Origin of the sequence: Marinobacter sp., from assembly GCF_048269445.1 — a bacterium.
Taxonomy (GTDB): domain Bacteria; phylum Pseudomonadota; class Gammaproteobacteria; order Pseudomonadales; family Oleiphilaceae; genus Marinobacter.
Genome location: NZ_JBLXIQ010000007.1, coordinates 1 through 57,194, shown reverse-complemented (window position 1 = coordinate 57,194; position 57,194 = coordinate 1). Strand labels below are relative to the sequence as shown.

General features: G+C 56.4%; 53 protein-coding genes and 1 tRNA gene (1 of these 54 running past the window's edge). 41 read left to right on the top strand and 13 right to left on the bottom strand.

The window, feature by feature from the left end; translation table 11 throughout:
* Positions 1–1,295, bottom strand: the 5' portion of a protein-coding gene (locus tag ACN0XM_RS15150) for an adenosylcobalamin-dependent ribonucleoside-diphosphate reductase (protein WP_417567781.1). 844 nt of this gene lie to the left of the window's left edge; only the first 1,295 of its 2,139 coding nucleotides appear in the window; the start codon lies at positions 1,293–1,295; the stop codon falls past the left edge of the window.
* Between the two features lie 451 nt (positions 1,296–1,746).
* Between ACN0XM_RS15150 and ACN0XM_RS15145 the strand changes: the two genes are divergently transcribed.
* Entirely contained in the window at positions 1,747–2,556 is an 810-nt protein-coding gene (locus ACN0XM_RS15145) for a DUF6160 family protein (protein ID WP_417567780.1), read from the top strand.
* Positions 2,557–2,632: 76 nt separating this feature from the next.
* Here the strand turns inward: ACN0XM_RS15145 and ACN0XM_RS15140 are convergent, their stop codons facing one another.
* The 3 genes from ACN0XM_RS15140 to ACN0XM_RS15130 all read right to left on the bottom strand — a co-directional run bounded on the left by ACN0XM_RS15140 (position 2,633) and on the right by ACN0XM_RS15130 (position 5,379).
* Positions 2,633–3,427 carry an ABC transporter ATP-binding protein gene (locus ACN0XM_RS15140; protein WP_417567779.1) on the bottom strand — a complete coding sequence of 265 codons (795 nt, stop codon included), beginning with the start codon at positions 3,425–3,427 and terminating at the stop codon, positions 2,633–2,635.
* Between the two features lie 9 nt (positions 3,428–3,436).
* Positions 3,437–4,339: an ABC transporter permease gene (locus ACN0XM_RS15135; protein ID WP_417567778.1), complete on the bottom strand. Its 903-nt coding sequence runs from the start codon at positions 4,337–4,339 to the stop codon at positions 3,437–3,439.
* 65 nt (positions 4,340–4,404) lie between these two features.
* Positions 4,405–5,379 carry an ABC transporter substrate-binding protein gene (locus ACN0XM_RS15130; protein WP_417567777.1) on the bottom strand — a complete coding sequence of 325 codons (975 nt, stop codon included), beginning with the start codon at positions 5,377–5,379 and terminating at the stop codon, positions 4,405–4,407.
* Positions 5,380–5,674: 295 nt separating this feature from the next.
* On the opposite strand from ACN0XM_RS15130, the gene ACN0XM_RS15125 reads away from it, so the two are divergent.
* Both ACN0XM_RS15125 and ACN0XM_RS15120 read left to right on the top strand, forming a co-directional pair.
* Positions 5,675–7,342, top strand: a complete 1,668-nt coding sequence (locus ACN0XM_RS15125) for an AMP-binding protein (RefSeq protein ID WP_417567776.1) — start codon at positions 5,675–5,677, stop codon at positions 7,340–7,342.
* 134 nt (positions 7,343–7,476) lie between these two features.
* Entirely contained in the window at positions 7,477–7,962 is a 486-nt protein-coding gene (locus ACN0XM_RS15120; RefSeq protein WP_417567775.1) for a thioesterase domain-containing protein, read from the top strand.
* 25 nt (positions 7,963–7,987) lie between these two features.
* Here the strand turns inward: ACN0XM_RS15120 and ACN0XM_RS15115 are convergent, their stop codons facing one another.
* Together ACN0XM_RS15115 and ACN0XM_RS15110 are read right to left on the bottom strand one after the other, a co-directional pair.
* The gene (locus ACN0XM_RS15115; protein WP_417567774.1) at positions 7,988–9,676 is read right to left on the bottom strand and encodes an ABC transporter permease; all 1,689 of its coding nucleotides are present in this window, start codon (positions 9,674–9,676) and stop codon (positions 7,988–7,990) included.
* Positions 9,677–9,842: 166 nt separating this feature from the next.
* Positions 9,843–10,856, bottom strand: a complete 1,014-nt coding sequence (locus ACN0XM_RS15110) for a Fe(3+) ABC transporter substrate-binding protein (RefSeq protein ID WP_417567773.1) — start codon at positions 10,854–10,856, stop codon at positions 9,843–9,845.
* A 184-nt stretch (positions 10,857–11,040) separates the two neighbouring features.
* Between ACN0XM_RS15110 and ACN0XM_RS15105 the strand changes: the two genes are divergently transcribed.
* From ACN0XM_RS15105 to ACN0XM_RS15095, 3 genes are all read left to right on the top strand, one after another.
* Positions 11,041–11,319, top strand: coding sequence for a PilZ domain-containing protein (locus tag ACN0XM_RS15105; protein WP_417567772.1), 279 nt, complete (start codon positions 11,041–11,043; stop codon positions 11,317–11,319).
* A gap of 74 nt (positions 11,320–11,393) precedes the next feature.
* Positions 11,394–11,993 (top strand): hypothetical protein, encoded by a 600-nt coding sequence (locus tag ACN0XM_RS15100; RefSeq protein ID WP_417567771.1) that lies wholly within the window; start codon positions 11,394–11,396, stop codon positions 11,991–11,993.
* A gap of 176 nt (positions 11,994–12,169) precedes the next feature.
* Positions 12,170–13,477: an HD-GYP domain-containing protein gene (locus tag ACN0XM_RS15095; protein WP_417567770.1), complete on the top strand. Its 1,308-nt coding sequence runs from the start codon at positions 12,170–12,172 to the stop codon at positions 13,475–13,477.
* Here the strand turns inward: ACN0XM_RS15095 and ACN0XM_RS15090 are convergent.
* A complete protein-coding gene (locus ACN0XM_RS15090) occupies positions 13,467–14,585 on the bottom strand; it encodes an organic solvent ABC transporter permease (RefSeq protein ID WP_417567769.1) in 1,119 nt (372 codons plus the stop codon). The two genes, ACN0XM_RS15095 and ACN0XM_RS15090, sit on opposite strands and share 11 nt — an antisense overlap.
* Before the next feature lie 259 nt (positions 14,586–14,844).
* On the opposite strand from ACN0XM_RS15090, the gene ACN0XM_RS15085 reads away from it, so the two are divergent.
* The 3 genes from ACN0XM_RS15085 to queF are packed head-to-tail and all read left to right on the top strand — an operon-like array spanning position 14,845 to position 17,398.
* A complete protein-coding gene (locus ACN0XM_RS15085) occupies positions 14,845–15,795 on the top strand; it encodes an ABC transporter ATP-binding protein (protein ID WP_417567768.1) in 951 nt (316 codons plus the stop codon).
* Positions 15,792–16,565 (top strand): ABC transporter permease, encoded by a 774-nt coding sequence (locus ACN0XM_RS15080; RefSeq protein ID WP_417567767.1) that lies wholly within the window; start codon positions 15,792–15,794, stop codon positions 16,563–16,565. Before ACN0XM_RS15085 ends, ACN0XM_RS15080 begins: the two co-directional genes overlap by 4 nt.
* 14 nt (positions 16,566–16,579) lie before the next feature.
* The gene (gene queF / locus ACN0XM_RS15075) at positions 16,580–17,398 is read left to right on the top strand and encodes an NADPH-dependent 7-cyano-7-deazaguanine reductase QueF (protein ID WP_417567766.1); all 819 of its coding nucleotides are present in this window, start codon (positions 16,580–16,582) and stop codon (positions 17,396–17,398) included.
* A gap of 30 nt (positions 17,399–17,428) precedes the next feature.
* Here the strand turns inward: queF and ACN0XM_RS15070 are convergent, their stop codons facing one another.
* Together ACN0XM_RS15070 and ACN0XM_RS15065 are read right to left on the bottom strand one after the other, a co-directional pair.
* Entirely contained in the window at positions 17,429–18,868 is a 1,440-nt protein-coding gene (locus ACN0XM_RS15070; protein ID WP_417567765.1) for an adenylate/guanylate cyclase domain-containing protein, read from the bottom strand.
* Position 18,869: 1 nt separating this feature from the next.
* A complete protein-coding gene (locus tag ACN0XM_RS15065) occupies positions 18,870–19,106 on the bottom strand; it encodes an Mpo1-like protein (RefSeq protein WP_417567764.1) in 237 nt (78 codons plus the stop codon).
* A gap of 155 nt (positions 19,107–19,261) precedes the next feature.
* On the opposite strand from ACN0XM_RS15065, the gene ACN0XM_RS15060 reads away from it, so the two are divergent.
* The 18 genes from ACN0XM_RS15060 (at position 19,262) to secF (ending at position 37,084) form a co-directional block, all read left to right on the top strand.
* The gene (locus ACN0XM_RS15060; RefSeq protein WP_417567763.1) at positions 19,262–19,813 is read left to right on the top strand and encodes a nitroreductase; all 552 of its coding nucleotides are present in this window, start codon (positions 19,262–19,264) and stop codon (positions 19,811–19,813) included.
* Positions 19,814–20,049: 236 nt separating this feature from the next.
* Positions 20,050–20,448 (top strand): flagellar basal body rod protein FlgB, encoded by a 399-nt coding sequence (flgB, locus tag ACN0XM_RS15055; RefSeq protein WP_417567762.1) that lies wholly within the window; start codon positions 20,050–20,052, stop codon positions 20,446–20,448.
* A 34-nt stretch (positions 20,449–20,482) separates the two neighbouring features.
* The gene (gene flgC / locus ACN0XM_RS15050; protein ID WP_417567761.1) at positions 20,483–20,932 is read left to right on the top strand and encodes a flagellar basal body rod protein FlgC; all 450 of its coding nucleotides are present in this window, start codon (positions 20,483–20,485) and stop codon (positions 20,930–20,932) included.
* Positions 20,933–20,950: 18 nt separating this feature from the next.
* Positions 20,951–21,628 (top strand): flagellar hook assembly protein FlgD, encoded by a 678-nt coding sequence (locus ACN0XM_RS15045; protein ID WP_417567760.1) that lies wholly within the window; start codon positions 20,951–20,953, stop codon positions 21,626–21,628.
* Between the two features lie 27 nt (positions 21,629–21,655).
* On the top strand, positions 21,656–23,551 hold the full coding sequence (locus ACN0XM_RS15040) for a flagellar hook protein FlgE (protein ID WP_417567759.1): 1,896 nt from the start codon (positions 21,656–21,658) through the stop codon (positions 23,549–23,551).
* Positions 23,552–23,627: 76 nt separating this feature from the next.
* Positions 23,628–24,380, top strand: coding sequence for a flagellar basal body rod protein FlgF (locus ACN0XM_RS15035; protein ID WP_417567758.1), 753 nt, complete (start codon positions 23,628–23,630; stop codon positions 24,378–24,380).
* Between the two features lie 81 nt (positions 24,381–24,461).
* Positions 24,462–25,250 carry a flagellar basal-body rod protein FlgG gene (gene flgG, locus ACN0XM_RS15030; RefSeq protein WP_417567757.1) on the top strand — a complete coding sequence of 263 codons (789 nt, stop codon included), beginning with the start codon at positions 24,462–24,464 and terminating at the stop codon, positions 25,248–25,250.
* A 28-nt stretch (positions 25,251–25,278) separates the two neighbouring features.
* Positions 25,279–25,971 (top strand): flagellar basal body L-ring protein FlgH, encoded by a 693-nt coding sequence (gene flgH, locus ACN0XM_RS15025; RefSeq protein WP_417567960.1) that lies wholly within the window; start codon positions 25,279–25,281, stop codon positions 25,969–25,971.
* Positions 25,968–27,065, top strand: coding sequence for a flagellar basal body P-ring protein FlgI (locus tag ACN0XM_RS15020; protein WP_417567756.1), 1,098 nt, complete (start codon positions 25,968–25,970; stop codon positions 27,063–27,065). The genes flgH and ACN0XM_RS15020 overlap by 4 nt, the downstream gene beginning before the upstream one ends.
* 8 nt (positions 27,066–27,073) lie before the next feature.
* Positions 27,074–28,060, top strand: a complete 987-nt coding sequence (gene flgJ, locus ACN0XM_RS15015) for a flagellar assembly peptidoglycan hydrolase FlgJ (RefSeq protein WP_417567755.1) — start codon at positions 27,074–27,076, stop codon at positions 28,058–28,060.
* Between the two features lie 5 nt (positions 28,061–28,065).
* Positions 28,066–30,096, top strand: a complete 2,031-nt coding sequence (flgK, locus tag ACN0XM_RS15010) for a flagellar hook-associated protein FlgK (RefSeq protein WP_417567754.1) — start codon at positions 28,066–28,068, stop codon at positions 30,094–30,096.
* 18 nt (positions 30,097–30,114) lie between these two features.
* Positions 30,115–31,332, top strand: coding sequence for a flagellar hook-associated protein FlgL (gene flgL / locus ACN0XM_RS15005; protein WP_417567753.1), 1,218 nt, complete (start codon positions 30,115–30,117; stop codon positions 31,330–31,332).
* An 80-nt stretch (positions 31,333–31,412) separates the two neighbouring features.
* Positions 31,413–31,499: transfer RNA gene (locus ACN0XM_RS15000), tRNA-Leu, on the top strand.
* Between the two features lie 37 nt (positions 31,500–31,536).
* Positions 31,537–32,640, top strand: a complete 1,104-nt coding sequence (gene queA / locus ACN0XM_RS14995) for a tRNA preQ1(34) S-adenosylmethionine ribosyltransferase-isomerase QueA (protein ID WP_417567752.1) — start codon at positions 31,537–31,539, stop codon at positions 32,638–32,640.
* A 14-nt stretch (positions 32,641–32,654) separates the two neighbouring features.
* Positions 32,655–33,776: a tRNA guanosine(34) transglycosylase Tgt gene (gene tgt, locus ACN0XM_RS14990; RefSeq protein WP_417567959.1), complete on the top strand. Its 1,122-nt coding sequence runs from the start codon at positions 32,655–32,657 to the stop codon at positions 33,774–33,776.
* 29 nt (positions 33,777–33,805) lie between these two features.
* On the top strand, positions 33,806–34,168 hold the full coding sequence (yajC, locus tag ACN0XM_RS14985; RefSeq protein WP_417567751.1) for a preprotein translocase subunit YajC: 363 nt from the start codon (positions 33,806–33,808) through the stop codon (positions 34,166–34,168).
* A gap of 95 nt (positions 34,169–34,263) precedes the next feature.
* Positions 34,264–36,138, top strand: a complete 1,875-nt coding sequence (gene secD, locus ACN0XM_RS14980) for a protein translocase subunit SecD (protein WP_417567750.1) — start codon at positions 34,264–34,266, stop codon at positions 36,136–36,138.
* Entirely contained in the window at positions 36,131–37,084 is a 954-nt protein-coding gene (secF, locus tag ACN0XM_RS14975) for a protein translocase subunit SecF (protein WP_417567749.1), read from the top strand. Before secD ends, secF begins: the two co-directional genes overlap by 8 nt.
* Before the next feature lie 85 nt (positions 37,085–37,169).
* On the opposite strand, the gene ACN0XM_RS14970 is transcribed toward secF, so the two are convergent.
* A complete protein-coding gene (locus ACN0XM_RS14970) occupies positions 37,170–37,970 on the bottom strand; it encodes an inositol monophosphatase family protein (protein WP_417567748.1) in 801 nt (266 codons plus the stop codon).
* Between the two features lie 183 nt (positions 37,971–38,153).
* Here ACN0XM_RS14970 and trmJ point away from each other — a divergent pair, with 183 nt between their 5' ends.
* The 13 genes from trmJ to der all read left to right on the top strand — a co-directional run bounded on the left by trmJ (position 38,154) and on the right by der (position 50,837).
* The gene (gene trmJ / locus ACN0XM_RS14965) at positions 38,154–39,017 is read left to right on the top strand and encodes a tRNA (cytosine(32)/uridine(32)-2'-O)-methyltransferase TrmJ (RefSeq protein ID WP_417567747.1); all 864 of its coding nucleotides are present in this window, start codon (positions 38,154–38,156) and stop codon (positions 39,015–39,017) included.
* Positions 39,010–39,783: a serine O-acetyltransferase gene (cysE, locus tag ACN0XM_RS14960; RefSeq protein WP_417567746.1), complete on the top strand. Its 774-nt coding sequence runs from the start codon at positions 39,010–39,012 to the stop codon at positions 39,781–39,783. The genes trmJ and cysE overlap by 8 nt, the downstream gene beginning before the upstream one ends.
* A gap of 78 nt (positions 39,784–39,861) precedes the next feature.
* Entirely contained in the window at positions 39,862–40,359 is a 498-nt protein-coding gene (gene iscR / locus ACN0XM_RS14955) for a Fe-S cluster assembly transcriptional regulator IscR (RefSeq protein WP_417567745.1), read from the top strand.
* 22 nt (positions 40,360–40,381) lie between these two features.
* On the top strand, positions 40,382–41,530 hold the full coding sequence (locus ACN0XM_RS14950; RefSeq protein ID WP_417567744.1) for an IscS subfamily cysteine desulfurase: 1,149 nt from the start codon (positions 40,382–40,384) through the stop codon (positions 41,528–41,530).
* A 68-nt stretch (positions 41,531–41,598) separates the two neighbouring features.
* The gene (ndk, locus tag ACN0XM_RS14945) at positions 41,599–42,027 is read left to right on the top strand and encodes a nucleoside-diphosphate kinase (protein WP_417567743.1); all 429 of its coding nucleotides are present in this window, start codon (positions 41,599–41,601) and stop codon (positions 42,025–42,027) included.
* Positions 42,028–42,089: 62 nt separating this feature from the next.
* Positions 42,090–43,202: a 23S rRNA (adenine(2503)-C(2))-methyltransferase RlmN gene (gene rlmN / locus ACN0XM_RS14940; protein ID WP_417567742.1), complete on the top strand. Its 1,113-nt coding sequence runs from the start codon at positions 42,090–42,092 to the stop codon at positions 43,200–43,202.
* A gap of 40 nt (positions 43,203–43,242) precedes the next feature.
* Positions 43,243–44,049, top strand: coding sequence for a type IV pilus biogenesis/stability protein PilW (pilW, locus tag ACN0XM_RS14935; protein WP_417567741.1), 807 nt, complete (start codon positions 43,243–43,245; stop codon positions 44,047–44,049).
* A complete protein-coding gene (locus ACN0XM_RS14930) occupies positions 44,039–45,040 on the top strand; it encodes a RodZ domain-containing protein (protein ID WP_417567740.1) in 1,002 nt (333 codons plus the stop codon). The genes pilW and ACN0XM_RS14930 overlap by 11 nt, the downstream gene beginning before the upstream one ends.
* A 35-nt stretch (positions 45,041–45,075) precedes the next feature.
* The gene (gene ispG, locus ACN0XM_RS14925; RefSeq protein ID WP_417567739.1) at positions 45,076–46,194 is read left to right on the top strand and encodes a flavodoxin-dependent (E)-4-hydroxy-3-methylbut-2-enyl-diphosphate synthase; all 1,119 of its coding nucleotides are present in this window, start codon (positions 45,076–45,078) and stop codon (positions 46,192–46,194) included.
* Positions 46,195–46,244: 50 nt separating this feature from the next.
* Positions 46,245–47,525, top strand: a complete 1,281-nt coding sequence (gene hisS, locus ACN0XM_RS14920) for a histidine--tRNA ligase (protein ID WP_417567738.1) — start codon at positions 46,245–46,247, stop codon at positions 47,523–47,525.
* 52 nt (positions 47,526–47,577) lie between these two features.
* Entirely contained in the window at positions 47,578–48,234 is a 657-nt protein-coding gene (locus tag ACN0XM_RS14915) for a YfgM family protein (protein ID WP_417567737.1), read from the top strand.
* A 50-nt stretch (positions 48,235–48,284) separates the two neighbouring features.
* Complete coding sequence (bamB, locus tag ACN0XM_RS14910; RefSeq protein ID WP_417567958.1) at positions 48,285–49,406, top strand: outer membrane protein assembly factor BamB; 1,122 nt, start codon at positions 48,285–48,287, stop codon at positions 49,404–49,406.
* A 9-nt stretch (positions 49,407–49,415) separates the two neighbouring features.
* On the top strand, positions 49,416–50,837 hold the full coding sequence (der, locus tag ACN0XM_RS14905; RefSeq protein WP_417567736.1) for a ribosome biogenesis GTPase Der: 1,422 nt from the start codon (positions 49,416–49,418) through the stop codon (positions 50,835–50,837).
* Between the two features lie 15 nt (positions 50,838–50,852).
* Here the strand turns inward: der and pta are convergent, their stop codons facing one another.
* The 3 genes from pta to ACN0XM_RS14890 are packed head-to-tail and all read right to left on the bottom strand — an operon-like array spanning position 50,853 to position 56,678.
* A complete protein-coding gene (pta, locus tag ACN0XM_RS14900; protein WP_417567735.1) occupies positions 50,853–53,015 on the bottom strand; it encodes a phosphate acetyltransferase in 2,163 nt (720 codons plus the stop codon).
* A gap of 27 nt (positions 53,016–53,042) precedes the next feature.
* Positions 53,043–54,239 carry an acetate/propionate family kinase gene (locus ACN0XM_RS14895; RefSeq protein ID WP_417567734.1) on the bottom strand — a complete coding sequence of 399 codons (1,197 nt, stop codon included), beginning with the start codon at positions 54,237–54,239 and terminating at the stop codon, positions 53,043–53,045.
* Between the two features lie 27 nt (positions 54,240–54,266).
* Positions 54,267–56,678: an EAL domain-containing protein gene (locus ACN0XM_RS14890; RefSeq protein ID WP_417567733.1), complete on the bottom strand. Its 2,412-nt coding sequence runs from the start codon at positions 56,676–56,678 to the stop codon at positions 54,267–54,269.
* 241 nt (positions 56,679–56,919) lie between these two features.
* Here ACN0XM_RS14890 and ccoM point away from each other — a divergent pair, with 241 nt between their 5' ends.
* Positions 56,920–57,072: a cytochrome c oxidase subunit CcoM gene (gene ccoM / locus ACN0XM_RS14885; RefSeq protein WP_417567732.1), complete on the top strand. Its 153-nt coding sequence runs from the start codon at positions 56,920–56,922 to the stop codon at positions 57,070–57,072.
* Positions 57,073–57,194: the final 122 nt, after the last annotated feature.

The window sequence follows — 57,194 nt, the reverse complement described above, 5'->3', positions numbered from 1 at the left end:
CGCCAGCCTTCCACGGCCATTTCACGCACCACCTCTTCGGTGAACTCTACGGACTCGTCAGAACCGTAGGGCATACGGAGCATGGCTAGGGTGGAGCCCAGGCCCAGGATGCCCATGCCGTGGCGGCGCTTGTAGGTGATTTCGTGGCGCTGCTCGGCCAGCGGCAGGCCGTTGATCTCAACCACGTTGTCCAGCATCCGGGTGAAGATGGCTACCACCTTGCGGTATTTCTCGTAGTTGAAGCTGGCCTTGTCAGTGAACGGGTAGTCCACGAACTTGGTCAGGTTCACGGAGCCCAGCAGGCAGCTCCCATAAGGGGGCAGGGGCTGCTCGCCACAAGGATTGGTGGCGCGGATGTCTTCGCAGAACCAGTTGTTGTTCATCTGGTTGACCTTGTCGATCAGGATGAAACCCGGCTCGGCGTAGTCGTAGGTGCTGGTCATGATGGTGTCCCAGATGAACTGGGCTTTCAGGGTGCGGTAGATGCGGCACGCAACCTTGCCTTCCTCGTTGGTCACATAGCCTTTCTGAACCGGGAAATCACGGTAGACGAACTGGCTTTCATCGCTTAGATCCAGCTCTTCGTCTGCCACTTCCTTTTCGGTGACCGGGAAAGAGAGGTGCCAGTCGCTGTCGTTTCGCACGGCTTCAATGAAGTCCTCGGTGATCAGCAGGGACAGGTTGAACTGGCGCAGGCGGCCGTCTTCACGCTTGGCCTGAATGAAATCGATCACGTCCGGGTGGTGCACGTCGAAGGTGGCCATCTGGGCACCGCGGCGGCCACCGGCGGAAGACACGGTGAAGCACATGCGGTCGAAAATATCCATGAACGACAGCGGGCCGGAGGTGGTGGCGCCAGCGCCAGCCACGTAGGCGCCTTTCGGACGCAGGGTGGAGAATTCATAACCGATGCCACAACCTGCCTTGAGGGTAAGGCCGGCTTCGTGGTTCTTTTCCAGGATGTCGTTCATGGAGTCCTGAACGGTGCCGGAAACGGTACAGTTAATCGTGGAGGTGGCCGGCTTGTGCGCTTCGGCACCGGCATTGGAAGTAATCCGTCCGGCGGGAATGGCTCCGTGCTTCAATGCCCAGATGAAGTTCTTCATCTGTTGGGTGCGTACGGATTTGTTTTCCACTTCGGCAAGGGCTTTGGCAACACGTTCGTAGGTCGCGTCGATGTCCTTGTCTACGGGCTCGCCGGTCTTGGTCTTCAGCTGATATTTGCTGTGCCAGATGTCGATCGAGGCTTCCTGCATCGGAATTGTTGTAACCACTGCCTGTGCCTTAGCGTTCATTGCCGCCCTCTGTCTTCCGGTATGTCTTCTTTTAATGGCGCCATACCTTGTGTCAGCGGCGCCATACCCCTTGAAAATCGTGCCTTCGGGCCTAGGCCCTGTTTTCTTTTTAACCACTATATATGGGTTGAGTAGGTGATCATTATAACAGGATATAGTGTTCTGTGAATAAGAACGCGACTATTGATGGGCGCTTCCGGGCAAAGAAAATCAATCAAAACCGGCTTGAAAAGGGGAAATTTTTTCTAAAACAGAGATTTGGGTGAAAAGGTTCAAAACCACTACATGTTGTGGCTCAAAGACTGATCGGGCCCCAGGAGATTAAATAAAGTCATATAAATTGTGATCCCTGCACGTACCCGGCCTGAACGTGTCGCTAAAGTACTGATGTGGTGTCGAAAACTGCAGTGGCCCACAGGATGTGACTAAGACCAAAAACAAGGAAATAATAATGAAAGGCCTGAAACCTACCTTGCTAGCGCTATGCGTTGCAGGTGTTCCACCTGCAGCCATGGCCGAGATCCAAAGCCTGGATGATTCGGCGATGGGTATGATCACCGGCCAGGCCGGTGTGACCATTGAGCTGGAAACCAAGCTGAACATCGATCGCTTCATCTATACCGATGAAGGTTCTCTGGAGGTCAACGATATTTTCGTGGGAGGTGCTAACCGTACCGACATGTTCTCCGAGATGAATCTGAACCTTAATGGGCAAGCCAATGACCGGCTGGATAACATCCGGATCAACATTGATATTGCCCAGGATGGTGATGCCATCATCAACCTCCTGCCGATCACGTTCAACGCCGTGGATTTTCGTATGAGTACGGGCGCCTGGAACCTGATCGGCACAGGAGGCAGCACAACCATTATTGATAACTTCAATATGGACATGCTGATCGGCTCCGGCACCATCCGGATTGATACCGCAACCGACAAGCTGAATTTCAAGACCGATATTGCCATCGACGACATGGATTTTGATGTGCCGTTCCTGGCCCTCGGGATTCAGGACTTCCAGCTGACCGGTGCAGACTATGACCTTTCGGCTCCGCAGCCGCTGGATCTGTTTGCCCGTGTCGAAATGGACATCTACAAGGCGCCGAACAATGCCGGTGTAGACAGTCTTGCGGTGGACCTCCAGAGCTTCAACGCCGATATCCGTATCGGTGGTGTTCTCGTAGGTGGAACTTCGATTGGTTCGGTGGCCATGGATAATCTGGCGATCACCAATACGTCGATGCTGATCTACGGTCACTGACGCGCGTTCAGTAAAGCAGTAAAAAAGCGGGGCCTGGCCCCGCTTTTATTTTTGCTGGTTCCCTGTGGATTGTCGGTCAGCCCAGCAACAAGCTGTCGTCGTCCACTTCCAGCCCGCGCTGTTTCTCAAACAGGCCGAGCAGGTCTTTCACCTCCAGGCCTTCGCGGTCCTTGCCCGCTATATCAAACACCACCTGACCCTGGTGCAGCATCACCGTTCGGTCACCGACTTCCAGTGCCTGCTTCATGCTGTGGGTCACCATAAGGGCAGTAAGCTTCTGTTCCTTGATGATCTTAGTGGTGAGCTCCAGCACAAAGGCGGCGGTTTTCGGGTCGAGGGCGGCGGTGTGTTCGTCCAGCAGCAGGATGGCCGAAGGTGTAAGGCTGGCCATCAGCAGGCTTACGGCCTGGCGCTGGCCGCCGGAGAGCAGGCCCATTTTGTCTCCCAGGCGATGTTCCAGGCCCAGATTAAGCGACGAGAGGCTGCCCCGGAACCGCTCCATGTATTGTTTCTTCACGGCAGTACTCAGGCCCCGGCGTTGGCCACGCTTGATGGCGAGGGACAGATTTTCCTCGATGGTGAGGCCTTCACAGGTGCCGGCCAGCGGGTCCTGAAAGACCCGGGCAACCCGGCCCGCCCGCTTGTGGGTCGACAGTTTGGTAACATCCAGGTTGTCCACGATGATCTGGCCGCTGTCGACCAGTACTTCGCCGGCCAGGGCATTCAGGAAGGTGGATTTGCCCGCGCCGTTGCTGCCAATCACGGTAACAAATTCGCCCTGGTTAACCGTTAGACTCATACCCCGGAGTGCCGGGTTTTCCAGTGGAGTGCCTTTGCCGAAGGTCAGCCGGAGATCGGTTGCAGTGATCATATTGCGTCCTTACACCTTGCTGCGGGTGAATTTGCTGACTACGGTGTTGCGCACGCCTGGCAATACGATGGCCAGGGTTACTAGCACGGCGGTAATCAGGTTCAGATCCTGGGCCTGCAACCCCAGCATGTCGGCGTTCAGGGCAAAGGCAATGGCCAGGCGGTAGATGATGGCACCCACCACGCACGCAATCAGCGCCCGGAGCACGGAGGAGGGGGTAATAACCGCCTCGCCACCAATCAGGGAGGCGAGGCCGATCACGATCACGCCCACACCCATGGTGACATCGGCGGCGCCCTGGCTCTGGGCGAATAGGGCGCCGGCCAGGCCTACCAGGCCGTTGGAGAGGGCCACGCCGAGGATGATCATAGCGCCAGTGGCAATGCCCTGGGCCCGGGCCATGCGAGCGTTGGCACCGGTGGCGCGCATGGCCAGACCGGTTTCCGATTTCATGAACCGCCACAGCAGCAGCAGGGAAATGGCTATCACGATGACAAACAGCACCACGGGGACCTGGTGATAGGCCAGGCCCAGTTCATACCAGGGTGTGAGCACGGTTTGCTCCGTGAGCAGCGCCACATTCGGGCGGCCCATGATACGCAGGTTGATGGAGTAGAGCGCGATCATGGTCAGGATGGAGGCCAGAAGATTCAGGATCTTCAGTTTCACGTTCAGGATGGCAGTAACCGCCCCTGCGGCCATACCTGCCAGTATCGCGGCTCCTGTAGCCAGCCAGGGGTTCACTCCGTCGATAATCAGAATCGCAGCCACAGCGGCTCCCAGCGGGAAGCTGCCGTCCACGGTGAGGTCGGGAAAATCCAGAACGCGGAAAGAAATGTAGATGCCAAAGGCCACAAGGCCATAGATCAGGCCGGTTTCAACGGCGCCGTAAAAGGCAATGTCACTCAACATGGTCGGGTATCACCATTAATGAAAACGGGCGGCCCCTTGTGAGGGCCGCCCGTTCGGTTCAGAGGTTACTTGGCACTGTCGATGACTTGCTCGGCTTCTGCAACCAGCTCGTCAGACAGGGTAATGCCCATGCGCTCGGCCGCAGCCGGGTTCACGAACAGGTCCAGTTTTTCCATGGTTTCCACCGGCATGTCGCCTGGATTTTTACCTTCCAGCACCTTCACCACCATCACGCCGGTCTGGCGACCGTGATCGTAGTAGTCAAAACCCAGGGCGGCGACAGCGCCGCGCTCAACGGTGGCAGTGTCAGCGGCAAAAACCGGGATGTCCGCACGCTCACCGACGGCTATCACGGCTTCTGCAGCGCTAATCACGGTGTTGTCGGTGGTCAGGTAAATGGCGTCGGCCTTGCCCACCAGGGAGCGGGCGGCGCCCAGTACTTCGGAGGTTTTGGTGGCTGCGGCTTTTTCCAGAGTCAGGCCCCGGGCCTGCAGGCGCTCTTCCAGAAGGTTAACCAGAGACACAGCGTTGGCTTCGCCCGGGTTATAGACGGTGCCGATGCGCTTGGCATCTGGCATTACGCGCAGCAGCATGTCGAGGTGTTTGTCGATGGGCAGCATGTCGCTCACGCCACTGATGTTCGCGCCAGGGGCGTCCAGGCTCTGAACCAGCTTGGCGCCGACCGGGTCGGTAACCGCCGAGAACACCACGGGGATGTTACGGGCTGCTGCAGCAACGGTCTGGGCGGAAGGCGTTGCAATGGCAACAATCACATCCGGCTGCTCACCGATGAACTTGCGGGCAATCTGGGAGGCGATGGCGGCATTGCCCTGGGCGCTCTCGTGCATGATGGTGAGATTTTCGCCTTCCTTATAGCCGCGCTCGGCGAGCTCATCTTTCACGCCCTGGTAGACGGCGTCCAGTGCCGGATGCTCCACAATCTGTGTGATGGCGACAACGCGCGGTTCCTGTGCCTGAACGAGGCTTGCCGTTGCCAGCAGGGTGGCACCAATCAGTGTGCGCAAGGTTCTCTTGGCCATATGCCCATCTCCGGGTAGGTTTACTGGTAAGTTGTGCTTAACTGTTCTTCACGTAACTGTTTTTTTGTCACTTAACTGTTTTGCGAAAGGAGCGAAAGTTTACCACAGGCGCATGGTTTGAGGGCTACTGAAAAGCCAGCCGGCTGGCTTCCGCGGCCGTCAAATTAGATGCAATCAGCAATAATTTTGGTTGTATCACGTTTTGACGGCGCAGCTTGTGTTGAAATACCCTACGAAAGTCTAATAATAAGTCATCTATAACTCGAAAAACGAAAACGAAAAACAAGGAAGGTCCATGGACACAACCAACAAACTCCCCCTGGATATGGTCTACCACTGGGAGAAAGCCAAGGCAAACTCCCTTTACATGACCCAACCCATTGGCGATGGCAAGGTCGAAGAGTATACCTGGGGCCGGGCAGTGGACGAGGCACGGCGCATGGCGTCGTATCTGAAATCCCTGAACTTGCCCGAGAAAAGCCGCATCGGGCTGATCTCCAAGAACTGCGCCCAATGGATTATGACCGACTGGGCCATCTGGATGGCTGGCCATATTTCCGTACCGCTATATCCCACCCTGAACTCTGAAACCGTTAACTACATCCTGAACCACGCAGAGTGTGACGTTCTCTTTGTCGGCAAGTTGGACGACTGGGACATGATGAAGCCGGGTGTGCCGGGGACTGTGCGCTGCATTTCTTACCCGCTGAGCCCGCCCAACGATTTCGAAACCTGGGACGACATCGTTGCCAAGTATCCGCCGCTGGAAGAGAACGTTCATCGCGATGCGGACGAGCTGGCCACCATCGTTTATACCTCCGGCAGTACCGGCAAGCCCAAGGGCGTGATGCTCAGTTTCGGCAACATGGCCTTTGCTGCGGAAGGTGGTATGGAAGTGCTGGGTGTGGGCTCCGAGGAGCGCATGCTGTCTTACCTGCCGCTTGCTCACGTATTTGAGCGCACCTTTGTGGAACTGGCTTCTCTGTATGCCGGTTTCCACCTCTTTTTTGCCGAGTCGCTGGAGACTTTCGTCGAGGATTTGCGGCGTGCCCAGCCCACGCTCTTCCTGTCTGTGCCGCGGCTGTGGGTAAAATTCCAGCATGGTGTACTCCAGAAGTTGCCGAAGAAGAAGCTGGACCGGTTGCTCAAGATTCCGGTAGTGAACAAGCTGATCAAGAAGAAGATCCTGAAGGGCCTTGGCCTCGATAAGGTCAAGTTGGCCGGAAGCGGATCCGCGCCGCTCGCCAGCGATGTGCTGGAGTGGTATCGCAATCTTGGCCTGGAGCTGCTGGAAGGCTATGGCATGTCTGAGAACTTTGCCTACTCCCACATGAGCAAACCTGGCCGGTCCCGGATCGGTTACGTTGGTGAATCCCTGCCTGGTGTAGAGACGAGGATCAGCCCGGAAGGTGAGATTCAGATCAAGAGCCCGGCTACGATGATGGGCTACTACAAGGATGAGGAGAAAACCCGCGAAGCGTTCACTGAAGACGGTTTCCTGAAAACCGGTGACAAGGGTGAGATTGATGAAATGGGCCGCCTGAAGATCACCGGTCGCATCAAGGAAATATTTAAGACCAGCAAGGGTAAGTACATTGCTCCGGCGCCTATTGAGAATCGTCTGATGTCGCACGATGCAATCGAGATGGTGTGCGTATCCGGAGCCAACCAGACCCAGCCCCATGCGCTGGTGATGCTGGGTGAGGCAGTTCGGCCGAAGATGGCGGACGAAGCCTTCAGAAAGGAAATCGAGGAAAGCTTCAAGCAGCTGATCGCCGATGTGAACAAGACGGTGGATCCCCACGAACAGCTGGCTTTCATTACCGTGGTAAGTGATGAGTGGTCGATTGAGAACAGCTTTCTGACACCGACCATGAAGCTCAAACGTAATGTGGTTGAAGATGCCTACCAGGAGAAAGTGGATAGTTGGTATGCCCAGCGTCGGCCCGTGATCTGGCAATGAAGTCTACCGGTGATTGAAATGGTGCGATCAGGCCCGGCAACGCCGGGCCTTTTTCGTAGTGGAAAAAACCGACGTTAGTCGCATAGGGAAACGGAATAAGCCGGCATAAACTGAAGGGATATCAGGAGGGTGTTATGAGCCAGTTGTCTCTCTTTCAGAAACGTATCCATGATGAGATCCCCCTTTCACGGGCGCTGGGGATTCAACTGCATTCGTGGGACGGCCATTCTCTGCTTCTCAGTGCGCCACTGGAACCCAACCGCAACCATCAGGGCACCGGGTTCGGTGGCAGTATCTATTGCGCCGCGGTAACCGCTGCCTGGGGCCTGACAGAGCTTGCGCTCTGGGATATGGGGCTTCGTGGCAGCGTGGTTGTCCAGAGCGGCAACATTGATTACCTGGAACCGGTGAGCATGGATTTTTATGTGATCTGCCGTCTGCCTGGTGATGAGGTGCCCGAGCGCTTCCGGAAAAGTCTGGCGCGGCACGGCAAGGGTCGGCTGGATCTCACGGCCGAGGTCTTTTGTGGCCAACCCAGAACCATGCCGGAGGTTGAACCGGTAGCCGTTTTTCAGGGCCGATTTGTGGTGAAGGATGTGGAGTCCAGGATAAATCCCTGATACCCGGAACCTTCAGGCCTTTTTTTCAGGCAATCGAGCGGGTGTTGGAGATTGACCGGCTCATTAAAATTATCGGGATGATGCCTGCCAGAACAATGATCAGTGCAGGCAGGGCGCTGTGGTACAGGCGTTCGTCAGAAGCAAACTGGTAGACGTAGGTGGCCAGGGTCTCAAAATTGAACGGCCTGAGAATCAGGGTGGCCGGTAACTCTTTCATGCAATCCACGAAAACCACCAGAGCTGCCGTCAGTAATGTACCCCTCAGCATGGGTAGGTGAACTTTCACCAGGGTTTTACCGGGGCTGTGGCCCAGTGAGCGGGACGCCATGTCCATGCTGGGTGTGATCTTCTGCAAGGCGCTTTCCACGCTGCCTGCGGAAACCGCCAGGAACCGCACAGTATAGGCAAAGACCAGGGCAAAGGCCGATCCGCTCAGCAACAGCCCCGTACTGATGCCGAAGAATTCCCGCATCAGGCTGTCCAGCCAGTTATCGAACCCGGCCAGGGGCACAATCACACCCACCGCCAGTACCGCACCGGGCATCGCATAGCCCAGGCTGGAGAGGCGCATCAGAACCTGCATGCCCCGGGTATTGTGCAGGCGGCGGCTGTAGGCGAGGGTAATGCCGATCAGGAGCGTGGTCAGGGCGGCTGTACCCGAGAGGAACAGGCTGTTAAAGGTGTTACGGACAAAATCCGGGTTCCAGCTTTCCCCAAAGTATTCCCAAGCGTAGAGGCCGAGGGTGGCACCGGGGATCACAAAGCCGAACAGCACAGGCAGCGCGCACACGGCCATGCAGATCATCTGGCGCGGGAATGACATGTTGAAACGGCGGATCGGCTCGCGGTTGTCCCGGGCGGCATATTGCTGTTGGCGCCTGCGGGAATAGCGTTCAAGAGTTACCAGAATCACTACGAAGATGAGCATGGTGGTGGCAATCTGTGCGGCGCCGCCGAGGTTGCCGAGGTTCATCCAGGTATCAAACAGGCCTGCAGTGAGGGTTTGTACCGCGAAGAAATCGACGGTGCCGAAATCGTTCAGGGTTTCCATCAGTACCAGGGAGAGGCCTACCGCAACTGCCGGGCGTGCTATGGGCAGAACGACCTTGAAGAAGGTGCTCAGGGCTGAGTGGCCAAGGCTCCGGCTGACAGAGAACAGGGATGGCGACTGCTCCAGAAATGCCGCCCGAGCCAGCAGGTACACATAGGGATAGAGCACCAAGCCAAGCATGAGTGTGGCACCTTCCAGGCTGCGGATTTCCGGGAACCAGTAATCGGCGGCGCTTTCCCAGCCAAACCAGTCCCTCAGGGCACCTTGTATGGGCCCGGCATAATCCAGCAGGCTGGTGTAAACATAGGCGATAACATAGGCCGGTACCGCGAAGGGCAGAAGCATGGCCCACTCGAAGAACTTGCGGCCAGGAAACTCGCACATGGTCACGGCCCAGGCGGACGCCAGGCCAATGGCCAGAGTGATTGCGCCCACGCCTGCCATCAGTTGGATGGTGGTGATCAGATAGCGGGGCAGTGTGGTTTCAATAAGGTGTGGCCAGATATTCTCGTCGGGAAAAAATGCGAGCAAAATCACCGACAGAACCGGCAGGGCAACAACAGCAGTGGTCAGCAGGGCGCTGATCATCCATCTGGGAGAGGTGCGCTTTGCCAGCAAGGGCTGGGATAGCCCGGGGTTAACGCTGGATGCGGCCTCGCTCATAGTTGTCCTGTGTGTGAATGGGTGTGCTGTCCGTTTGAGGGTTGCAGATTGTAGACACCTGGCCTGGTACCTGCAATAACTGGCGTCGTGGTCAGCCCCGGAAAACTAAGGGGATAAAACAGGATGAGGGTGGCAGGACCACCCTCATCCCATAGAAAGAGGCTTGTTAGCCGTCGTAATCGACACGGTCCACCAGCTTGACTGCGGCTTCGCGGTTTTTGGCGATTTCCTGCAGTGAGAGGCTATCCGGGTGGATTTCACCCCACTCGGCCACGAGGCCGGTAGGCTTCACTTTCGGGTTGGCCGGGTACTCGGTGTTAGCCTCGGCGTAGATGCGCTGGGCTTCCGTTGACGACAGGAATTCCATCAGCTTGATGGCGTTTTCGCGGTTGGGTGCGCTCTTGGTCAGAGAGATCCCGCTGATGTTCACATGGGTGCCGCGACCGTCGGCGTTCGGGAACACCAGGCGCACCTGCTCGGCGATCGGGCGCTGGTTTTCATCCTGCAGCATGTTGCCGTAGTAGTAGCTGTTGCCGATGGAAACATCGCAAACGCCTTCGGCAATGGCCTTGATCTGGTCGCGGTCACCACCTTGGGGCCTGCGGGCCAGGTTGTCTTTTACACCTTCGAGCCACTTCTGGGTTTCTGCTTCACCGTGGTGGGCGATCATGGAGGAGATCAGGGCAATGTTGTATGGGTGCTTGCCACTGCGGGTGCAGATGCGGTTGTCCCATTTGTCGTCTGCCATCTGTTCATAGGTGGTGATTTCACCCTCTTCAACCCGGTCTTTAGACACAAAGATCAGGCGGCCTCGGGTGGTCAGGGCGAACCACTTGCCATCCGGGTGGCGCAGGTTTTCAGGGATGTTCTCTTCCAGTACCGCGTTGTCGACACTCTGGACCAGGTCCCGGTCGACCAGTTCGCTGATACGGGAAATATCAACTGTCATGACCACGTCAGCCGGGCTGTTACGGCCTTCACGCTCCAGACGCTCGGCCAAGCCCTGTTTGGCAAAGACCACATTGCTCTTGATGCCAGTTTCCTTTTCAAACGCGTTCAGCAGCGGTTCAAGCAGATACGCTTGGCGGTAGGAATAGATGTTCACTTCGCCGTCAGCGCTAGCAGCCATTGGCATGGCAGTGAGGGCGATTGCGGCGGTTGCAGCCAGTTTCATTCGCATAGTCGCGTCCTTTTGGGAGGTCTGAATGTTTGGCTATGGGTGAGATCCACAGTCGTTTAAAAACGCCAACCATTCTCATTTCTATTACTGACATAGTCAATATCCCCTTTGGCATATTTTCGTGAAAATGGTGTTATGCTTCGGAAGACTATAAAAACTATGCAAAAAGTGGTGGAAACCGCAGATGGCCGGGAACGATCGAAGAGAACATATGCGCACCGCCATGAGTGCGAAGGTAAAGCTGGTCCACGAGGCGCTTGGGGATTTTATTTTCTCAACCCGTGACATTTCCGATGGTGGCGTCTTTGTTGTGGTCGACACGGAGCCTTTTGCCCCGCAGCTCGGTGACAAGGTGACCGTGCAGGTGCAGGGCCTGCCTGTGACGGCCCCGGTGCTGGAGATGGTGGTGGTGCGCAAAACCAATGATGGATACGGCCTTCAGTTTGATCAAAATGGTGACTGATAGGCGGATTCCGAGGGCCCGTTATGGATAATGAGCGGGCCAATGAATAAGCTGCCAGGGAATGCGCCAGCCAGATGATCTTTTCAATCTTCTCCAGAGGTTACAAGCCAGTTTTCGCAATTCTCATCGCAGCATTCATGCCGGGGTGTGCCAGCTATTATTCGCATTTTGCGATGTTTCCTGCGGAGAACTCCTCTGGTGAGCCCAGACAGGTACGGCTGTCCTGGCAGAGCGCTGAGTATCCGGGCTGGTGGTTTGCCAGCAATGAGGCAACGTCGGTAAAGGTTGAGACCCAGTGCAGCGATCGGGTCTGGCGTCTACGAGATGGAGACGATGCGGATGCGGGTTCCTGCAGCAACGGCATCCGGGCCTGCGGGGAGAGCGGCATGGACCTTGTTGCAAAGACGGGAAAGCCCGCCACGGAATCGACCCGGTGCATGGCGATCAACGCCAGGTATCCCGATGCCCGCATCCCGGATGTTGGAGGGAAACTGGAATTGCTGGTTTCCTGCACCCCGGCCGTTGTTACTGAAGGTTCTAGTGACGAATCGCGCAACCTGGATTACATCCGGGCCTCGTCGGTGCCTTACACCCTATACGTGCGCAAGGCCCCCCGTGGCGCAATGCACGCACGGCCGCCAGAGTTCGACGACTTGGTGTGTGACGCTGAGTGACACTTTCTGACGTCGATGTGTGACCACCATCACATTGCTACACTTTGTTTCCTGTTGAACATTATCGTTACGCTTTGTCGCATTTGAGTTACCCAGCGACACCATATTGTAATTGTGTCTCCCGGCGGTTCGGTCAGAATGGTAACGATCGAAAAGTCTGTTTTGTGAGGTGGCCCATGGGTGTCCAACAGAAGAAAGTAGCAGCGCATGATCTGGAAGTGGGCATGTTTGTGTCTGATCTGGACAGGCCCTGGCACCAGACTCCTTTCCCGATTCAGGGTTTCCATATCCGTTCACAAGATGATATCCGCGCGCTAGTTTCCCACTGTAAGTGGGTGATGGTGGATATTGCGGAAGCGAGGGAATCCAAAGAGGTCAAAATCGGCAGCAGGCCGGTGTTTGGCAAGAGCTCTAGTAAGCGTGGTGGTGGGCGCGAGCAGCTGCAGTTGCCCCCGCTGAGCATCCGGGAGCCGGTTACTTATGAAACAGATACCAGTCTGAAGAAGGAAATGAAGACATCTAAGCGGCTGCTCGATGATGTCGAGGTTGCGTTGGATCGCCTGTTTGAGGCACTTCGCTCAGGGGGGGTGGCCGATCTGAAGTCCATTGCCACCATCACCAGCAAAATGGTGAGCAGTGTGATTCGGCAGCCGGATGCCCTGTTGTGGCTCTGTCGAACACGCGCATACGACAGTTATCTGTACCGGCATGCCCTGAACACCGCAGTGTGGGCACTGGTGTGTGGGCGCCATCTGGGTTTGAATGAAGGTCTTCTTAACCATCTCGGTCTGGGCTGTTTGCTGTCCCAGGTCGGAAAAACAGCACTGTCGGCAGACATGCTGGCCCGGGAAGGGCAGTTAAGCGCTGAGGAATATGTTAGCTACCGGGGATACGTGAAGCTTGGAGTTCAGATGCTGGATGGCAGCGGGCTGTCCCGGGCCGTTCTGAGTGTTGTTCAGGGCCACCGGGAGCGCCATAACGGGTCGGGCTTTCCTGAAGGCGTTCGCGGTGATCGTATTCCGTTACTGGCGAAGGTTGCCGGTATTGCGGAGTTCTTCGAATCTTTGATCGCGCCCCGGGGCCATACCGAGCCCATGACGCCTGCCAAGGCGGTGACCTTGCTGTACGAGATGCGCAATATCGAGTTCCAGGAAGATCTGGTGGAGAGTTTTATCCAGGCAATCGGCATTTACCCGACGGGCAGTCTGGTGGAGCTGACCGATGGCCAGCGCGGGATTGTGGTTTCCCATTCGCCGGAGCGCAGGCTCTGGCCCCAGGTGATGGTGATGACCGACCACCTCGCCAGGCCCCTTAAAACCGCCAAAGTTATCGACCTTGCGCGGTATAATGAAAAAAAGGACGCGGCCGACACTATTCGGGTTCGGGAATGTCTGCCCCACGGGACCGAGGGACTGGACCCCTCACGCTACGATGTAACGGGCGTGGAATCCCGCTGGAATCTCTCCCGACTGATCAGCGGATAATTACTCGCAGCTGTTTGCGAACCCACCGATAGGTGTTCTCAGGTCGGAAGCTCAGCAGCAGCTCGGATTCCCCGCCCGAGGCACCGGCCACAAAGTACTCCACCTCGGCACTCTGCCAGTCTGCGGAATGTATCTGAACATCCTGAGTCCGGGTACTTATCGCTTCCAGCTCAGCCAATGCCCGGCCCCCTCCGATCCGGCGCACAGCCACCTGTTTGATTGCGGTATCGCTGGCCGGATAGCTGGCAATGTCGTCGTCGAGATAGTACTGGTTAGCAACCGTTGTGCTGATGGCCTTGAGTTCCCGCGTCAAGTACGTCTGCGCGTCTTCGGCGGAGTTGTCCTCCATGGAGCGTACCGAACCCTCGATTCGTTCCTTTTTGGCCTTCAGATCCTCCTTGTACTCAACATTCGGGTCGCGCTCATCGGCGTTTTCCGGCCTGGGTGGCGCGTTGTCGATCTCAGCCTGGGTGGGTGGTTGTTCGCACAGCTCGTCATTTTCCGGATAGAAGCAAATCGCCGCCAGAAGCTGGTTGGCCGGGGAGGGTATAGGGGTTATGGCGGTGAATTCCGATTCGCTGACGGTAAAGTCGATGGCCCCGGTCAGGTTCGGCAGCGCAGCATTCAGCTGACTGATGACCCGCTTCCGGACATCGATACCCTCGCCCTCCGGTATGTTCTCGCTCCAGTTCAGTAGCATCAGGAATCGGGTCATATTCATCAGTGTGGTGTTTTCCAGCACCTGTTGTTCGGTAAGGGTATGGGTTGTCAGGCCCTCGTCATCCACCATGGACGCCTGTAAGGCGGTACGCGTGGTCTCAAAGAACTCAAGGAGGGTGACGTATTGCCGTGCAGGAACCCCACTGACCAGTGGCAGCTCGCCGACTCGGAAAACCAGGGTTTCCCCCGGATAGTACCGGAATTCCCCGGCGGCGTCGGTGGTGCCGGCCTGACTGGCTGTCTGGTAGGTGAGGCCACTGATGCCGTTGAAGTTAAGGCGCCCCGTGTTGGTGCCGTCGCCGGCGCCGCTATCGTCATCGAGGCAGCCGGTGAACGCAAGTGTGCTCAGAAGCGCGAGTGACAATTGGATGCGGTGAACGGATCTCATGGTTTGTCGTACATTCCCTTCAATTCAGCGCCCCCGCACTCGTGGTGCGGCGGCCCCTTATGTAAGTTGTTGTAACCGCATTATAGGGGTGGGGTTAGCCCCATATCGGGATTCCTGTCGCAGTTTCCGGTTTTCGCCCGTAACAGGTTCAGCCGTTAAAGGCCTTGAAATCAGCGGCTTTGTCACAATAACTAGCAATCTAAATTCTGGTAGGCGGTCCAGGCCGTTTCCTGCCGTTTTCACCGATTCGGGATCGTTTATGACCAATGCACTGGAAATCGAGGGCCTCACCAAAATTTACGGTGACGGGTTCGAGGCGCTCAAGGGGATTGATCTTCACGTGGCCGAGGGGGATTTCTTCGCCTTGCTGGGCCCCAACGGCGCCGGTAAATCAACCACACTGGGTATTGTCTGCTCATTGGTAAACAAAACGGCTGGCAAGGTGCGGGTGTTTGGATGCGACATCGACACCCATCTTTCCGATGCCAAGCTGAACCTCGGAGTTGTGCCCCAGGAGTTCAACTTCAATCAGTTCGAGAAAGTATTCGATATCGTTACCACCCAGGCGGGCTATTACGGAATTCCGTTGAAGCAAGCGTCGGTTTCCGCCGAAAAGTACCTGAAAAAACTGGGTCTCTGGGACAAACGCAACACCCCGGCCCGGATGCTGTCCGGGGGGATGAAGCGCCGGTTGATGATTGCCCGGGCTCTCGTGCACGAACCAAAACTGCTGATCCTGGACGAGCCAACTGCCGGCGTGGATATCGAGCTGCGCCGCTCGATGTGGACCTTCCTCGAGGAAATGAATCGCCAGGGCACCACCATCATCCTGACCACCCATTATCTCGAGGAGGCGGAGGCGCTTTGCCGCAACATTGCTATTATCGACCATGGCAAGATCCTCAAGCACACCAGCAAGAAGGCACTGCTGCAGCAGCTCAGCCTGGAGACCTTCGTGCTGGACACCGAGGTGCCTCTGGGTGCCGCGCCCGAGCTGGGCGATTTCCACACCCGGCTGGACGGGGAAGGGGCCCTGGAGGTTGAGGTGCAGAAAGGCCAGGGACTGAACGAGGTGTTTGTTCAGCTGGATCAGCTGGGCATCAAGGTCATCAGTATGAGAACCAAGGCCAACCGTCTGGAAGAGCTGTTTATTCGATTGGTGGAAGAAAACGCCGTCGATTCCCGCAAGAGCCTGGAGGGCGCAGCATGACTCCGCAGGCCTTGTTCACCGCATTCAGTACAATCGTTGTCCGGGAGGTTCGCCGGTTTACCCGCATCTGGCCTCAGACTCTGCTGCCACCGGCGGTAACCATGACGCTCTATTTCATCATTTTCGGTAACCTGATCGGATCCCGTATCGGCCAGATGGGCGGGTTCGATTACATGTCCTTTATTGTGCCGGGGCTGATCATGATGGCGGTGATCACCAGTTCCTACGCGAACGTGGTGTCGTCGTTTTTTTCAATGAAATTCCAGCGCAGTATCGAGGAGCTGCTGGTGTCGCCGGTACCGAACTGGATCATCCTGGCAGGTTACGTGACTGGTGGCATGGCCCGGGGGCTTGGGATCGGCCTGATTGTCACCCTGCTGTCGCTGGCATTCACTCAGCTTTCGATACACAACCTGCCGATGATGATTCTGACCGTGTTTCTGACTTCGGCCCTGTTTGCCCTGGGTGGCTTCATTAACGCAATGCTGGCGACCAAATTTGACGATATTTCCATTGTCCCAACCTTTATACTGACGCCGCTGACCTATCTGGGCGGTGTGTTCTACAGCATCGATCTGTTGCCGGGGTTCTGGCAGGGCGTGTCTTTGGTCAATCCGATTCTGTACATGGTAAATGGCTTTCGTTACGGGATTCTGGGGGTGTCAGACGTCAACCCGTTCATTTCTCTTGGTATGATTCTGTTTTTCATCACCGTGCTGGCAGTTATCGCGTTGAAGATGCTGGAGCGGGGCAAAGGCATTCGCCACTGATTTCAGGAACACCTATGGCACTTAATGATGCACCGCTTGGCAAAACAAGTGACTATCCGAACAGCTATAACCCTGGCTTGCTGTTCCCCGTGGCCAGAGAGGAAAACCGACGCCGCCTTGGTCTGGAGGATGGCCGCTGGCCATGGTTTGGGGAAGACTTGTGGCAAGCCTGGGAGATTTCCTGGCTGAGGCCGGGTGGCGTTCCCGAGGTGGCGTGGGCAGAGATTGTCTTCCCGGCAGCATCGCCTTCAATCATTGAGTCAAAGTCTCTGAAGCTCTACCTGAACTCGTTGAACCAGGCTGTTTATTCAACCCGGGAGCAGGTGGCGGAGACGATCACTCAGGATCTCTCCAGCGTCTGCGGTGGCGCCGTTCAGGTGACGCTTTTGAGCGTTGATGAGTCCGGCGAGGCAGTTGGCCGCCCCAAAGGGTTTGAGCTGATTGATGATGAGCAGGTGGGCGATGTGGTTTACGACTACGCCCCGGACTCACTCTCTACCGGCGATGAAAGAGTGACAGAGCGCCTCTGCTCCCATTTGCTGAAGAGCAATTGCCCGGTGACAGGGCAACCGGATTGGGCAACCCTGTTGATCAGTTACACTGGCGCGAAAATCGACAGGGCCGGATTATTGCGGTATGTGGTGAGTTTTCGTGAGAAGCAGGATTTCCACGAACACTGCGTGGAAACCGTATTCATGGATCTGATGGGCCGCTGCAAACCGGAGTCGCTCACAGTGTGCGCCCGATACACCCGAAGAGGTGGGCTGGATATAAATCCCTGGAGAAGTACGGACACCGGCCAGGATGCCGGGCCGCGGCTGGTCCGCCAGTAGAAGGACTTGAAGCGGGCGCTGGCAGGCGCCTCAGGAGACGTCTTCTTCCCGTCGCAAGCGGTCGGCGGCATCTTCCAATGCGGCTAGTATGGTCTGCCGTTCCTTTTCGGTGATCTTGTCCGAATCCAGATACATGGCAAAGCCATTGTGTTCGTGTTCCATGAAGCTGCGGTTTGGCCCCATGTCCCTCCGGAAATCCACTACCTCGTAGATTGGCACCGGTTTCCCGAACCCTTTCACGGTTATTTCGCCTTTGTCCCGACACATGATTTTGTTCTTGATCAGCGAAAACGTCTCGTAGGAAACCAGAATCTCGCCGGGTTCCGCCAGGGATTCAAGGCGGCTGGCAAGATTCACTTCCTTGCCGATGATGGTGTAATCCATGCGGTTTTCGGCACCGAAGTTACCCACGGTCGTGTAACCCGTGCTGATGCCCATGCGGATTTCCAGAGGGGTCTTGATGCCCTGGCTGCGCCACTTCTGGCGCATGATTTTCATGTGCTTACGCATTTCAATCGCCATCGACACACAGGCAAAGGCGTCTTCCCGCTGGCCCCGGCTGGTGGGGTCGCCGAAGAACACCATGATTGAGTCGCCCACGAACTTGTCGATGGTGCCACCGTATTTGAGGGCTACTTCAGACATTTCATTGAAGTAATGATTCAGCAGCTCGGTCAGCGCTTCCGGCTCCATCTCTTCGGAGAGTTCAGTGAAACCTTTGATGTCTGAAAAGAATACCGCCAGTTTCTTGCGCTGGGTTTCCAGGCGCACATCCCGCTCCCCGGTAAAGATGGACTGCCATACCTGGGGCGAGAGGTACTTGGACAGCTTGTGGGACAGGGCGATCGACTGTTCCCGCTGATTCTGGATCTGGGTCTTGGCCAGCATCAGTGCCCGGGCCTGCTGGTGTGAATAATAGGCGGTAACGCAGATATACAGCCCGGTGGAAAAAATCGACACCATGCTGGTCAGAAGCGGTGAATGCGGGCCGTCTGCAGGACCGAAGATGGCGACGGCAATGGCAATTGCCGCAGCCATGAAAATGGTACCGAGCAGCCATTGGCGAATACCGCCCACTATAAGGCAGCTAAACATCAGCATCAGTGCCACCGACAGGGAAGGTATGACAATCAGGCCGATGCAACCGATGAAGGCGCCACCGAACACGCAATCTAGAATGAGCATTTTTTGCCGGATGCGGCTGGAATTCCTGAGGAATGTCTTTCGGGTCAACGCATGGGCAATGTGGGGCCATATGAGGGCACCGGCGACCATCCACAACAGTTGCTGGGGAAAGGCGCCCTGGAGAACGCCAGCCACGATAGTCGCAGCCGTGGACGTGTACGCCAGAATCCGGCCGTTGTAATCCGGCATCGGCGGAATAGCGATCGGGCTGCCGGGGCCTTCTGTCGCCATCGACTTGATAGCGGAGGTGCTAACATTGCGCAGATCGGCCGGCATGCTCATCATTTCAGAATCGGATCCTGCCAATGAGTATGTCCCGGAACATGACCCAGTTGCCCATCAGGCTGTACAGTGGGTTTTTGAAGGTTGCAGGTCGGTTTGCCGGAATCAGCGGCCAGAGAGCGACCAGAATAACCAAAAGGCTGCCAGCGAAGTGCAGTCGACGACAGATTACATCGCTGTGTTCTTCCAGGTAGTAAGGATAGAATTCGGAAAAGTTGTTGAAGGTTCGCTGGTAGCTCATTGTGTTGCTTCTCACCATTGTACGACTGCGGCATTTTATAATTGTTGGCTGCGCCGACTACGACAAAAGATTAACAGCATTACGTACAAGCCACAATTCACAGCCGGCAATTGTGCGAACAGCCAATCCATACAGTCATCAGATAGCGAGGCGATATGACAGCAGTTACAGATTTCCTGCTCAACCGGTCTTCTCAACCCAGGCTGGAGGCGCCCGCGCCGGACAGGGAAACCCTGAACAGGGCCTTTGCCTGCGCAGCCCGGGCTCCGGATCATGCCTTGCTGCGACCGTGGCGATATCTGGTCGTGGAAGGTGAAGGACTGGAGGCCCTCGGCGAACTATTTGCCTCCACCTGCGCCAATAACAGCGACGAGCGGCAAATCGAAAAGCTCAGGAATTCGCCTATGCGGGCGCCCATGGTCATTGTCGGCATCGCTTCGCCGAGCCCCCACCCCAAAGTTCCGGAAGTGGAGCAGGTAATGTCTGCGGCGGCGGGCATGAGTTTTCTTGAGCTGGCCCTTCAGGATGCCGGTTATGGCGTGATGTGGCGCACCGGTGCTGTCGCCTATCATTCAGCCGTGCACCAGGGGCTTGGGCTAAGTGAGAACGAGCAGATTGTCGGCTTTCTCTACACCGGGAGTGTTTCGACGGTGAAACCGGCGGTTCCCCGGCCCGGGGTTGACGAGTTTGTCCGTCACTGGCCTTAACCGGCAATGGCTTCCCGCGGCGTAGGCCGGGGGAAGCAGTTTGCCGCTTTCGAAGCGCTTTTCCTCCCTTTCATCCTCACCGCTTTCTCTCGCCACCCCTGAGTCCCCTGCCAACACTGAGTCTTTCACTATTTAGCGCGCCTTCCGAATTCTGGCATCCACCTTGCTTTAGTCCTGTCAAAGAGCACAGCCGGCAAAACCAGGTTGGCGTACTGGTGCAGTTTTTGGGAGGCAACATGGCAATTACGTTCGATAAGGCTTTGGGCATTCACCAGCATGCGGTGGAAGCGCGGGTCAAGCGTGCCGAAGTTCTGGCGAATAATATGGCAAACGCTGACACCCCAGGATTCAAGGCCCGCGATGTGGATTTCCAGGCGATGATGCAGAAAGCACAGGAATCCATGAGTGGTTTTGAGATGGCAAAAACGAATGAGGCCCACATGGATACCTCCCTGTCTGCCTCAGAAAGCGACCTTCTATACCGGGTACCACACCAGCCGTCAGTCGACGGCAATACCGTGGATGCCCAGCAAGAGCAGACGCGCTTCATGCGCAACGCTATGGACTTCCAGGCCAGCTTCCAGTTCCTGAACAGCAAGTTCAGCGGTTTGACCAAAGCTATTAAAGGCGAATAAGCCGCAGTCACGGGCTTAGCGAAGGAGATATTACATGTCACTGGGCAGCATTTTTGATATCGCCGGTTCCGGCATGACAGCGCAATCACTGCGGCTGAATACAACCGCTTCCAACATTGCCAATGCCGAGACGGCCAGTTCCAGTACCGAGGAGACCTACCGGGCCCGGAAGCCGGTTTTTTCGGCCATCCAGCAGTCACTGCTGAATCCGGGACAGGGCGGTTTCCCGATGGCTGAGAATCAGGGACCGGGAGTCGGTGTGCAGGTTGAAGGCATTGTGGAGAGCGATGCGGAACTGCAGATGCGCTTCGAGCCCCAACACCCGGCGGCCAATGAAGACGGCTATGTCTTTTACCCCAATGTGAACGTGGTTGAAGAGATGGCAGACATGATGTCGTCGTCCAGAAGTTTCCAGATGAATGTGGACGTCATGAACACTGCCAAGTCCATGATGCAGCGCATTCTGACTCTTGGTCAGCAGTAACACGGTGAGGAGCATAAAATGAGCGCAATAAACGCAACAGACGCGTCGGATGTTCTGAGCCAGTACCAGCTGAAGAATCAGGATGGCGGCAAGGGTACGAGTGAGCTGGGTCGGAATGAGTTCATGGAACTGATGCTGGCGCAGCTGAAAAACCAGAACCCGCTTGAGCCCCAGGATAACGGTGAGTTTATCTCCCAGTTGGCCCAGTTCAGCTCTCTGGAGGAGATGCAGAATCTTTCCGGCACCGTAGAGGACGTGGTGGGCCAGTTCCGCTCCACCCAGGCGCTGCAGGCGTCGGCCATGGTCGGCAAAACGGTACTTGCGCCATCGCAGATCGGGATTCTGGGAGCGGAGGGTGAAATCAGTGGCACCGTTGAGGTGCCGGCCTCGACCGGTGGGCTTCGGCTTTCGATTCAGGGGCAGAACGGTGAACTGGTGCGCCAGATTGATATGGGTAGTAGCCCGGCTGGTGTGACTTCATTCCGTTGGGATGGCCAGGACGGCAACGGCAATCCCTTGCCGCCGGGACCCTATCGGGTTGTGGCCGAGGCGTCCTACCCCGATGGGCAGCAGCAGCTGTCTACCATGGTGAGCGCTAATGTTGACAGTGTCTCCCTGGGCCAGGGCGGCTCCATTACCCTGAATCTTGCGGGCATGGGCTCTATCGCCCTGTCTGATGTGAAACAAATTAACTGATACCGGTGAAACACCAAGGGGTGAACCATGGCATTTAATACAGGTTTGAGCGGCCTTCGTGCGGCGTCGGTGGATTTGGACGTCACCGGTAACAACATTGCCAACGCCAGTACCACTGGTTTCAAGAGCAGTAAGGCCCAGTTCGGTGATCTTTACGCCAGTGGCTTTCTGAGCGCCGGTACCAACCCGATCGGGGATGGTGTGCGGGTCCAGGATGTGAAGCAGTCCTTTGGTCAGGGCAATATCAGTTTCACCGACAACGGGCTAGATATGGCCATCAGCGGTGACGGCTTCTTTATCCTCAATAACGGCGGCGAGATTCGTTATTCCCGGGCCGGGCAGTTTGGTATCGATAAAGAAGGTTACGTAACCAATAGCCAGAACATGCGGGTTCAAGGCTACACGGCTGATGGCGATGGCAACCTCTCGGGCATCCGCGGGGATCTGCAGATCCAGACAGACAACCTGGCACCGCGGCGTACCACAAATCTGGATACCGATCTGAACCTGGATTCCAGGCAGTCGGTGCTGGAAACCCGGGTGCGGGACATTGGGCCTTTGTCAGTTGCCAGCATTCAGGGCGAGAGCTTTGATGTTCAATATACCGATGGCTCACCCGATCTGAATGTGGCCATTGATCCTGCCGCAACCGCAAGGCAGGCCGCCGCCACCATTAGCAATGCGCCCGGTCTGAGTGCGTCGGCAACCACGACGGCTACCGCTAACGGAATCACTGACGCGTTCATTGCCAGCGCCAATACTACCGGTAATTTTACATTCAGCCTGAATATAAACAGTGCCCCCTTGGCACTGGACACCAACAACATCACGTCGTTGCAGGATCTTGTTGATTCAATCAACAACTCCAGCGAAACCGCGATATCGGCTTCAATTGTCGATGATGGAACGGGTACCGATGTTCTGCGGGTGATTCACAATCAGGGTGAAACGCTCGATTACTCCTTCGGAGACGGCACAGCGACAACCAATCCTGCGCCAGTGCTCGGCGAGGTGAACGTGACTGCAGACCGGGTTGTCGCGGCTATTGACGATCCGCTGGATGGGGCCTTTGAGACAGCCTTCAATGCCTCGCCGATCCGCATTACCAACGAATTCAACCCGCGCGATCAGCGAACCTACAACCACGCAACGTCTACCTCGGTTTATGACAGCCTGGGTAATTCCCACGAACTGACCCAGTTCTTTGTGAAAAACCCCTCTCCGGGAAATGGCATTGGCATCAGTGAGTGGTCAGTTTATGCCCAGATTGATGGCGAGATGGTTGGCGGTACAGATGTCACGCCTTATACGGCCCGCTTCGACCAGGATGGTGCCCTGCAGTCGGTTAACGGAGATCCGAACGGCGAAATCCTGATTGATGACTGGATTCCAAAGGACAACGCTGGACAGCCGAACGGTGCAGATGGCCCCCCCTCTGCGGGCGAGGTGGTGGTGACACCGATTCCGGAGCCGCCAACCACTTCAGCTTTTGTCATCAATCTGGGAGGCACAACCCAGTATGGTGCTGCCTTCGGGGTGAATGACCAACAGCAGAACGGTTACACCACCGGCCGGCTGTCCGGCCTCGATGTGTCTGACCAGGGTATTCTGTTCGCGCGGTACACCAATGGCCAGTCACAGGCCCTCGGACAGGTCGCTCTGGCGGCGTTTAACAACACCAACGGACTTTCACCGGTGGGTGATACTTCCTGGGTTGAGACCTTCGAATCCGGCCAGCCAATCATTGGCGCTCCGGATACCGGCACTCTTGGTGCTATCAAGGCCAGTTCCCTTGAAGAGTCCAATGTGGACCTGTCTGCCGAGCTGGTTAATCTGATCATAGCGCAACGCAACTATCAGGCGAACGCCAAGACCATTGAAACCTCTGATGCGGTCACCCAGACCATCATCAATCTCCGTTAAGTTCGCGAATTAGCGAATATGGCATGACTCCTGCAGGAAGACTGGAAACAGTCAAAATTCCGGCAGGAGTTTTCCCATGGATAAAGCCCTCTACATCGGTATGTCTGGCGCCAAGCAGAATATGCTTGCCCAGACTGCCCATGCCAACAACCTGGCGAATGTTGCCACCACTGGCTTCAAAAAGGATTTTACCCAGGCCCGCAGCATGCCTGTATTCGGGGGACACCATCCCACCCGCGCGTACGCCATGACAGAAAGGCCCGGCACGGACCAGTCCGCCGGGGCCCTGATGGAAACTGGCCGCAAACTTGATGTGGCCCTTGAGGGTGAGGGGTGGCTTGCCGTCCAGAACGATCAGGGCAAAGAGGTGTTTACCCGCAGTGGCAGTCTTCAGGTGGATGTGAATGGCCTGGTCCGGTTGGCAGGTGGGGACCTCGTGCTCGGCAACGGCGGACCGGTGGCGCTTCCCCCCTTCGACAATGTCCAGATAGGCGCTGATGGCACCATATCCATTATTCCGGTTGGCGGCCCGCCAGACCAGTTGGTCGAGGTGGATCGCCTGAAACTGGTCAATCCGCCGGCGGATGCGTTGGAAAAAGGACTTGATGGCAACATGCAGCGTAAACCGGCTCAGGCCCTCGATGGGCCTGAGCCTCCGGATGCCAACCTGCGAGTTGCCTCGGGCTTTCTTGAAAGCTCCAACGTGAACGCGGTGGAAGAGATGATCTCCAACCTGCAGCTTTCCCGGCAGTACGAAATGCAGGTGAAGGTAATGACGACCGCTAATGAGAATTCCGAAGCAACGGCACGGCTGTTGCAGAACCTTTAGTAACGACTGAACACAATAGCCTGGCGGGCCTGAAGCGGCAAAAACTGGCCGCCTGATTGCCCCCGGCAAGGAGTAAGCAAGATGCATCCAGCACTTTGGGTCAGCAAAACCGGCTTGAGCGCGCAGGACACCAACATGTCCACTATCTCCAACAACCTGGCGAACGTGAACACTGTCGGGTTCAAGCGAGACCGTGCGGTCTTTCAGGACCTTCTGTATCAGATCAATCGGCAGCCTGGTGGCCTGACAACCCAGAATTCGGAACTGCCGTCTGGCTTGCAGCTGGGTACGGGGGTCCGGGTTGTGGGCACGGCCAAGCAGTTCTCCCAGGGCAACCTGCAGATCACCGAGCAGCCGCTGGATATGGCCATCAATGGCCGGGGCTTCCTGCAGGTTCAGTTGCCTGATGGCCAGATTGCCTATACCCGGGACGGTCAGTTCCAGCTCAATGCCAATGGTGACGTTGTTAATCCGGATGGCTATCCCCTGGAGCCAGCCATCAACATCCCCGAGAACGCTACCACGGTAACCATCGGTAAGGATGGGACAGTGACGGCGGTAACCGATGACCAATCAGCACCCGTGAACCTGGGTCAGATAACGCTTGCGGATTTCATAAACCCTCAGGGGTTGCAGGCCATAGGGAACAACCTGTTCAAGGCCACCAATGCCAGCGGTGACCCCGCCGAAGGTGAGGCAGGGCTGGCGGGCCTTGGCAGCATCGAACAGGGCTCGGTAGAGGCCTCCAACGTGGAAGTGGTTGAAGAGCTGGTGAACATGATTACTACCCAGCGCGCCTACGAAATGAACTCGAAGGTGGTTTCGACTACGGACCAGATGCTGCAGTTCATTACCAACAACATTGGCTAATGTGGCCAGAGGTGAAGTCATGAACCTGATGACATCCAGCCGGAAAATACAGGGCATCAGCACTCTGGCGATGGTCGTTGTACTGATCGTACTGCAGGGCTGCACCGCCATGAGCAGGCCTCGGGCAATTCCGGATGATCCCGATTATGCGCCGGTGCGTCCTCAGGCCATGATGCAGAGAGACGCGGAGTCCGGCTCCATTTACCAGGTTTCCCGTAACTATAACTTCTATGGCGACACCGTGGCACTGAACGTGGGAGATGTTCTTACGGTAACCCTTAAGGAGTCTACCCGGGCCAGCAAGAATGCCGAAACCAGCATCTCCAAGAACAATGAGATTACGCTTCCGGAGCCGACGGTGCTGGGCAAGAGTAACTTCGGCATTGCCACCTCCCTGAACCAGGAGCGTGACTTTGAAGGGCAGGCCGAGGCTGATCAGAGCAACAGCCTCGCCGGAAGCATTACCGTGACCGTCACCGAAGTCCTGCCCAATGGCGTACTCCGGATTCGTGGTGAGAAGTGGTTGTCGCTGACCAATGGCGATGAATACATCCGCCTGACAGGATTGGTGCGCCCGGAAGACATTCAACCGGATAACACCGTCGCGTCGAACCGTATTGCCGACGCCCGGTTCGCCTATGGCGGCACCGGCGATTTCGACCAGGCTAACCAGATGGGCTGGCTGGCGCGCTTCTTCAACAGTGAGTGGTGGCCGTTGTGAGTCTTCGCCGGTTGTTGGTCTTGGTACTTTTGCTTGTAGTGGTCGCCGGGCCGGTTATGGCAGATCGCCTGAAGGATCTCGCCCGGATCAAGGGTGTGCGGAATAATCAACTGGTGGGCTACGGTCTGGTGGTTGGCCTGGACGGGACCGGAGACAAGGCGCCATTCACCAACCAGACCTTTCGCAACATGATGAACCAGTTCGGCGTAACCCTGCCCGAAGGGGTTAACCCGAACCTCGCTAATGTTGCCGCGGTAACCGTTACCGCCACACTTCCGCCGTTCGCCAAGGCCGGCCAGGAAATCGATATCACCGTTTCCTCTATCGGCAACGCAGACAGTCTTCGCGGCGGTATGCTGCTGATGACGCCCCTGAAGGGCGCGGATGGCCAGGTTTATGGCATGGCCCAGGGCAGTCTTGTGGTAGGTGGGTTTGGTGCCCAGGGGCAGGATGGCTCAAGAATTACCGTGAACGTTCCCAGTGTCGGGCGGATTCCAAACGGTGCCACCATCGAGCGGGAAGTCTCGTCGCCGTTTAATCGCGGGGACACCATTACCTTTCACCTCCTGCGACCGGATTTCACCACCGCCCGCCGGGTGGTTGAAGCTGTGAACGGACGGTTAGGGCCCGATATGGCCTATGCCCATGATGCAACGTCGGTTTCCGTGCGCGCGCCACGGGATCCGTCGCAGCGGGTCAGTTTCCTGTCGATTCTTGAGAATATTGATGTTGATCCAGCAGAGGCCTCGGCCAAAGTGGTCATCAACAGCCGGACCGGCACCATCGTGGTTGGCCAGAATGTTCGGGTTAGCCCGGCCGCCGTAACCCATGGAAATCTCACGGTGACCATTCAGGAGAATCCTCAAGTAAAGCAGCCGAACCCGTTTACAGCAGGCGATACCGCAATTGAGCCAGATTCCCAGATTGCGATCACCGAAGAACCGGCCCGTATGTTCAAGTTTGGCCCGGCGGTCACCCTGAACGAGATTGTTCAGGCGGTGAACCAGGTGGGTGCCGCTCCGGGTGATGTTATGGCGGTACTTGAAGCTCTTAAACAGGCCGGTGCGCTGCGTGCCGAGCTGATTGTTATCTAGGTGGCATGATGCAGGACTCTTCGCTTCAGCAGGCGCGCGTATACACCGACTTCAGCGGCCTGAACGCGCTGAAAACACAGGCCCGAACCGACAAAAGGGCGGCACTGGAAGAAGTTGCACGCCAGTTCGAGAGCCTGTTCCTTTCTGAGATGCTGAAGTCCATGCGCAAGGCCGGTGACGTGCTGTCCGAGGGTAATTACCTGAAAAGTAATCAGTCTGATCTCTATCGGGACATGTTTGATAGCCAGATGAGTCTGACCATGGCCGGTGGCCAGGGAACCGGTCTCGCCGAGGCGCTGGTTCGGCAGCTGAGCCGACAGATTCCCGGTATGGACACTGAGGGTGGCAAGCTGGCCGGCCACAGGGCTTCTCTGGCGGATTATGATCGGAGTCTGCCGGCGCTTTCGGCAAGCCTGCCGGCGCAGGTTCAGAAAGTTGCCGCAGTGGCACAGGAGTCTGTCGCGGCGCAAGCAAAAAGCGCGTCCGAGTTGCCGGACCGGTTCGATTCGCCGGAGCATTTCGTGAGCGCCTTGCTTCCGGTCGCTGAACGAATCAGTCGGGATTCCGGCATCGACCCGAAACTGATGGTGGCCCAGGCGGCGCTGGAGACTGGCTGGGGCCGGCATATGATTCGCGGTGAGCAGGGCGAGCCAAGCTTTAACCTGTTTGGTATCAAAGCGGATAGCCGGTGGAGCGGTGATACCGTGTCTATCACTACCACAGAATACCGCGAGGGTCTGCCCATGAAAGAGCAGGCCAGTTTCCGGGCCTACCGGGACTATGAATCCAGCTTCCGGGATTACGTCTCGTTCCTGGAATCAAACCCCCGTTACCGGGAGGTGTTGTCGCTGGCCGACCAGCCTGAGGTGTTTGCAGAAAAACTTCAGGAAGCTGGTTACGCAACGGATCCGGAGTATGGCAGCAAGATCCGCCAGATCATGAGCCGTGATTCACTGATGACACTGTCCTTGGGCAGTGACGGGATGAAGGAGTAGACGTTATGGCGGGGCTGATAGGTATAGGTCTTACCGGCATCCTGAGTCATCAGGCGGCGTTGAACACTACTGGTAATAACATTACCAATGCCAACACGCCGGGTTACAGTCGCCAGGAAGTGTTGTTCGAAACACAGGAGGGCCAGCGGACCGGAGCAGGAACCATTGGCAGTGGCGTGAAAGTTGCCGATATCCGTCGTCTTGCCAACGAGTATCTGGTACAGCAGGTGAGGGAAGACAGTACGCTCTACGGCGAGCAGCAGGCTCTCAATTCGGAGCTGTCCCGGCTTGATAACCTGCTGGGTGGTGAAACAACCGGCCTTAGTACCGCCCTGAACAACTTTTTTGCCAGCCTGCAGAACGCCGCCGAAGACCCGACCTCATTGCCCCAACGCCAGTTGGTTCTGAGTGAGGCTCAGCAGATTGTTAACCGGTTCCAGGCCCTGAACCAGGAGTTCATCCAGCAGAGGGAATCCATCAAGACCCAGATGCAGCAGGGGGTGAAAGATGCCAATACCCTCGTTAAAAGCATTGCGGAGTTGAACCTTGCGATATCTGAGTCCCCGGGCATCGCCCAGGGCCAGATGCCCAACGAGCTATTGGACAAGCGCGACGAAAAGCTGCGCCAGCTGTCTGAGTTGGTGAGTATCAAAGTGACGCCCACGGACGGCAGTCAGGTCAATGTGTCGCTCGCCAATGGTCTATCCCTGGTAGTTGGCAGCAATGCCGCAACTTTGGGAACCCGGGAAAATTCAGAAGACCCCACACGCCTCGAATTCACTCTGAGCAATGGCGGGCGGACCCTGAACATCGATGAGCAGATTACCGGGGGCAAACTCGGCGGCTTGCTGCGTTTCGATAACGAAGGGCTCAAGCCGGCATTTGATGAGCTGGGCCGGATTGCGATCGCGTTGTCAGACACCATGAACCATCAGCATGAAATTGGTATGGACCTTGAGGGTGATCTTGGCGGGCTGTTCTTCACCGATATCAATTCACTTGAGGCGCAGCGCAACCGGGTGGTGGCGAACGGAAACAACTCTTTGTCCAGTAACGGTCAGCTGGCGGTGGAAATCACCGACAGCTCCGTGCTGGCAGCAGGCACCTGGACCTTGCAATTCAGTGGCGACGGGCGCAGTTACGAGTTGATTGACCAGAGAACCGGGGACACGGTTAACCAGGGCCGTTTGCCGGACCCGGTGCAGTCTGAAATCAGCATGCCCGGGTTTAATATTCGCATCGAGGGCGGAACCTTTAATGCTGGTGACAAGTATCTGATCCAGCCCAGCCGGAACGCGGCAGAGAGCATTGGCCTCGTTGTCAACCGGGAAGAGGATCTGGCCTTCGCCAGCCCGATCCGGGCGACGACAGGTGACAATAATATCGGCACGGGCAAAATTGATCAGGGCACGATGCTGAATGTCAGAAATCCGTTCACCAACTCATTGCTGCCGGCTTTCCAGTCAGCCGGGCAGTTGGCTAACGGGCCGATTACCGTAACCTTTGACGACCCGGGAACGGGCCTGGTTTATACCGTTGAAGATATCAATGGCAATCCCATTGGCCCTGCAAACCGGCCCTATACCCCGGGTATCGCCAACGAATTATTCAACCCCGATCCTGCCAGTGGTGCGGAATACCAGGGCTTCCAGTTCAGGATTACCGGCCAGCCAGCATCGGGTGACAGTTTCAAGATTAACTACAACTCAAACGGTGTTTCAGACAACCGAAATGCCGAGCTGCTCGCCGCATTGGGCACGGCTAACACTCTCAACGGAGGAAGCCAGAACTTCGCCGAAGGCTACGCTGGCGTGGTTGAGGATATCGGCGTGAAAACCCGGCAGAGTCAGCTGGATGTGGATGCCGGCAAAACCCTTCTGGAGCAGTCAACCAATCAACGTGAATCGGTGTCCGGTGTAAACCTTGACGAGGAAGCCGGCCGGCTGATTCAGTATCAGGCCGCTTACAACGCCTCGGCGCAAGTGATGTCGGTTGCCCAGGACCTGTTCAACACACTGTTACAGAGTTTCCGGTAACGGTTGAGGTGATGTGACATGATCAGAATTTCCTCACAACAGATTTTTTCTGGCGGCATCAACCGCCTTCAGGAGCTGAATACCAGCCTGAATAACACCCAGCAGCAGATTTCCACGGGCAAACGGGTGAACAAGCCCTCCGACGATCCGGTTGCGGCTGCTCGTATTCTAAAGCTGGATCAGGAGCTGTCCCGAGTTGAAACCTATCAGCGCAATGTCGACCTGGCAGATAACCGCCTGAAGCAGGAGGAGAGTGCGCTGTCCAGCTCCATTGACGTGATCCAGCGCATCCGCGAACTTACGGTTCAGGCGGGCAATGGGTCGTTGTCACCCAACGACCGCCGGTCCATTTCCTCGGAACTGGAGGAGCGTCTGGGGCAGTTGGCGAATATTGCCAATACCCGGGATGCATCAGGTGAGTACATTTTCAGCGGTTTTCAGGGGTCGGTTCAGGCGTTTAAGCAAGATCCCGACGGAAGTTGGGCTTACCAGGGCGATGAGGGCCAGCGGGTTCTGGAAATTGACGACGGCGTAACGGTTCCGATCAGCGATAATGGCAAGGATATTTTCGTGAAGGTTCCGGCAGCGGTTACGGGAGAGTATGTTACCGGAGCGACACCTGGCGCCCGGATTTCCGGGGTGAGCGTCGTCAGTGAGGCGGATCTGTCGGCGGCCTATGCTGGAGGTTTCCCTGATGATATTTCGATTCAGATTGATGCGGGCGGCAATCTCGTTGCAACCGACAGCCAGGGCGGCAACCTGAATGTTGTCCCGGGGGGGTATCAGAGTGGCGAGCCGTTCGTTGTTGCTGGTGTAGAGGCAACCATCACCGGAGCGGTGCCTGGAGATGTGTTTAATCTTGAGATAAACGAAAGACAGTCAGTGTTCGGTACCATCGACAACCTGATTTCTGGCCTCAACAGCATCGACAAGACCAGTTTGGACGGTCAGGCCGCCTTTGATGACCTGATCGCCAACTCCCTGATCAACCTCGACAACGCCCAGGAAAACATCATTCTCAAGCAGACGGAACTGGGCGGGCGGATGAATGCCGTGGAGTCCACCAAGACGTTCCTTGCGGATTCTTCGGTCTACACCAATGAAATCCGCTCCCAGTTGCAAGATGTGGATTACGCTGAGGCGATCAGCAACCTGAGCTTTCAGAGCTTCGTGCTCCAGGCGGCCCAGCAGTCGTTTGCCCAGGTGTCGCAGCTGTCCCTGTTTGATCGGTTGTAAATAGCTGAGCCACGGACAGATCTGTCCGTGGCTTATTGCTTTCGCAATTTAGCTCAGTATAATCCCTTCCACTCTCCGATGGCGGCGTGGTGAAATTGGTAGACACGACGGATTCAAAATCCGTTGGGGTAAAACCCGTGGCGGTTCGAGTCCGCCCGCCGCTACCATCTTTTAACACCTTCGGTGTCGTTAACAGTCCATTCCATGAATGTCTCCGATTTTAATTTTGACCTGCCGGACGAACTGATCGCCCGCTATCCGCTCAAAGAGCGCAGCGCGTCCCGCCTGCTCTGTCTGGATGGCCTTTCCGGCAAGCTCGAGCACCGAACCTTCAGCGACTTGCCCGATCTGATGCAGCCCGGTGACCTACTGGTGTTCAACAACACCCGGGTAATTCCTGCGCGCCTGTTTGGCAAAAAGGAAACCGGCGGACAGGTAGAGGTTCTGGTTGAGCGGATAACCGGAGAACACGACATTATCGCTCATGTCCGGGCTTCAAAGGCGCTAAAAGAAGGGCAGAAAGTCATCCTTGAGGATGGCACTTCTCTGATTATGACCGGCCGGGACGAGGCCCTGTTTCATCTGGTGTGTGAGTCTGAAGAGCCCATGCTGGACGTGCTTGAGCGCATTGGCCACATGCCCTTGCCGCCCTATATTGATCGCTCAGACGAATCCACTGACCGTAACCGATACCAGACAGTATACGCCCGCGAATCAGGTGCCGTGGCTGCGCCTACCGCCGGCTTGCATTTCGACGAGGCTCTGCTGGAAAAACTGGCTGCGTTCGGCATAGAAAGTACGTTTGTCACGCTGCACGTTGGAGCAGGTACCTTCCAGCCGGTGCGGGTAGACAAGATTGAAGATCATGTAATGCACAGCGAGGTTGTGCATGTTCCTCAGGAAACGGTTGATGCTGTAGAGCGAACCCGGGCCAGGGGTGGGCGTGTGGTCGCCGTGGGTACGACTTCGGTTCGCTCTCTTGAATCGGCTAGCCGCGGAGGTCGTCTCAAGGCGTTCACGGGCGAGACCGATATTTTTATTTATCCGGGGTACCGTTTTCAGGCAGTCGACGCCCTGGTGACTAACTTCCATTTGCCGGAATCCACGCTGATCATGCTGGTCAGTGCCTTTGCCGGTTATGACAATGTGATGGGCGCCTATAAAGAGGCGGTTCAGGAATGCTACCGCTTCTTCAGCTACGGCGACGCCATGTTCATTACTGGCCAGGATCCCAGTCGCGGGATGTTGCTGGGGCCAGCCGTGGAATCCACAGAAACCGGTATTGATAACGCCGGGGAGGCTTTGTGACACAGACCTGTTTCATGTCGTTCGAGAAGCTTGGTGAAGATGGCCGTGCCCGCCGTGGCCGGCTGACCTTTCCGCGGGGCACGGTTGAAACGCCTGCATTCATGCCGGTGGGAACCTATGGGACTGTTAAAGGTATGTTGCCGCGGGACATCCATGAGGTTGGCGCAGAAATAATTCTGGGCAACACCTTTCACCTGATGCTCCGCCCGGGTACGGAGGTGGTCAAGGCTCATGGCGATTTGCACGATTTCACCCAGTGGCACGGGCCGATCCTGACCGACTCCGGTGGCTTCCAGGTATTCAGCCTGGGTGAAATGCGCAAGATTACGGAAGAGGGTGTTACCTTCCGCTCACCGGTCGACGGCTCTCCCGTGGAGTTGTCTCCGGAGATCGCCATTCGGGTTCAGCGGGATCTGGGCTCGGACATAGTCATGATTTTTGATGAGTGCACCCCGTATCCTGCAACAGAGCAACAGGCCAAAGACTCCATGGAGCTATCCCTGCGCTGGGCAGAGCGCAGCAAGGATGCCCATAAGGGTAACCCAGCGGCACTGTTCGGTATCGTTCAGGGCGGCATGTATGAGGGCCTGCGGGACCGTTCCCTGGACGGTCTGACAGGCATTGGTTTTGATGGCTATGCCATTGGTGGTCTTTCCGTTGGCGAGCCAAAGGAAGACATGATCAGGATTCTGGACCATCTTCCGCCCAGAATGCCGGAAGACAAGCCCAGGTACCTGATGGGGGTCGGCCGGCCTGAGGATATCGTTGAGGCAGTGCGGCGCGGAGTCGATATGTTTGACTGCGTTATGCCGACCCGCAATGCCAGAAATGGCTACCTTTTTACCTCCACTGGCATCGTCAAGATCCGCAATGCCAGGCACCGTCATGACACCGTGCCGCTTGATGAGCGTTGTGACTGTTACACTTGCCAGAAATTTTCGAGAAGTTATCTGCATCATCTGGATAAATGTGGAGAAATGCTGGGGGCCCAGCTGAACACGATTCATAACCTCCGGTTCTACCAGAACCTTATGGCCGGATTGCGTGGGGCCATTGAAGCAGGTACATTGTCGGACTTTGTAACCGACTTCTATGCTTTGCGCGGAGAGACAGTTCCGCCGCTGGGCACTGTTTGATCTATTCGCTTAACCAACGGAGATATTCAATGAAATCAATTAAAATGCTCGTTGCCGGCCTGATGGCGCTGATGCCTGCACTGGCCATGGCTCAGGACCCAGCTGCAACGGGAATGGGCGTTATGGGCCAGGTGATCTTTTTCGCCGGCTTTATCCTGATTTTCTACTTCCTGATCTGGCGCCCGCAGTCCAAGCGTGCGAAAGAGCATAAGGCCCTGATGTCTGGCCTGAACAAGGGTGATGAAATTGTGACTTCCGGTGGTGTTGCCGGCAAGATCACCAAGGTAACCGACGATTTCATCGTTGTTGAAATTGCCGACAATGTCGAAATCAAGGTCCAGAAAGTCGCTGTTGCCGCAGCCCTGCCCAAGGGTACGCTCAAGGATATCTGAGCGAGGGCCACTTAGCCGGCCATCGCAGGTGGCCGGACTGAATCCTCCTGGCTGAAACACCAAGGCCGGCCCATTGGCCGGCTACAAGGGATCCCATGCTGAACAAGTATCCGCTTTGGAAAAACCTGGTTATCCTGGTCGCGCTTGTGATCGGTTTTATCTACGCTTTGCCCAACCTTTTTCCTGATGACTACGCCATCCAGATTACCGGCGCGCGCAGCAGCACCGAAGTGAATGCCGGAGTGCTCGACAGGGGCGTTAGCGTTCTTGAGAGTCAGGGAATTAAGGTGAAAAGCAGTACTCTTCAGGATCGGGATGCTTTGATCCGCCTGACCAGTTCTGATGACCAGTTGCGGGCCCGCCCCCTTGTGCAGGCCGCTCTGGGTAATGAATATCTGGTTGCCCTGAATATGGCAGCTTCCACGCCCGATTGGCTGAGAAGCCTCGGGGCAGGTCCGATGAAGCTCGGCCTTGATCTGCGCGGTGGTGTGCACTTCCTCCTTGAAGTGGACATGGAAACGGCGGTAGGCCAGCGCCTTGAGGCAATGTCCGGGCAAATCAAACGGGAATTGCGGGAAGCGCGCATCCGTTATCGCGGCGGTGATCTCGCGAACGGCCGTAAAATTGTTCTCACCTTCCGGGATGAAGCCTCCCGTGCGGAAGCCTTCGACCTGATCCGTGGCCAGTACAATGAGTTTTTGCTGGATGAGCAGACCGAAGGGGATGAATATCTGCTGGAGCTGACGTTGTCCGAAGCTGAGGTCCAGTCCATTCAGGATTACGCTCTCGAGCAAAACCTTACAACTATCCGGAATCGGGTAAACGAGCTGGGCGTGGCCGAGCCGCTGGTTCAGCAGCAGGGTAATGATCGAATCATTGTCGAACTTCCGGGCGTACAGGATACCGCCCAGGCCAAGCGGGTTCTTGGTGCCACGGCGAACCTCGAATTCCGGATGGAAGCCCGTCCGGATGCGCCGGCCGGTGAAACGGAAGAGTTCGGTTTCCGCGACCAGCCGCAGCGAACCGCACGGCTTGAGCGGGACGTGATTGCCACGGGCAATAACGTGGCTAATGCCCAGCAGGCCTTTGATGAGAATGGTCAGCCCCAGGTCAACATCACCATGGATTCGGTTGGCGGCGACCTGATGAATCGGGCCACCCGTAACGCGATCGGTCGCAGGATGGCGGTACTCTTTATCGAGTATCGCACAGAGACCGAAACCCGCACGGTCAACGGTGAGCCAAAGGAATTTGAAAACCGCATTGTGGAGAAAGGTATTATCAGCCTGGCCACAGTTCAGTCTGCTCTTGGGAGCAGCTTCCGCATAACCGGCCTGGACTCAATCCCTGAGGCTGCGGAGCTCGCGCTTCTGTTGCGAGCCGGTGCGCTTGCCGCCCCCATGTATTTCGTTCAGGAGCGAACCATAGGGCCAAGCCTCGGGCAGAAAAATATTGATGCCGGGATGATGTCCGTTTTGCTCGGTTTTGGCCTGGTAATGCTGTACATGCTGGCCTACTACCGCGGATTCGGTATGGTTGCCAACGTTTCACTGTCCCTGAACCTGATGTTGCTGATTGCGTGCATGTCCATTCTGTCAGCCACGCTTACCTTGCCAGGTATTGCCGGTATCGTTCTAACCGTCGGTATGGCGGTGGATGCCAATGTTCTTATCTTTGAGCGGATAAAGGAGGAGCTCAAGGCCGGCGCTCCGCCTCAGACCGCTATTAACTCGGGCTACTCCCGGGCATTCGTTTCCATATTTGATGCCAATATCACTACGCTGCTAGTGGCTGTTATTCTGTTTGCCATGGGCTCAGGACCGGTCAAAGGCTTCGCGATAACATTGTGTATCGGTATCCTGACATCAATGTTCTGCGGCCTGATGGTCAGTCGGAGTATTGTAAACCTGGTTTATGGCGGCCGAAGGGTCGAGAAACTGTCGATCGGAGGAAAGCTCGCCAATGTCTGATGATCAGAAACAACCGTTTGATTTTATGGGGTTTCGGAAGATTGCTTCCGTCGTCTCGATCGCGCTTATCCTGGTGTCCGTTGCTCTGTTGGCTACCCGTGGTTTGAATCTTGGAATGGACTTCACTGGCGGTACGTCGGTGGAATTCGAGTATGCGGAGCCGCCGCAGCTCGATGAAGTTCGCTCCAGACTTGACGCCGCGGGTTACGAGCAGTTTTCCGTGCAGAATTTCGGCTCTGACACCATTGTGCTGGTTCGGATGGCTGAGGCGGGCAACGACCAGCTTGCACCGGAAGTCACCCGCACATTGCAAGCCGGCGGAGTTAGGCTTGAACTGATCAGTTCCGAGTTCGTCGGCTCTCAGGTGGGCGAGCAGCTCAAGGAAGACAGTGGTCTTGGTTTGCTGATCGCGCTGGCGGTAGTGCTTATTTACGTCGGCATGCGCTTTCAGTTCAAGTTCGGCATTGCCTCCGTTTTGCCCCTGGCGCACGATGTGATTATCGTTTTGGGTGTCTTTGCGCTGTTCCAATGGACCTTTGATCTTACCGTTCTGGCGGCTCTTCTGGCGATTATCGGTTACTCGCTGAACGATACCATTGTTGTGGCGGACCGAATTCGCGAGAACTTCCGGAAGATGCGGGTGGGGGAGCCCTGGGACATTATTAACGAGTCCATTCACCAGACCATCGCCCGGACAATCAATACTTCGGGAACCACTTTGGTGGTGTTGCTGGCGTTGTACTTTCTGGGTGGTGAGGCGATCAACAACTTCGCGCTTGCTCTGATTATCGGTGTTGTAGTCGGTACCTACTCGTCGATATACGTGTCTGCCAACCTCCTGATGGTGATGGGTGTTTCCCGTGAAGACCTGATCATACCGCCGAAGGAAGGTGCAGCGGATGCGGAAGAGGAAGAGCAGCCGCCGGAGTGGCTGAACCGGATGTAGGTTTCCCCATCCCTGCAGAGTGCAGACATAAAAAAACCGCCACATGATGTTGGCGGTTTTTTTATGTCCCGAAGAGTCCGAAGCCTCAGCGGGGCAGGCGTCCCCGGAACGGGTGAAGCACTTTAAGGACTTCGCGGAACAGTTTCGGGTTGGCTACCACCAGCTGGCGTGCGTTGCCGGTGGAAGGATTGCCTGAGAAGTCGCCTGTCAATGCGCCGGATTCCATTGCCAGCGTGACACCGAGATCAAGTTCTCCAGCTTCCGGACGGAAAATGATTGCGACGTCCATAAGCCCGGCAGATACGCGAGCGATATCGAGTACCACGCAGCCTGAGGTTCGGAACATGCCGGAATCCCGCGCAATAACGGCTGCCATTTCACCCCAGAGCAAAGGATCTTCACTCTTGCGTGCCTGGTCGAGCAGGTTGGTAGCAACGGCTGCGTTTTGTGTGTGTTTGACTTCCGATGCGCGCACCCGTCGACTATTCAGGGCGGCGCCGTGACCGCGGCTGGCAGAGTATTCTTCGCCAGTCACGGGGTTCACCAGAAGCAGGTTCTCAACACGGTTATTCTTTTTCTGGGCAAGGGCCAGGGCAAATTCAGGGATGCCCCTGAGAAAGTTTTCACGCCCCAGAACCGGGAAAATATGCCAGCTCTTCTCGCTGGTGCCGGCATTCGCTTCGTTCAGAGGGGCGATGCTGTGGTCCTTGTAGGCCTTTTCGAGCTGCTCGGCGAAATTGTCGTAAATTGACTGCTCAACCCGCTCCAGCTGGAGGCGGCGTTCTGAGGCGTCTTTGCCGGTGGGTTCCTGGCGCTCGAAATGGGCTTTCAGATAATCAGACCCCTGACGCGCGACGCGCAGGGCCATTTTAATAGCTGGTTGCATCTGAGTGATCATTATCCGGGTGTGTGAAGGCCGAGTATGATAGCAAAAGATCACCCCGCTTGTATGTTTTTTGACTCAGCAATACCACGGATAACCACAAGTTACGGGTTCTGCGAAGGGGCAGGGTGCCGGTGGTTTCTGATATCATTGCCGCCCTGATCAATAACCTTGGGCCTGCTTACAATGCACAAAAGCGCACTTCCACAGGAAGGGACAGAGACATTTCAGGATCAGATCCGGATTGTTCTGGTAGAGACCTCCCATTCGGGCAACATTGGTGCTGTCGCCCGGGCCATGAAGAATATGGGGCTGAGTAATCTCTGGTTAGTTAATCCATGCACTTTTCCGGATGAGACCTCCTATGCCCGTGCAGCGGGCGCATCGGATGTTCTGGACAGTGCGCAGGTGGTTTCGTCGCTGGATGAGGCGTTGGCGGATTGTGTGCTGGTGATGGGTACAAGCGCCCGCGGAAGAAAGGTGCCCTGGCCGGTTTGTGCGCCGCCACAGGCCGCCGCAGCTGCAGCCGGGCATGCTCAAGACGGTCCGGTTGCCCTGGTGTTCGGCCGGGAGAACCATGGCTTGAGTAATGACGAGCTGCAGCGCTGCCATTACCACATCCACATACCCTCCAATCCAGATTACAGCTCACTGAACCTGGCAATGGCGGTGCAGGTTATGTGTTATGAATTGCGGATGTATTACCTGCGCAGCCTTGAAGGCGGGGCGGGCAGCCCATACCTTAAGTCGATGGCCCGGCCCGGGGACGAGGGTTGGGATGTGCCGCCGGCCAAGGTTGAGGATGTGGAAGGTTTCTTCGGGCACCTTGAGCAAATGCTGATTGATGTGGATTTTCATCGACTAGAGAACCCCAGGCAGTTGATGACACGCTTGCGACGACTGTTCCAGCGCGCCAAACTTGATCAGATGGAAATCAATATTCTCCGGGGCATTCTAACTGCCGTACAGAAGGCAGTGGGCGCCCGGGGCAACAGTAAAGCAACCGAGGCCGATAGTAAGGCGACGGGACAGGACAATGGCCATGTTTGAGCGTTTGCGGGAAGACATTAACAGCGTTTTTCATCGGGATCCTGCAGCCCGGAACACCTTTGAGGTGCTCACTAACTACCCCGGTTTGCATGCACTGCTTTTTCATCGCTTTTCGCATTGGCTCTGGAGCCTCGGGCTTAAGTGGTTGGCGCGCACCATTTCGACCATCGCTCGCTGGCTGACCGGGATTGAAATTCACCCCGGAGCGACCATCGGACGCCGCTTTTTCATCGATCACGGCATGGGGGTGGTCATTGGCGAAACCACTGTGATAGGCGATGACGTAACGCTTTACCAGGGCGTTACACTTGGAGGCACCAGCTGGAACAAGGGCAAGCGTCATCCCACCATTGGCAACAGTGTGGTGGTTGGCGCCGGCGCCAAAATCCTCGGTCCTTTCGAGGTGGGTGAGGGTGCCAAGATCGGCTCCAATTCGGTGGTTACCAAAGCGGTCCCTGCCGGGGCAACGGTTGTTGGTATACCCGGCCGCGTTATCGTTAAACGCCAACACGAGGACGATGTTCGTCGCAAGGAAATGGAAGAGCGCATGGGCTTTGATGCCTACGGGGTTACCGAAGAGATGCCGGATCCGGTCGCCCGGGCCATGCGATCGCTGCTTGACCACATGCACGCCGTGGATGACCGTATCGAGAATATGTGCAAGGCCATCCGAAAGGTGAACAGCGAATATCAGAACGGGGAGCTGCCACCACTGCATGACGAGGATTTTGACTGCGTGCGCGATGAAAGTGACACGCGGAGCTGAATACTTGACTGAATTAGTGGGTCAATTCATACTCGGCTCTGCATTTCGAGATTCACTCCCGTCACGGGGCTGACAACTATGAAGTTGACCACTAAAGGCCGCTATGCCGTTACGGCAATGCTTGATCTGGCTCTGCACGGAGACCAGGGGCCGGTGAGTCTTGCCGACATTTCGGCCCGTCAGGAAATCTCTTTGTCCTACCTGGAACAGCTTTTCTCCCGTCTCCGTCGCCAGAAACTGGTTACCAGCATCCGCGGTCCTGGTGGAGGCTATCGGCTCAGCCGCCCCGCTGCTGACGTCTATATCGCCGAAGTCGTAGATGCCGTCAGTGAATCACTGGATACCACGCGCTGCGGCAACAAGGGCGATTGCCAGAACGGTGAGAAATGCCTGACCCACCATCTCTGGTCTGATCTGAGTGATCAGATTCATCAGTTTCTAAGTGAGATCAGTCTCGGAGACCTGATGACTAAGCACGAAATCCGCCAGGTTGCGGACCGGCAGAACCGCCGTCAATCTGACAACGGCTCTGAAACAATCAATACCGAACGCCTGTCTGACCAGGCGCCGGCCTGATACCAACAAACTCCTGGAAACCATGAAAAAGCCCGTATATCTGGACTACGCGGCCACGACGCCCGTTGATCCTTCTGTCGCCGATGAAATGGTGAAGTACCTGACGCTGGATGGTGTGTTTGGCAATCCCGCTTCCCGTTCCCACGCCTTTGGCTGGCAGGCAGAAGCGGCAGTCGAGGCTTCGAGAAAACAGGTCGCCAGCCTGATTCATGCGGATCCCCGGGAAATCGTCTGGACCTCCGGTGCCACGGAATCGGATAACCTGGCGATCAAGGGAGCTGTGGCTGGCCGTCAGAATGTCCACATAGTGACGTCGAAAATCGAGCACAAGGCCGTTCTCGATACCTGCAAGTGGCTGGAGCAGCACGGCACTGAAGTCACCTGGCTGGACCCCGCGCCAGATGGCAGTATTGATAGTCAGCAGGTGGTAGATGCCCTCAGGGACAACACCGTGCTGGTTAGCCTGATGCTGGTGAATAACGAACTTGGAACCATCACGGACATCGCGACCATTGGCTCCGAGTTGCGGAAGCGGGGTGTAATGTTTCATGTCGATGCAGCCCAGGCGGCTGGCAAAATAGCCGTCAATGTTACGTCGATGCCGGTGGATCTATTGGCACTTTCCGGGCACAAGGTATACGGGCCCAAGGGCGTGGGTGCACTTTATGTCAGGCGCTCTCCGGATGTTCGCATCGAAGCCCAGATTCATGGTGGCGGCCATGAGCGGGGGATGCGCTCCGGGACTCTGCCCACTCATCAGATTGTCGGAATGGGAAAGGCATTCGCGATTGCCCTGTCGGGGCTTGAGAGTGAAGTGCGAAAGCTGGAAGCGCTGCGTGAATCCTTCCTGGGCGGTCTGAAGCTTTTACCAGGTGTGAGTTTGAATGGAAGCGAGTCCCGGCGTGTACCCGGCATTGTGAACCTTTCTTTCGAAGGTGTTGAGGCGGAGTCGCTGATGCTGGGGTTGCGGGATCTGGCGGTGTCTTCCGGATCGGCCTGTGCTTCGGCCACCATAGAACCTTCCTATGTACTCCGGGGCATTGGATTGAGTGATGAGCAGGCCCATCGTGCACTGCGTTTTTCCATTGGCCGATTTACAACGGAAGAGGAAGTCGCCTTTGCCAGTTCGCAAATTGTTGATGTTGTTAGCCGCCTCCGTGCAGTGCGGTAGGAAGTTTGCCCCGGACTGCGTATAATCGCAGGCCAGATTTTTAACCATAAACGAACTGGAGAAAGACCATGGCAACTGAGCGCACGCTCTCTATTATCAAGCCCGACGCGGTAGCGAAAAATGTGATCGGCGAAATCTACAGCCGCTTTGAGAAGGCTGGCCTGCAGATTGTGGCTGCCAAAATGATGCACCTGACCCAGGAGCAGGCGGAAGGTTTCTACGCCGAGCACAAAGAGCGTCCTTTCTTCAACGATCTGGTTGCTTTCATGACCTCTGGTCCAGTTGTTGTTCAAGCTCTTGAAGGCGAAGGCGCCATCCTGAAGAACCGTGATCTGATGGGTGCGACTAACCCGAAGGAAGCCGAAGCTGGCACCATCCGTGCTGATTTTGCATCGTCCATCGATGCCAATGCCGTTCACGGCTCTGATTCCGCGGCTTCCGCCGAGCGCGAAATCGCTTATTTCTTTAATGACAACGAAATCTGCCCGCGGGGCTGATGCGTTGATCGGGGGCGACTATTCGGTCGCCTCCGAATTGGTTATCTGATCGAGGTTATGAAATGACAGCGGCCGCTGAAAAAACCAATCTTCTGGGTATGCCGAAAGCAAAACTTGAAGCTTTCTTTGAATCCCTGGGGGAAAAGCGTTTTCGTGCCACTCAGGTTTTGCAGTGGATTCATCAGCGTGGCGCTGATGACTTCGATCAAATGACCAATATGAGCAAGGCGTTACGGGAAAAGCTGAAAGACGTGTCAGAAATCCGTGGCCCTGAAGTGGTTTACGATGAGACATCCAAAGACGGCACCCGTAAGTGGGTGATGCGCATGGATAATGGCAACAATGTCGAGACCGTTCTGATCCCCGATGGCGAGCGGGGCACGCTTTGCGTTTCGTCCCAGATCGGTTGCAGTCTGGATTGTACGTTCTGCTCCACGGGCAAGCGAGGCTTTAACCGTAACCTCACGGCGGCCGAAGTTATCGGTCAGGTGTGGGTGGCCCGGAAAGCCTTCATGCCGTTCGAGCCCGGACCGGACCGGCCCATTACCAATGTTGTGATGATGGGCATGGGCGAGCCCCTGCTTAACTTCGACAACGTGGTTGATGCGATGAACCTGATGATGGAGGATCTGGCCTATGGGATCTCCAAACGCCGGGTAACCCTCAGTACCTCAGGCGTTGTTCCCGCGATCGATCGCCTGGCGGAAGTTACCGATGTTTCACTGGCCATTTCGTTGCATGCCCCGAATGATGAGCTGCGTAACAAACTGGTTCCATTAAATAAAAAGTACCCGATCGCAGAATTGCTCGCTGCCACCAAGAGGTACTTTGCCCGGCTGCCAGAGAAGCGTAAAGCGACTATTGAATACACTGTGATTGAAGGGATGAATGATCAGCCGGAACATGCTCGGGAGCTTGCCGAGCTTTTGCGGGATCTGCCATGCAAGATCAATCTGATTCCATTCAACCCCTTTCCGGAAAGCGATTTCCGCCGCCCGAGTATGAACGCAACTCGCCGGTTCCAGACTGTTCTTAATGAGGCGGGTTACGTCGCAACAATCAGAACCACTCGTGGTGACGACATTGATGCCGCATGTGGGCAGCTTGTGGGAAAAGTCGAAGACAGAACACGCCGGAGCCAGCGGTACATTCAGGTTCAGCAGGTTAATCCCTGAGCCCGGAACCTAAAATAGCCCGATCGAGGAAGGGGAGACTGTGACAGATAAATCAGCAAACCGACGTTTTTCACTGTTGGCCATTATGCTGTGCACCCTGCTTGTCACAGGCTGTGTCACTACCACAGACAGTCGGTTTTCCCGGGAAGCAGACCGCCAGGAAGCCATTGACAATTATGTGAAGCTTTCCACCGCCTACATTGGACAAGGCAATCTTGAGCGTGCTCGCCATCACCTCGACCGGGCCCTCAAGCTTGACGCGGACGACCCGGCCGCAAGGGCCGCTATGGGATTGATTTACAACGCTGAGGGTGAGCCCGAGCTGGCAGAACGAAATTTCAAAAAGTCCATCTCCGAGGATCCGGGGTACACTCGCGCACGGGTCTATTATGGTGCTTTTCTTTTTGGTCATGGTCGCATGGACGACGCCAGGGATCAGTTTCTTGCAGCTTCAAGGGATACCGGGTATGAGGATCGAGGCTCGGTGTTTTTTAACCTGGGCATGACCCAGGAGAGGCTTGGTAAACTGGAACCGGCGTCTACTTCTTACCGGCGAGCGGTAGAGCTGATGAGAGGCGATGCGCGTCCTCTGTTGGCGCTCGCGCGGGTGTCGGTCGAGTTGGGCAACTATGAGAACGCCGCCGGATATTACTCGCGGCTGACATCCATGATGCAGCGGAACCCACGCCTCACCCATTCAGCAGAGAGTCTGTTCACCGGTATCCGCATTGCCCATTATTTCAATAACGGTGACCAGGAAGGGAGTCTGGCGCTTCAGCTCAGAAATAATTTTCCGGAGTCGGTGGAATACCAACAATATAAGGTGCTGATTTCTAATGGCAACTGATGAAAATTCAAAGCCAGCGATGACAGAGCCCGTTGGCCAGCAGCTTCAAAAGGCGCGAGAAGCGTCTGGCTTGAATGTCAGCGATGTGGCCGGGGCGCAGCATCTTCGACCGTCGGTGATTCAGGCTATCGAGTCCGGCGATTACAGTCAGATTGACAGTGAACTCTTTCTGAAAGGTTATGTCAGGGCTTACGCAAAACAGGTAGGGTTGGACGCCGACGCGGTGATTGCGGGTCTTGACCAGGAACTGGAGCCGATCCGTCAGCAACGGGAGCAGGAGCATGAGGCCAACCCGCTGGTTGATATTGAACGTCGCAGGCGGCGGAAGCGGCAGCTGGCCAAGACACTGTTCTTCCTGGTGATTCTTGGTATTGCCGGTTATCTGACGCTGGCCTTCCTGATGCCGGAACCGGAAACGGGCGGGGAACAGCCAGAGGCAATCTCAGCACCTGAAGCCCTCGAGGGCCAGAGTGAAAATGCAGAAGCGCCGGTGCCGGAGGAATCAACTGATGCTAATCTGGAGGTTTCGGTTAGGGATCAGGAGGATAATCTGGCAGGTCCCTATTCCGAAGAAGGTATTGCCTCAGAGCAGCCGGGCTCTGTTGCGGAACCCGATGAGCGGGATAGCGAGAATCTGACTGCTGGGGAAACTTCGCCGGAGGCTCTGATGGAACAGGTTCCGACGGTGGTGCAGACTCCGGATCCGGTTCTGGAAAACCGCTCCGGACTGGCGGAGGTCACTGATGTTGCCCGGCTGCAGATCAGTTTCATCGATGATTGCTGGGTTCAGGTGAGTGATGCGACCGGGAATCGGCTGGTGAATTCCCTTCAGCGGAACGGAGACAAAATTGACGTGTCCGGCCAGGCACCGCTGAAGGTTGTCATTGGTGCCGTTGACGCCGTTGAATCCATCCGTTTCCAGGGCGAACCGCTCGATCTCGATGGCTACCGGGTCGTCAACAACCGGTCAGAGTTTTCCCTGACAATCTGAATTTCGATCACATTTTCCATATCGGTCAGTAAGACATGAAACAGGATTCCCCGATTATCAGACGCAAATCCCGCCAGATCATGGTGGGCAACGTTCCTGTAGGTGGCGATGCGCCGATCGCGGTGCAGAGTATGACCAACACCAACACCTGTGACGTTGACGCTACGGTAGGCCAGATCCGGGCGTTGCAGGAGGCAGGTGCAGACATCGTAAGGGTCTCAGTGCCGTCCATGGACGCAGCTGAGGCGTTCGGCAAGATTCGTGAGCAGGTGTCGCTACCACTGGTGGCCGATATCCACTTCGATTACAAGATCGCGTTGCGGGTTGCGGAGCTTGGTGTGGATTGCCTACGCATCAACCCGGGCAATATCGGCCGCGATGATCGTGTAAGTGCGGTTATCAGCGCGGCGAGGGACGGAAATATTCCAATCCGTATCGGTGTGAACGCCGGTTCCCTTGAGAAATCCCTTCAGCGCAAATACGGAGAGCCGACGCCGGATGCCCTGGTGGAGTCCGCCATGCGCCACATTGATATTCTGGATCGTCATGACTTCCAGGATTACAAAGTTAGCCTGAAAGCGTCGGAAGTGTTTATGACGGTGGCGGCTTACAGGAAGATTGCGTCGCAGATTGAGCAGCCGCTTCACCTTGGCATCACCGAGGCCGGCGGTTTCCGTTCAGGAACGGTAAAGTCCTCCATCGGCCTGGGAATGCTGCTGATGGATGGGATTGGCGACACTATCCGCGTGTCACTGGCGGCGGACCCGGTTCAGGAAATCAAGGTTGGTTTCGATATTCTCAAGAGCCTCCGTCTGCGGAGCCGGGGCATCAACTTTATTGCCTGCCCCAGCTGTTCCCGCCAGAACTTTGATGTCATCCAGACCATGAACGATCTGGAGGCGCGGCTTGAGGATGTAAACACCTCACTGGATGTGGCCATTATCGGTTGTATTGTTAACGGTCCCGGAGAAGCCAAGGTTGCAGATATCGGCCTGACTGGCGGAAGCCCGAAAAACCTGTTTTACATGGCGGGCAAACCTAACCAGAAACTGGAGAATGCCACACTGACTGACGATCTGGAGCGCCTGATTCGTGAAGAGGTGGCGCGTCGCAAGGAGCTGGAAGAGTCGATCATTGTCCGTTCCGACCATTGATCCAATTCCGTTTTCAGGCATAAACATCCAGACACAGTTAAGGGTTTAAATTGGCTAAGATTCAGGCAATTCGCGGGATGAACGATATCCTGCCGGAGCAGACGCCCATATGGCAGTTTGTGGAATCCACGGTACGCAGAGTACTGGCCCAGTACGGCTATCAGGAAATTCGCATGCCTATCGTTGAGCAGACAGACCTGTTCAAACGATCCATCGGTGAAGTGACAGACATTGTCGAAAAGGAAATGTATACCTTCGAGGACCGCAATGGAGACAGCCTTACCCTGCGCCCCGAAGGCACAGCCGGCTGTGTGCGGGCGGCGGAAGAGCACGGTCTGCTGTTTAACCAGACCCGGCGGCTCTGGTACACCGGCCCGATGTTCCGGCACGAACGCCCACAGAAGGGCCGGTACCGCCAGTTTCACCAGATTGGCGTGGAATGCTTTGGCATGAGCGGTCCGGATATCGATGCCGAGTTGCTGATTCTGACGGCCAGGCTCTGGAGAGAACTGGGTCTTACCGAGCACACGCGCCTGGAGATCAATTCCATAGGCACTTCCGAATCCCGCAGGGTCTATCGTTCGGCACTGGTCGACTACCTTGGCCAGTTCAAGGCGGAGCTGGATGCGGATAGCCAGCGGCGGCTGGGAACCAATCCATTGCGTATTCTCGACAGCAAAGATCCGTCAACCCGCAAGATCCTTGAGGGAGCACCAGGCCTGGACGATTTCCTGGACGACGAATCCAGGGATCATTTTGAGCACCTGAAAGCGTTACTGGATGCAGCGGGTGTTCGCTATTCCGTAAACCCGGCGCTGGTTCGTGGCCTCGATTACTACGGCAAGACGGTTTTTGAATGGATTACCGACAGCCTTGGCGCCCAGGGCACCGTGTGTGCCGGGGGCCGGTATGATGGTCTGGTTGAGCAGCTCGGTGGAAAGCCAACCGTTGCGGTTGGCTTTGCAATGGGTCTTGAGCGTCTTATTCTCCTCCTTGAAACTCTGGATCTGGTTCCCGGTTACGTTAACAGCGACGCCGATGTCTACGTTACGGCAATGGGTGACGGGGCGCTGGCGCCGGCACTGGTGCTCGCTGAAAAGCTGCGAGCGGCCTTGCCAGATAAAGTGATTGTCTCCCATTGCGGTGGCGGCAGCTTCAAGAGCCAGATGAAAAAAGCCGATCGCAGTGGTGCGAAGTACACGGTGATTCTCGGGGAGAACGAGATTGCCAACGGTACTGTGGGGCTGAAGCCCATGCGGGCCGATGAACCCCAGATCGAGATTTCCCAGGGCGAACTTGCCTCCGCACTGGCGAAGGCCCTGGCCAACTGAATCTAATCAAATTTCACAATATAAAAGCAAAAATACGACTACAGGAGTCCCCATGGCTGAGTTGCGTACCGAAGAAGAACAGATCCAGGCGATCAAGGACTGGTGGAAGAGAAATGGCAGCTCCCTGCTTATCGGTATTGCCGCCGCCCTGGCCATCGTATTTGGCTGGCAGGCCTGGCAAAACCACCAGGCGCAGCAGCGGACTGAAGCGGCCAACCAGTTTGCCAACCTCCTCAATGCCTTCAGCAACCAGGCCGATGAAACCAGAGGTGAAACTGTTGCCTTTGTGGCCAAAACACTGCGCGAAGACCACACGGATAGCGCCTATGCGGTATATGGCAATCTGATTCTTGCTCGTCAGCAACTGATGGATGAAGCCGATGCCGAGGCGGCCATTGATTCTCTCAAATGGGCACTGGAAAAGACCGGTGAAAACAGGGCCCTGGCGCTGGTTGTCCGTAATCGTCTTGCCCGGGCGCAGTTTTCTGCCGGCCAGTATAACGAAGCAATCTCAACAATTGATGCGGCGGGCAGTGCCGATGCTTTCGACGCCATTTATTCCGAACTTCGTGGTGATATTCTTTTGGCCCAAGGCAACCGCGAGGGGGCCCGGGAGGCCTACCTTGCTGCCCGTGAGCAGAGCCAGCAGGGAAGAAACGGTGTATTGGAACTGAAACTGGCCGACCTTGGTGTCGGGGAGGACGCCTGATGCCGGGCTTCCGCAACAGCTTGCTGAACCGCGGATTGCTCATTGGGCTTATGATCTTTGGCGGGCTGTCCGGCTGCAGTACCACCGACACCTTTGAGCAGCCCCTTCCGGTGCCAGACATCGAGGCGACCGCCGAGTTTGAAAGGGTTTGGAGCATGTCGGTCGGCGATGGGCATGATGGCGATTTCCTTTACCTTGCGCCCCTGAACGCGGGTGACCGTATTTTTGCCGCCTCGGCCGACGGCGAGTTGTATGCCGTTGACCCGGAATCCGGCAAGGTGATCTGGGAAAGCGAGCTGGATGATCGAGTTTTCTCCGGCCTCGGCGGTGACGGTGAACAGATCTACCTCACCACTCAGAATGCCGAACTGGTCGCGCTTTCCCGGGAAGATGGCTCTGAAATCTGGCGGCAGTCACTGCCGACGGAGGTGCTCTCTGCACCCCAGTCAAATGGTTCACTTGTGGTTGCCCAGACCATTGATGGCAAGGTGCTTAGTTTCAGTGCCGCGGATGGCGAAAAGCGCTGGCAGTATGATGGCTCGGTTCCTGTGCTTTCGATCAGGGCAGCTGCGGCACCCCTGGTGGGTGGTGACGTGGTTATCGCTTCGTTTGCCAATGGCAAATTGATTGCACTGGCTGCGGACTCCGGTCAGCCCCTGTGGCAATATGAGCTTGGCCAGCCGGAAGGGCGTACCGAGCTTGAGCGGCTGGTAGATGTCGCGGGCCAGCCACTGGTGATCGAAACAGCTGTGTTGGCGGTAGGTTACCAAGGCAAGCTGGCGCTGGTTGATATCCCCACGGGGCAGGAGATCTGGAGCCGGGAAGCGTCGAGCCTCCACTCGCCCATGATCGGCGGGGGTGACATATACCTTGCATCCGCAAATGGGGAAGTGGTTGCCCTTCGTGGCTCTGACCGCAAGGAGCTGTGGACGCAGGATCGTCTCGCGTGGCGCCAACTGACTCAGCCAATGGTCTACGAAGACTACCTGGTGGTCGGCGACTATGAAGGTTATCTGCACGCCCTCGATCGTGAGGATGGCAGACTGGTCGGTCAGCTTGAGTTTGATGATGAGGGTATCCGCGTACCGGCCCAGCGGCTAGCCAATGGTAACCTGCTGGTTTTTGGCAACAGCGGAAAGATGGCCATATTCCAGGTTCAGCCGCAGGATTAATCACCTATTATGACCCCAGTAATTGCCCTTGTCGGACGTCCCAACGTTGGCAAATCGACCTTGTTCAACCAAATGACCCGCTCCAGGGATGCCCTGGTGGCGGACTTTCCAGGCCTAACCCGCGATCGCAAATACGGTGAGGGCAGCTACGACGGGCAGCGCTTCATCGTTATTGATACCGGCGGACTAACTGGTGACGAGCAGGGTCTTGATCTCGAGATGGCTCGGCAGTCCATGCAGGCCGTGGAAGAAGCCGATATTGTCCTGTTTCTGGTCGATGGCCGTGCGGGGCTTACGGCAGGTGATGAATTAATTGCTGATCAAATGCGCCGTTCCGGTAAACGGGCCCACCTGGTCGTAAACAAGACCGATGGCCAGGATCCGGACATTGCGGCCGCTGATTTTTACAGCCTGGGCTTCGAATCCACTTTCCTGATTGCCGCATCCCACAACCGGGGTATCCGGTCAATGCTGGAGATTCTGTTGCCGTCCGAAGAGGACAGGGAAGAAGAGGACCGGGCTGATCGTTATCCTGGCATTCGTATCGGTGTGGTAGGGCGTCCGAACGTGGGCAAGTCAACCCTGGTGAACCGTATGCTTGGCGAGGACCGGGTGGTTGTTTTCGACATGCCGGGCACGACCCGGGACAGTGTGTACGTCCCCTATGAACGCCAGGGCAAACAGTACACACTGATCGACACCGCCGGTGTTCGCCGACGCAAGAACGTCAGCGAAGTGGTCGAGAAATTCTCCATTATCAAAACGCTGCAGGCCATTGATGATGCCCACGTGGTGATTTTGGTGATTGATGCCCGGCAGGGACTGGTGGATCAGGATCTTCACCTGATCGGCTTTGTACTTGACGCCGGCCGCTCATTGGTCATCGCAGTGAACAAATGGGACGGTATGGACCCGGAAGACCGGGCCAAGGTGAAGGAGCAGGTTAAGCGTCGCCTCGATTTTCTCGATTACGCTGACAAGCACTATATCTCCGCACTACACGGGTCCGGCGTTGGCGTTATGTACGAATCGGTCGAAGCCTGCTACGACTCGGCCATGGCCAAGTGGCCGACCAATCGCCTGACCGCCATACTGCAGGATGCCATTGCCCAGCATCAGCCGCCGATGGTTCAGGGGCGGCGAATCAAACTCCGGTACGCTCACCAGGGGGGCTCAAATCCGCCGGTCATCGTTGTTCATGGGAATCAGGTGGACGCGCTGCCAGGCTCTTACAAGCGCTATCTCGAAAACACCTTCCGAAAAGTGCTGAAGGTCACCGGCTCGCCCATACGGTTTGAGTTCCGGGCCGGGGAAAACCCCTTTGCCAGCAAGGTTGATCGGCTGACGCCGCGCCAGAAGGTCAAAAAGGATAATGACCAAAAGCAGGGTCCCAGCCCCAAGAAAAAGCGCCAGAAGAGTCTCAAGCGCTGATTCCGGGATGGAGCCTCAGCTTCCGTTCAGCCCGGAGTTTTCAACCTGTTTTGCCTGCACCGCAGTCAGCGCGATGGTAAAGACAATGTCTTCGACCAGTGCGCCTCTGGAGAGATCGTTGACCGGTTTCCGAAGGCCCTGCAGCATCGGGCCAATACTGACGACATTTGCGCTGCGCTGAACCGCTTTATAGGTGGTGTTCCCGGTGTTCAGATCCGGGAAAACAAACACCGTGGCCTTGCCCGCCACTTTGCTGTCAGGGGCCTTGCTCCTGGCTACACTCTCTATCGCGGCGGCGTCGTACTGCAAGGGCCCGTCGATCAGAAGATCCGGTCTGCGCTCGCGGGCAATCCGGGTGGCCTCTCTTACCTTGTCGACATCCTGACCGCTTCCTGATTCGCCGGTACTGTAGCTGATCATGGCGACCACAGGCTCGATGCCGAAGGCTTCGGCCGATTCGGCGCTCTGAATGGCAATATCTGCCAGCTCCTCGGCATTTGGGTCCGGGTTGATGGCACAGTCTCCATACACCACTACCTGTTGGGGAAGCAACATGAAGAACACCGATGACACGACTTTCGCGTGGTCGTGAGTCTTGATCAGCTGCAGTGCGGGACGAACGGTGTTGGCGGTGGTGTGAATGGCGCCGGAAACCAGACCGTCAGCCTCGTCCAGAGCCACCATCATGGTGCCAAGGACAACGTTGTCTTCGAGCATTGCTTCGGCCATATCCGGAGTCAGTCCCTTGTGTTTTCGCAGCTCTACCATTGGCCCTACGTAGCGCTGTCGCACTTCTGACGGATCGATAATCTCGATATCCTCCGGCAGCTCCAGGCCCTGGGAGTCGGCAACCCGACGGATTTCCGATGCCTTCCCGATCAGGGCGCAGCGAGCCAGTTTCCGGCGGTGGCAGACAATGGCCGCTTGAACGGTCCGCGGCTCGCTACCTTCCGGCAGGACAATTCGCTTGTTGGCCGCACGGGCACGCTCTGAAAGCTGATAGCGAAAAGCCGGAGGCGAAAGCCGGCGCTGGCGTTGGACCTTGAGGTGCTGCTGCAGCCAGTCGGTGTCTATGCGGGTGGCGACCGCTTCCATGGCCTTTTCGATGCGGTCCGGATCATCAATGGGAATGGCCGATGACAGGTTTGCCAGCATGTGGGCTGACTCATAGGTATTGGCATCGGACCCGAGAACCGGCAAGCCAGTATCGAGGGCCCGGTGGCACAGATCAATCACCCGTTGGTCTGGCATGAGACCCCCAGTGAGCAGCAAGCCCGCAAGTGGCACCCCGTTGAGTGCAGCGACGGCCGTTGTTACAACAATGTCTTCGCGATCGCCGGGCGTCACCATCAGGGTGCCCGGTCTGAGTGTTTCGGTCATGTTCCGGATGCTTCGTGCGCACACTGAGACCTTCTGAACCCGCCGGGTGTGCATCTGGCCTTCGTTCAACACCGGCAGCCCTAGTTCCCGGACAATGTCGGAGACCCTCGGCGCAAGAAGTCCCGGCTGCCAGGGTATCTCGGCAATCAGGCGGAACCTGCCTTCACTGAACACCTTGCACTGGTTTCGATAATCGAGGGTAGCCTTAGTGGGGTGAGTGTTATTGGGGCGGGGTTCGAGCCCCGACTGCTCCGGTTCGCCAACCTTGTTAAGGATGACGCCGATTACATCAGGATCGCTCGGGTTGGCAAACAGGCGCGAGGAAAAATCCAGCTCCTCATCCATTTGCCGGGCATCGAGGGTTTTGGGTGTGCTGACCAGGATCACATCAGAGCCAAGGTTGCGGGCAACTTCTACATTCAGCCGTGCGATATAGGCTTCGCTCCGGTCGGGTACCAGTCCTTCGATGATGATGACGTCGACGTCACGGGAGACTTTCTGGTATTCGCCCACCACTCTTTCGAGCAGGAAGTCCGATTTGCCCCGGTTGAGCAGTTGCTGGGCTTCCTTTAAGGGAATCGGATCCGGTGGATTCAGGTGGCTGCTGGCCCGGACAAAGGCCACTGACGAATCCTGGCCGTCGTTATGCATGGATTCTGCACGATGGACGGATTGGCAGAAGGGTTTATAGAAGCCGACGCTGACGCCAACCCGTTCAAGGGCACGCAACAGCCCGAGGCAAACGGAGGTCAGGCCGGAGTCCAGGGATGTGGGTGCAATAAAGAGACTCTTTGCCATTATCGTGTTCCTGGTAATATGTCGTGGTCAGGCCGGATCTGCTGTGCTGGCAAGCCTTGAGGCCTCCCGCGCAATAACCAGCTCCTCGTTGGTGGGAATTACCATTACCGGGAACCGGGATCCGGAACTGTCAATCCGGCCGTCACTGATTTCACCATGGTGCTTGTTAAGATCCTCGCTGAGTTCAAAACCCATTAGGCGTAAATGGCTAATGGTTTCCTGCCGTACCCGAGCACTGTTCTCACCGATGCCCCCGGTGAAAACCAGGGCATCCAGATGCCTGAGCGACGCCATCATGGCGCCAATATATCTGGCCAGGCGGAAGCAGAAAACATCAATCGCCGTTTGAGAGGGTTCATGGCCGTGGTCGGCGAGCTGGCACAACGAGCGCATGTCATTAGTCTGACCGGACAGGCCGAGCAAACCACTTTCCTGGTTAAGAACCCGATGAACCTCGTCGGCAGCAACGCCCTTGCTACGCAGAAAATCAAAAAGGCCCGGGTCCACGTCGCCACTCCGGGTGCCCATGACAAGACCTTCAAGGGGAGTCAGGCCCATGCTGGTATCCACGCTGAGGCCATCCCGGATGGCGGCAATGCTGCAACCATTGCCCAGATGTGCAGAAATGACAGACGTGGTTGCCGGGGTCTTGCCCAGCAAGCGGGCTGCTTCAACGGCCATAAAGGCGTGGCTGGTGCCATGAAACCCGTAGCGGCGCACCCCCCAATTCCGGTACCAGGCTTCCGGAAGGGCATACAGGAACGCCCGTTTTGGCAGAGTCTGGTGAAATGCCGTATCGAATACCGCCGCCTGGGGAATACCAGGAAACAGAGCGAGGGTAGCCCTGATGCCTGAAAGGTTGACCGGGTTGTGGAGGGGGGCAAGTCCGGCACAGTCTTCAATGGCGCTGACTACGCCTTCGTCGATAAGGGCCGCTTCGCGAAAGGTTTCTCCGCCATGCACCACCCGGTGGCCTATGGCTACCGGCAGGGATGTCATCACTTTGCGTTCCCGGAATGCCCCGATCAGCGCTTCGAGAGCCTCATCATGGGGTGCGCCCGGCTTCAGAGGAATGTTCTGCTCATCGCTGTCAATGCGGGCAAACGCATCTGTCTGGTTGAGGCGTTCGGCGATGGCTGATGCCAGTTTCCGGTGTTTGCCGTCAAACAGTGCAAGTTTGAGTGAGGAGCTGCCACAGTTAACGACAAGTACGGTATCTTCCATGGAAATGAGGTTCCGGCGGTTTTGAATCTAAACTCGATGGTTGTTGGCGAGCCAGGCGTCAACCTCCGGGGCCGGCAGGGGGCGGCTGTAGAAATACCCCTGGGAGAAGTCGCAGTTTTCCTTTTTCAGGAAATGGGTTTGTGCTTCCTCTTCCACGCCTTCCGCGATGACCCGCAGGCCCAAGCTATGGGCCATGTTGATGATCGCCCGGACAAGAGAGGCATCTTCTGGCTCCTTCATGACATCCTGGATAAAGGATTTGTCAATTTTCAGGGTATCAAACGGATAGCTCTTCAGATAGCTGAGGGCCGAGTAACCGGTTCCAAAATCGTCGACCGACAAGCGAATGCCGGCTTTGTCGAGCTGGCGTAGGATTTCCGCTGTCTCGATGGAGTTGTCCAGGATAAGCCGTTCGGTGATTTCCAGCTCCAGCTGTTCCGGCGCCAGGCCACTAGCCGAGAGCGCATGCATCACGGTCTCGGTAAATCCGGGATCCCGGAACTGGCGGGGGGAGACATTGACGGAGATGCCGATGTCTTTACCCGTAGCCTGCTTCCAACCCATTGCCGCCCGGCAAGCCTCCTCGAGAACCCATTCGCCGATGGGTGTGATCAGGCCAGTTTCCTCCGCTAAAGGAATGAAACGATCCGGCATCACCATGCCCATGGCGGGATTATTCCAGCGCAGCAGTGCTTCGACCGCACAGAGTTTGCCCGAATCCGTATTCACGATGGGCTGGAAGTAGAGCTCAAATTCCTTTAGCTCCAGGGCCCGCCGCATACTGGACTCCATCTTAAGGCGCTCGTGAGATACCTCGGTCATTTCGGGTGCAAAATGGGCGTAGGAGCTTTTGCCCTTATGTTTGGCCTGGTACATGGCTGCGTCGGCGTGCTGCAGCAGCGTGCCGCTGTTGTCGGAGTCCGTTGGGAAGATTGCAATTCCGATACTGGTGGTGACGAATACTTCCTGGCCATTCAGTATGTAGGGCGGTGCGAATGTCTTGAGAATGCGTTCGGCAACCTGAGACGAGGCTTCCGGGCCGGTCAGGCCAGGCAGTATGACAAGGAACTCATCGCCCCCAAGGCGAGCAACCGTACTGGTGCCCCGTAGGCAACTGGAGATCCGGCGTGCCGCTTCAATCAGCAGATTGTCTCCGGCGTCGTGACCAAGGGTGTCATTGATGTGCTTGAAGTTGTCCAGATCCAGAAACATCACACCCACCAGGCTACTCTCGCGTCGCGCTTGGGCTAATGCAAGCTTCAGGCGATCGAGGGCTAGCATCCGGTTGGGCAGACCGGTCAGGATGTCGTAGTTGGCCTGGCGCAGCAGTTGCTGCTCATAGCGCTTTCTGATACTGATGTCCTCACCGAGGATCAGGTATCCGGTTGTGCCGCCGGCCTCATCCTTGATAGGAGTGACAATCAGCTGCTCCCAGAACCTCTCTCCGTTGCGGCGAACGCTGTTCACTTCCCCTTGCCACACCCCGACGCGTTGCACCTGAAGACGAATCGATTGCCACAGGTGCAGGCCTTCCCGATTTTCGATATCGCTTTTTGCAAGCGCGCCAGGATGTTTGCCCAGAATTGATTTTGCCTCATAACCTGTCAGTTGGGTGAACTTCTGATTCGCGAATTCAATACGCCACTGTCGGTCGCAGATCAGAACGGAAGAGGGGCTTTGTTCTATGGCCTTGGAGAATTTTCGGATTTCTGCGGCATCTTTCTGCTGTCGCTCCATATCAGCATTCAGTCGTTCGCGCAGCTGATTGATGGCATCGGTGACCCTGCCCAACTCGTCAGTGCGGTTTAAGGGGGTGTTTGGGCGGTCGAGGGTGAGAGGCTCGGAAGTTGTCTTCAAAGAAAAATCGCGGGCATAGTTCGCCATGGTGGTCAGATGCCGTGTCACGAAATGCTGGAAGATCCAGATTATCAGTATCGAAACAAAGAAGGTCTTCAGGAACTGGGTGAGCAGGATGACCCCGACTTTACGCTGCAGTTCATCGTATACCCGTTCAAGATCCGCAGTGACTGTAAGCTCGCCCAGTTTGAACATTTCATCTCCTTGGTGAACCAGGCTGAAACTATGGGACGTGGTTTTTGCTCCTCGAGGAATATCGCCCATGACCAGCTCCGAATCCGGTTCAATCCTGAGCCGAAGGTGGACAACATCGGGCAGACTGAGAATACCCTCCATCTGGGTCTGCAGCAGCTTTTGGTCCAGAGCCCACAGACTCCGCGCCAAGCTGGAGGCATAACCGGATTCGATGACCTGCATGCGGTTGTCAATCTGGGAGAGGTCCTTGCGGTAGTCTGAATAGATCTGCAGGGCCGAGGCGACCAGGGTGAACGCAGAGCTGAACACAATAATCCAGGCCAGCAGCCTGAAGGACAGGGGGGAGCCTTTGCGAAAACGTTGAAGACGTGTCGACAGTTTTGGCATGTCGTAAACTTCAGCCACCCAAACCGGTTAGGAGATCGGAGAATTTCTCTTCGCCTTCGACTATAGCAGCAGTTTCTTTAAGGTGTCTTGCAAATGCAGGAAAAATCGAGAGAAATGTGTTGTGGTTCAGTATTTATGCGTACGCGACCCATAACTGCTCTGTTGACCTGGATCAATAACTTGCTGGCATGCCGGGCGTAATCTGAATCCAGTCAAGTTTACTATGGGAAGGAGAGTAGATATGTATATGGACGCCGTTGTTATCGCAGGCATTTTAACTGTATTGCTGGTGGTTGGGTTTTTCGTTGGCGTAGGCATCTTCGTAATGAGGGATCAGAAGGCCCACGGACATCAGAGCAGAAAAGAAGGAAAACACGGACAGAAGCCGGTGTGACGCTGCCAGGCAATTATTAGAGCTGCCGGAGTATCGAGGAAAAAAATTGGCGTCCCCTAGGGGGTTCGAACCCCTGTTGCCGCCGTGAAAGGGCGGAGTCCTAGGCCACTAGACGAAGGGGA

Bases quoted from the DNA above. Each gene is read 5' to 3' on its own strand.
- ACN0XM_RS15085 (WP_417567768.1), top strand. From the start codon at position 14,845: ATGACCAATGCACTGGAAATCGAGGGCCTCACCAAAATTTACGGTGAC.
- ACN0XM_RS14895 (WP_417567734.1), bottom strand. From the start codon at position 54,239: ATGGAAGATACCGTACTTGTCGTTAACTGTGGCAGCTCCTCACTCAAA.
- flgJ (WP_417567755.1), top strand. From the start codon at position 27,074: ATGCAGGACTCTTCGCTTCAGCAGGCGCGCGTATACACCGACTTCAGC.
- pta (WP_417567735.1), bottom strand. From the start codon at position 53,015: ATGGCAAAGAGTCTCTTTATTGCACCCACATCCCTGGACTCCGGCCTG.
- ACN0XM_RS14930 (WP_417567740.1), top strand. From the start codon at position 44,039: ATGGCAACTGATGAAAATTCAAAGCCAGCGATGACAGAGCCCGTTGGC.
- ACN0XM_RS15060 (WP_417567763.1), top strand. From the start codon at position 19,262: ATGACAGCAGTTACAGATTTCCTGCTCAACCGGTCTTCTCAACCCAGG.
- ACN0XM_RS15130 (WP_417567777.1), bottom strand. From the start codon at position 5,379: ATGGCCAAGAGAACCTTGCGCACACTGATTGGTGCCACCCTGCTGGCA.
- ACN0XM_RS15035 (WP_417567758.1), top strand. From the start codon at position 23,628: ATGGATAAAGCCCTCTACATCGGTATGTCTGGCGCCAAGCAGAATATG.
- iscR (WP_417567745.1), top strand. From the start codon at position 39,862: ATGAAGTTGACCACTAAAGGCCGCTATGCCGTTACGGCAATGCTTGAT.
- flgL (WP_417567753.1), top strand. From the start codon at position 30,115: ATGATCAGAATTTCCTCACAACAGATTTTTTCTGGCGGCATCAACCGC.
- ACN0XM_RS15115 (WP_417567774.1), bottom strand. From the start codon at position 9,676: ATGAGCGAGGCCGCATCCAGCGTTAACCCCGGGCTATCCCAGCCCTTG.
- ispG (WP_417567739.1), top strand. From the start codon at position 45,076: ATGAAACAGGATTCCCCGATTATCAGACGCAAATCCCGCCAGATCATG.
- flgB (WP_417567762.1), top strand. From the start codon at position 20,050: ATGGCAATTACGTTCGATAAGGCTTTGGGCATTCACCAGCATGCGGTG.
- secD (WP_417567750.1), top strand. From the start codon at position 34,264: ATGCTGAACAAGTATCCGCTTTGGAAAAACCTGGTTATCCTGGTCGCG.
- flgG (WP_417567757.1), top strand. From the start codon at position 24,462: ATGCATCCAGCACTTTGGGTCAGCAAAACCGGCTTGAGCGCGCAGGAC.
- ACN0XM_RS14915 (WP_417567737.1), top strand. From the start codon at position 47,578: ATGGCTGAGTTGCGTACCGAAGAAGAACAGATCCAGGCGATCAAGGAC.
- queF (WP_417567766.1), top strand. From the start codon at position 16,580: ATGGCACTTAATGATGCACCGCTTGGCAAAACAAGTGACTATCCGAAC.
- ACN0XM_RS15065 (WP_417567764.1), bottom strand. From the start codon at position 19,106: ATGAGCTACCAGCGAACCTTCAACAACTTTTCCGAATTCTATCCTTAC.
- ACN0XM_RS15110 (WP_417567773.1), bottom strand. From the start codon at position 10,856: ATGCGAATGAAACTGGCTGCAACCGCCGCAATCGCCCTCACTGCCATG.
- ACN0XM_RS14950 (WP_417567744.1), top strand. From the start codon at position 40,382: ATGAAAAAGCCCGTATATCTGGACTACGCGGCCACGACGCCCGTTGAT.
- trmJ (WP_417567747.1), top strand. From the start codon at position 38,154: ATGCACAAAAGCGCACTTCCACAGGAAGGGACAGAGACATTTCAGGAT.
- der (WP_417567736.1), top strand. From the start codon at position 49,416: ATGACCCCAGTAATTGCCCTTGTCGGACGTCCCAACGTTGGCAAATCG.
- rlmN (WP_417567742.1), top strand. From the start codon at position 42,090: ATGACAGCGGCCGCTGAAAAAACCAATCTTCTGGGTATGCCGAAAGCA.
- ACN0XM_RS15125 (WP_417567776.1), top strand. From the start codon at position 5,675: ATGGACACAACCAACAAACTCCCCCTGGATATGGTCTACCACTGGGAG.
- ACN0XM_RS15140 (WP_417567779.1), bottom strand. From the start codon at position 3,427: ATGATCACTGCAACCGATCTCCGGCTGACCTTCGGCAAAGGCACTCCA.
- ndk (WP_417567743.1), top strand. From the start codon at position 41,599: ATGGCAACTGAGCGCACGCTCTCTATTATCAAGCCCGACGCGGTAGCG.
- ACN0XM_RS15120 (WP_417567775.1), top strand. From the start codon at position 7,477: ATGAGCCAGTTGTCTCTCTTTCAGAAACGTATCCATGATGAGATCCCC.
- ACN0XM_RS15040 (WP_417567759.1), top strand. From the start codon at position 21,656: ATGGCATTTAATACAGGTTTGAGCGGCCTTCGTGCGGCGTCGGTGGAT.
- ACN0XM_RS15045 (WP_417567760.1), top strand. From the start codon at position 20,951: ATGAGCGCAATAAACGCAACAGACGCGTCGGATGTTCTGAGCCAGTAC.
- ACN0XM_RS15070 (WP_417567765.1), bottom strand. From the start codon at position 18,868: ATGATGAGCATGCCGGCCGATCTGCGCAATGTTAGCACCTCCGCTATC.
- ACN0XM_RS15080 (WP_417567767.1), top strand. From the start codon at position 15,792: ATGACTCCGCAGGCCTTGTTCACCGCATTCAGTACAATCGTTGTCCGG.
- ACN0XM_RS15095 (WP_417567770.1), top strand. From the start codon at position 12,170: ATGGGTGTCCAACAGAAGAAAGTAGCAGCGCATGATCTGGAAGTGGGC.
- ACN0XM_RS14890 (WP_417567733.1), bottom strand. From the start codon at position 56,678: ATGCCAAAACTGTCGACACGTCTTCAACGTTTTCGCAAAGGCTCCCCC.
- ACN0XM_RS15105 (WP_417567772.1), top strand. From the start codon at position 11,041: ATGGCCGGGAACGATCGAAGAGAACATATGCGCACCGCCATGAGTGCG.
- secF (WP_417567749.1), top strand. From the start codon at position 36,131: ATGTCTGATGATCAGAAACAACCGTTTGATTTTATGGGGTTTCGGAAG.
- flgH (WP_417567960.1), top strand. From the start codon at position 25,279: ATGACATCCAGCCGGAAAATACAGGGCATCAGCACTCTGGCGATGGTC.
- flgC (WP_417567761.1), top strand. From the start codon at position 20,483: ATGTCACTGGGCAGCATTTTTGATATCGCCGGTTCCGGCATGACAGCG.
- yajC (WP_417567751.1), top strand. From the start codon at position 33,806: ATGAAATCAATTAAAATGCTCGTTGCCGGCCTGATGGCGCTGATGCCT.
- ACN0XM_RS14970 (WP_417567748.1), bottom strand. From the start codon at position 37,970: ATGCAACCAGCTATTAAAATGGCCCTGCGCGTCGCGCGTCAGGGGTCT.
- queA (WP_417567752.1), top strand. From the start codon at position 31,537: ATGAATGTCTCCGATTTTAATTTTGACCTGCCGGACGAACTGATCGCC.
- ACN0XM_RS15135 (WP_417567778.1), bottom strand. From the start codon at position 4,339: ATGTTGAGTGACATTGCCTTTTACGGCGCCGTTGAAACCGGCCTGATC.
- ACN0XM_RS15090 (WP_417567769.1), bottom strand. From the start codon at position 14,585: ATGAGATCCGTTCACCGCATCCAATTGTCACTCGCGCTTCTGAGCACA.
- tgt (WP_417567959.1), top strand. From the start codon at position 32,655: ATGTCGTTCGAGAAGCTTGGTGAAGATGGCCGTGCCCGCCGTGGCCGG.
- ACN0XM_RS15145 (WP_417567780.1), top strand. From the start codon at position 1,747: ATGAAAGGCCTGAAACCTACCTTGCTAGCGCTATGCGTTGCAGGTGTT.
- bamB (WP_417567958.1), top strand. From the start codon at position 48,285: ATGATCTTTGGCGGGCTGTCCGGCTGCAGTACCACCGACACCTTTGAG.
- ccoM (WP_417567732.1), top strand. From the start codon at position 56,920: ATGTATATGGACGCCGTTGTTATCGCAGGCATTTTAACTGTATTGCTG.
- cysE (WP_417567746.1), top strand. From the start codon at position 39,010: ATGTTTGAGCGTTTGCGGGAAGACATTAACAGCGTTTTTCATCGGGAT.
- flgK (WP_417567754.1), top strand. From the start codon at position 28,066: ATGGCGGGGCTGATAGGTATAGGTCTTACCGGCATCCTGAGTCATCAG.
- ACN0XM_RS15100 (WP_417567771.1), top strand. From the start codon at position 11,394: ATGATCTTTTCAATCTTCTCCAGAGGTTACAAGCCAGTTTTCGCAATT.